The following is a 54407-nucleotide window of genomic DNA, read 5'->3' on the forward strand; positions in this document are numbered from 1 at the left end:
CCGGGACACCACGTACGTCGAGCTCGACGGCACACTGTCCCTCGACTACTTGTGGAGGCACTCGCTCAAGCTGGTCTTCGACGGCGACATTGTCGACGTCGCTGTCTACGACATCGGCAACGGGGCAGAGTTCGCGGGACGCGCCATCGAGCACCTGCGGGTCCGTTGAACTGTCAACACACGGGCCGCCTTACTGATCGTTTCAGAATGGGTTGCGCTGCAGGTCTTGCATTGGACAATCTTGGTCGGCAAGGCGTCCGGGTGCGTACTGATCTTGTTCCGAACGGCCGGCGGGACAGGATGGCCCCGCTGCTGCCACTCACCCTGGCATCAGGGACTCCACAAATCTCAGTACAGCTCCCCGGCATGTCGATTGGCCTAGCTGTGCAAGACCTTGGCTTGCACAGGCCGTCGCGGCCAGGGACGCTCGACGTTAGCGGGCCGGGCCCACCCTCGCTGTGGGCCCGGCTCGTGCCCTTCGGGTTCAACGCCGCCGATCGGCACTCGACGTCTTGCGGCTCCTCGCCGATGCTGTAGACGCCTTGGGCTTCACTTGCGCGGCTTTCGCTGCGGCGTCCGCCGAGAATCCCGTCTCTTCGAGGAACTTCATCGCACGGAAGATATCGTCGCAGGTCTTGAGCAACACCATGATCGACAGGTCGCTCTGGGCCTCCGGCGGAAGATTCGCCAGGGCGCACTTGTAAACACGCCGAACCGACCTGTACAAGCTGTGCAACCGCATTGTCACGTACAGCTTGTTCATGTCGACATTGTTCGTCGCCGCATAGCGGCTGTGGACCAGGACGAACCCGGTCTTCTCGTTCGCGCACTGGAAGTCTCGGATCCACGTCTTGCCCCGTTCGAACTGGGCGGGCGTGTTCTGTCCCATGGCCTCCTCCCGGGGAAGGCCGTCGTCACCGGCCTCGACCACCCGGTTCCATATGTCCTCTCCGCTGTCATGCGCCGCCTGGCGGCGCGTCGTCGTCATAGCTACTCGCCTTCTTCGTCCTCAGCGCTTGTCACGGTGTAGCGACCGTTTTGGCGGACGATCTTCTTCGTGCTCGGAGGTAGGTGGTCTCGGAGCCACGCCTTACCTCGTTCGAACTCGGCTAGCGTGAGCCGCCCTATGGCCTCCTCCCGGGGAAGGCCGCTGTCACCGGCCTTGGCCACCCGGCCAAGGATTTCCTGTCCAGCGTCGCGCGCCTCCCGGCGGCGCTGCCTGGCCACGGCTACTCACCCTCTTCGTCCTCCAACAGGCTCGCCAATGCCTTGTCCATGTCGGTACGGCCCGTCCTGACGGCGCTCTCACACCAGTCGAGGAGCATCCGCGCCTTGTGGACGTTGTCGAATACCGCAGCCTTCGTCTCCTCGTTGTAGTCCTGGGCGTGGATCTCGGGGATGATCCGCTGCATGGAGACGAAGAACGATGCGAACGCCCCGATCAGTCGCAGAATCTCCAGAGGCGCCTCCTTATAACTGACCAGCGGTTCCTCCTCCTCGACGAACTCCTCGACCTCCTCGGCGTCCTTGGCTGGCGCGAGCTCGGCTTCGGTTTCGAGCTCCTCGTCGACCTGCCGCCAGTGCTCGCGCTGAGCCTCCCGCAGTATGTTCCGCGACCGCGAGTCGGCCACCACTCGGCTGCGGACCTCGGGCCGGCTGATCATCTCCTTGACGACTTCGGCCGCGTCCTCGTCACTGTGCAGGAGCCGACGGGTCCTGGCCAGCCGTTCTTCCTTGTTGCTCGGCGTGTCGAAGTTATGGTTTGCGACCTTTTGCGCCTCGTTCTCGGTCCAGCGGTTCTCTTTCGAGATCGGGTCGTACGGGTCCTTCCGGATCAGGATGTAGCGGCTTCGGACATAGGCCAGCACCCTGTGAACGGAGTAGGAGACGTCCGCGCGGCGCTTGTCCTGGGGCCACTGCTTCGCAATCTCGTAGTGGTTTCGCAGCGTCCCCGCATTGATGCCGATCTGGTTTGCCAGTAGTTCGATGACCTCACCGACCTCGCCCCGGCGGCGAGGGTGGCCCTCAAGTGCTTCGATCACGAGATCACCCAGCGCGAACTGGATGCTGGACTTCTGTTTGACCAGCTTCCGGCCCTTGCGAACGATCGGCTCCCATTCGGCCTTCGTGTAGCCGGTGGGAAGTGTCATGGTCACCACGAGGAGCCTCCTCACTCGTGTGCTGAGCACGTGCCGTCGAGCCGGTTTCTACCTGCTCGTCTGCCGTTCGGACCACGAGAAGCCTTGGCGGCTCCGCGTGCCGTCTACCAGCCAATCTACTCCGGCAGCCATGGCCACGCCGGGGCAAGTGGTCTCGCTTCCGGCTCCCGCCCAGAAGCTGCGGGAGGGACGATGGAAGCACGAACGCGCACCCCGGCAGTATCGAGGAGGTGCCCTGATGGACGAGCACTCCTGGGCTCCCCACGCAGACCCTGGCCAGCGGGAGGAGTACGTCCGGCGAGGCCGAGCACTGGTCCGCGAGAAGCGCCGGCTGCAACTCGACCTCGGTGATCTCGTACTCCGCACCCTGGGACCGCGGTCTGAGAACGATGAGGTGCTCCAACGCCTCGCACGCGAGATAAGAGTCAGCCCGGCAGCCCTGGTCGAATGCATGCGGCTCGCGGCCACTCACGCGCCAGAGGATCGCGCGTCTGGGTCTTCTCCCACCCGCCCTGTGCCGCCGGGACAGCGCCGGCAGTCCTGGAGCCAGGGAGACGATCTCGAGCCATGACCCGCCGCAAGCTCATACCAGAGGTCTGGTACTGCAAGTACTGCTACAAGCGCCGGCCGGTCGATATTGGTCCGGACGGCAGCCTGATCATCTGCACCGTGTGCGGCTACGGACTTGCCCCACTGGAGGACGTCATGGCCGCCGGCTCCATGCGCACCTGGTACGAAGGAAGCTGCGATGCCTTCTACCGCAAACTCGAATCCGAGCCAGCACTCATCGAATGGCTCCGACGTCAACGTGAGCAAGATCCGCCTCAGCAGGGAGCAGAAGTTCGAGCTCGGCGACCTCCTCCTGGCCATGACAGAGAGAGTCCCCTCCGGTCACGGTGAGCGGCACATGATCACGGCCCTCTTCGCCGAAGAGATCGGGATACCGATCCAGCGCTTGGAGCGGTACAGACGGGTCGCCGCCGCCTGGCCGCCGGACAAGCGGCACCCCGAGGTGTCGTGGACCGTTCATGAGATCCTGGCCCCGTACCCCGATCGCTTCAAGATCCTCAAGAAGCCGCCGAAGGTACGACTTACTGATCGTTTCAGAATGAGGTTCGTAGGCGACGGAGGCATATGAGGCTGCAGGCCAGTTCGAGCAGACCCTGGTGGAGGTCGGCGCGTCGTTCGTAGCGGATGCGTAGTCGTTTGAACTGATGCAGCCAGGCGAAGGCGCGTTCGACAGGCCAGCGCACTTTGCCCAAGCCGGAGCCGTGGGCTACGCCGCGTCGGGCGATCATGGGTTTGATGCCGCGCTTCCACAGCAGGCGGCGGTACTTGTCGAAGTCGTAGCCCCGGTCGGCGTACAGACGCCGGGGTTTGCTGCGGGGGCGTCCCCGGAGTCCCCGAATCGATGGGATGGCATCCAGTAGCGGCAGGAGCTGGGTGACGTCGTGTCGGTTGCCGCCCGTGAGCGTAACGGCGAGCGGGGTTCCGTGGCGGTCGACGATCAGGTGGTGCTTGGAGCCGGGACGGGCGCGGTCAACGGGTGAGGGGCCGACAAGATCCCCCCTTTGAGGGCCCGAACGTGCGATCCGTCCACGGAACAGTCGTCCAGGTCCACCAGGCCACCACGGCGAAGCTCGGTGAGTAACGCGGCGTGCAGGCGCGGCCAAACGCCGGCCTCGGTCCAGTCCCGCAGTCGACGCCAAGCCGTCACACCGGAGCAGCCCACGGACTCCGTCGGAACGTCGCGCCAGGCGACACCGGTTCGCAGCACGTACATCACGCCAGCGAGTGCCACTCGATCGGGAACACGCAGGCGCCCGGGGTGGCGACGGCGCCGTTCGGGTGTAGGTGGCAGCAGCGGGACCACGCGCTCCCACAGATCGTCCGGAACAAGATCAGCACGCACTCGGACACGGTGCCCACCGGGACCGTCTACGGCAAGACCCGCAGCTCGACTTGGCGCCCAGAGGGTGTCTGGTCATGAGGTGGCGGGCACGAACCGGATCAGTTCAGCGACGGCGGGACCCAGGCGTGATGACGCAGGATCATACGTGTGGCGACCCGGGATGGTGTCAGTCGCATCGCCGTATTCCGCAGGATGATGGCCAGTGGGTGGGAAAGCTGGTGGCCCATTCTGCCGGCCTGCCGGGCAGCCCGAGCGACGGCCTGGCTGCGGGGCCGGCGCTCGGCGTCGTAACGCGCGAGTGCGGCCTCAACGGTGGACTCGGTGTCGAGGGCGGCGGCCAGGGTGACCGCGTCCTCCAGTGCCTGGCAGGCTCCCTGTCCGAGGTTGGGTGTCATCGCATGGGCCGCGTCGCCGAGCAGCGCGATCCGACCGACCGCGTATGAGGGGAGCGGCGTGCGCAGTTCGTTCACATCGTGATGCAGCACGGCCTCGGGCCGGGTCGCGTCGAGTAGGGCGGGGATCGGGTCGTGCCACGTGTGGAATCGTCGGAGCAGTTCGGCCAGCGGGTCGGCGAACCGCGTTCCGGCGGGGTGGCTGAGGACGGCGTGCCACTCGGCCCGCCCGTCCCGGAAGGCGATGTGCCCGAACTCCGCGCCGCGGCCCCAGGTCAGCTCGAAGTCGGCCCGCAGATGGACCGCGTGCTCGGTGATGGCGCGCAGCACCGTCGAGCCGCTGTAGACCGGGCCGGGATGGTCTGGGAAGAGACGGCTGCGGATTTTGCTGCCGATGCCGTCGGCCGCGACCACCAGATCGGCGTTCAGGACCGCGGCGTCGCAGTTGACTTGAACCGTCCCAGGGCCGGTCTGCTCGACCCCGGTCACCTCCGAGCCGATCACCAGTGATTCGGCGGGCAGGACGTCGCGGAGCAGTCGGTGCAGGGCGGAGCGGGGGATGCCCATGATCGGTGTGCCCACCGCCTTCTCCAGCGCCGAGCCGTCCATCCGGGCCAGCCAGCCGCCCTGGGGCGTCCGAGTGCCGCCGCTGTACTGGCCCTGCGATGCATCCCGAACCGCCGCGCCGACCCCGAGTTCGTCCAGTGCCCGCAGGCCGTTGGCGGCCAGTGAAATGCCTGCCCCCGCGTCCTCAAGCATGGACGTACGCTCGAGGACCGTCACGTCCCATCCGATGCGGAACAGACCGATCGCGGCGGCCAACCCGCCGATGCCCCCTCCGACAACCACTGCCGTGTTCCCCATGCCGGAGCCCCCTTCTTCTACATCTGTAGAAGCTCAGCTTATCCCGAGTCTCTACGGGTGTAGAAAGGGGTCATGGCTTCAGATCGGCGCACCCTTCTGGCAGACGCGGCTCTCGACGTGCTCGTCGACGAAGGGATACGCGGCCTGACCCATCGCGCCGTCGACCGGAAATCCGCCATGCCGCCCGGCACCACCTCGGCCTACTTCCGCACCCGTGCCGCGCTGCTGACCGGACTCGTGACCCGCCTGGTCGAACTCGACCAGGCGGAACTTCAAACGATGGCCGAAGAGCTTCCACCCCTGCGCACCGTCGAGGAGCTGGTGGACGGCATGGTGCTGCTCACTCGGCAGCGACTCACCGGCGAGGGGCGCCGCCGCTCGCTCGCCCGCCATGCCTGCGCCGTCGAGAGCGTGCGCGACTCGGAGCTGCGGGAGATCCTCGTGCCCCGCGAGAACGCCGGCCGCGAGGCCGTTCGGCTGTTCCTCACCATGCACGGCGTCACGGATGTCGAGAACCGCACTCACACTCTGTTGACCTGTATCGACGGATTGGTCTTCGACCGACTGGTGAACGGCGGCGAAGTACCGCGCGAGGCTCTCGACGGCCTGGTCGCCGCCGCGCTGCGTTAGGACCCAGGCGCCCACGGTCCTGCCGAACCGGCCGACAGCCTCAGCCCCTCCGCCGCCTGCGAACCTCATTCTGAAACGATCAGTTAGGCCGCCTCGCATCAGCATCGAACCTGACCGGCGCGCCGCTTCGGCGCTCGGCACGACTCATCCCTGATGACCGCCGAACGCTTCCTGGCCGCCGCAGGCCGCATTGACGATCGCACCGTGCTGGAGGTCCCTGCTCAGCGCATCGCGCTGAATACAACAGCAGCCGCGAGCCCTCCCAGCAGGGCGCCGGCGACTGTCTGGGCTGGAGTGTGATCGCCGAGCGCGACGCGGGACCAGCCGATCGCCGCGATTACGAGTATCAGTGGTGCCATGCCTGCGCCGTAGGCAAGGAGCAGGATCACGACCACTCCGCTGGCGACAGCGGTATGGACCGAGACCTTCCACCAGACAGTCACGATCATGGTTGTGATGAGACCCACGAGCATGGCGACGACCAGGGCGAATACCTCGCGGGGCGCCTGGAGAGCGACGAGCAGCGAGATGCCGATCAGTACCGACGCCGTCGTGGCGAGGAGAGGCACGACGCGCTGCTCGCGGACGCGTACATGCTTGTCGGTCCAGTGGCCGCGCTTCACGCCGAGCATGATGACGGCGATCGGGATACCGCCGCAGAACAGTGCGGCCAGCAGGCCCCAGCCGATCCCAGTGACGCTGCTCGTGCTGTGCCAGCCGATGATCAGCAGTATCGCGATGACGAGGTTGGCCGGCGCGAGGGTGTCCGTGATGAGGCGGGCCGTGCGGAACTCGGTCACTGTGTCGTCTCCTGCGTTCGGTCGTGGTCGAGCTTGGCGGCGAAGTTGCGGATGAGGTCAGAGTCGTATGCCCTGGCGAGTTGTTTGAGCGCATCGATCTCGCTGGGCAGATCCCGGCCGCCGCTGGCGGGCGGGAGGGGCGCGCCGGACGAGGGCTCGCTGGCCTGCCGGGCTTGTTTGGCACCGGTGATCCAGCAGGCTTCCGCCGCGATGTCCGCCTGGGCACCGATGAGGCCGGAGGCTGCGACGTGGGCGCGGGCCTCGTCGCGCAGGCTGCTGGGAGCGTGGTCGCTGAGGGCCAGGATGGCGTCTCGGACCTCGATGGTGCGGCGATACAGCCGGTCGTGAACCTCACGCAGGTGGAGAATTTCGGATGCCTTGCGCCGTGGCGGGTCGAGACGGACCTCTGGCACGGCCTCCGTGAGGCTGAGCCAGAGCGGATACAGCTGCAGCAGGTCGCGGTATTCGCGGCACCAGCGGTGCAGTCGTCCGGCGGCGGGCAGCGTGCTGCCGCTCACGATGAAGACCAACGCGCTGAGGAGCAGAAGACCGCTGATCGCCTCGCTCGTGCTGGCAGGAACTGGGCGTTGTCCCAGGAAACCCAGGATCACGGAGGCCACTCGGTGCACGGCATAGGCGATGCCGATGGTGGTGCCCATGCCCGTGAGACGCAGGCCACGGCCGAGCAGGCCGGTGCCGGGCTGCCGGCCCCAGCGCCAGCACAGCCGAGAGGCGCTGAACAGTGCCGCCGCGAGATAGCCCGTCCACACCACGGTGTAGGCGGCGATACGCCAGTCGGTGGCGTACTCGGTGAGCAGGTCCACCACTTCGTGCGGCTGAGGCGCGGCCAGGAACAGCACCGTGATGATGGCTGTCGCGGTGACGGGGACGAGGAGGTGCAGGCGGGATGACTTAAGCCCGGGCGCCGTCTCCTCGGCCATGTTGTGCACGAAGGTCAGCACCGCATGGGCGGCGACGATGGCGCCGAGGTGCTTGCCCAGAGAACTCAGGTTGTTGACCCCGAGGGCGGCATCCACGGGTACGGCGACGAAGGACAACCTGAGCGTCATGGCAACGGCGAGGGCTAGAAAGGCGGTCCACAGGAGTCGCTTACTTGAATCGCGCCATGCGGCCGGGGTACGCCACCCAGTGACCAGCCACAGCAGGACCGCAGGAAGTGTGTCGATCATTGCAGGACGTTCTTACGAGTCGCTGAGCGCGTCGCCCAGGCGCTGGAGGACGCTGCTGCGTGCGGCTTTGCCGGTACGGGAGGCGGCTGTCCTGTTGGCGATCAGCCCTGCGAATCGCTCGGCGTCGCGCTCGTCCTCGGTGCCATAGCTGGCCCGGGTGAGGAGACTGACCACGGTGGCGGGGTCGATGTCCGCGAACAAACCGCCTGCCGACTGGACACCGTCGATGATCGACGTGTGGCCCAGGAGCATGTGGCCTATCTCGTGCAGGATGATGTGGTCTTGATGCAGGGGGCTGGTCGCTGCCTCGTGGAAGACATGGTCGGCCTTCTCGGTGGCGATCCAGACACCGCACGGGGCGTCGGTGCCGGAGATACCGGGAACGCTGTGCAAGTGGAGCGCACGGCCGCGCTGCGCTGCGATCCGGTCGCAGAAGACCTGGATGTCGAACGGGTTCGGGACATCGACCGAGGCGAGCATGTCCTCGAAGTTCGGGCGGTCTTGACGTCTGCCGCCCGGCTGCTCTCTTCGACTACGCAACGACAACTCGACTCCGCAGGTGGCGCTGTACGTGACCGCGGCAGAGGCGGCACCGGAATCTTGCATTCCGGCACGGGAACGATAAAGGAAATATGCCGATGGCATGCTCAAATTCTGCTCAATAGCGCGACGATCAAGGGATACACCTGATTCGGCATCATTTGATCAAGGCTGAACAGAGCGGCAATAAACCCTGGCGCCACCATGGGTCACACACGAAACCCATAGAGTGGCGTGCGTCACGGCTTCGACCGGACAGTGACCGCACGCTTCCCGGTCATGCCCCGTTTACCGACTGGACGCCTCGTCGTCGGCGAGCCCTTCCAAGGTGCGGGCCCGCTCAATAAACCCCTGGATCGTCTCTAGGGTCTCCGTCGACAGTCCGGAGGCCCTGAGGGCGACATCGCGCACGCGGTTGTCCCGCATGGAGGCGAGCAGTGACAGCTCGGCGGCGATCCGCTCGGAGGACTCGTCGCTGAAGAAGTAGGCGGGGGCGACACCAAAGAAGCCGGCTAGGGCCTCCAGGTGTTTCATCGTCGGATTGTCCTTCTTGCCCGTCCGCAGGCTCCAGATATAGCTCGCCGAGATAGTGGGCCCCCCCGCCCGCTCGATGCCCGACGCCACCTCTTCATAGCTGTACGGCCCGCGGCCCCTCGGATGGATCGTCACGAAGAGGTGATCGAGCTTCTGCGCGAGGGTGCGCCGCTCCGTGGGCACTCCTTCGCTCATGCGGGCCCATCCTTCACTGGCTCAAGGGGACTACTGCTTCGACCGACGTGAACGATACACCGTCAGGTGCAGCCAGCTCCATTCTTCCCAGTTGACGCGATCCATCTTCCCTGGTCTATTGTCATCGCATCGGCATCGACTGACACGAACGCGCAGATAGCGCTTTCTAAGGCTCAGATGGACGGGGAGGGGGCGCGCTGTGCGGACACCGTCGAAGAACTCGCACCGTCTCCTGCGAGCAGCGATCCGACCGGCTTCGCGCCCGGCCGCGCGACTTCTACAGAGTTTAAGAACCAAGTCTGGATCTTGACGCAGGGTCGTGCGTATGTTCGTCGTCCCCCGGGCAGCCCGTCCGGCACGACGAACGCGAGGAGCAGCGGCATGCACGCACTACGGGCCTCGTAGGCCCGCATACAGCGACGGCGCCCGGGAGAGGCAACTCCCAGACGCCGGACGCTTCACGGCACACACCGCCCCGGCAAGGGCGGAGATCGCCACCATCACCACGCTGATCCCTTCCACGGGGCGTCTCAGCGTGGCAACACCAAAGGAGATTGTTGCATGCGCTCTGCCCTGCGCAAAAGGCCCGACAGCCGGGCCTGCGCGGCAGCCGCCCCCGTTCCCGCCTCCCCCCGCGTCGCGCCTGAGCACGCACAGGCCACCGTACCGACCCGTGCCTCCCACCTGCCGTTCAAGAGCGGCCGATGAGTAGCGAGGCCCGCGAGTGGGTGTGGGAGCACAGCACGAGCCGGGGAACTGCTCGCCTGGTCCTGCTGTCGATCGCCGACCGGGTGCCCGACGAGCAGTGCACCGCCTGGGCCTCCCTCTCCAGCCTGATCGAGCGCACGAACGCGAGCCGGACCGCTGTACGCGACGCCCTCGACAAGCTCATCGCCAGCGGCGAGCTGGAGCAGCGCGAGGACCTCCAGGGCCCGCAGCGGGCCACGGTCTACCGCCTGCCCCTCGCCGCAGCGTTCCTGGCCAAGGTGAAAGCCGCCGGAGAGGAGGGCTCGGACGCGGACGTCGCGCCGGCGACGGAAGCGGATCCCGTACCCGGGCTGAAAATCGAGGATCTCCGGCAGTACGGAATCTGGTCCAAGGGCGGTACGGATTCCGACCCCTCCCGCCGGATTCCGACCGGGTCGGGTTCCGGCCCCTCGCGTCGGATTCCGACCGGGTCGGGTTCCGGCCCCTCGCGTCGGATTCCGCCCCCCCGACGGTACAGATTCCGGCCCTTGGGGGGTGCGGATTCCGACCCCCAGAACCGTAGTGAACCGAAGGTGAACCGTAAGGACAGCAGTAGTGCTGCCGTCGTCCCGGCCAGCCAGTGGCAGGTCGACCCAGCCACCCACGCCTGGGCCCGCCAGCAAGGTCACCTCGCCCGCCTCGGCGAGGACGGCCTGCGCTCGGCAGACGCGAAGTGGCGCGCCTACCGCGCTGACTGCAAGCCCCGCTCGGCGGGAGCCTGGGCTGCCGACTGGCGTGCCTGGGTCGCCCGGGAGCGCACCCCGGCCCCGGGGCGCCCGCGTCTCTACGCCCTGCCCGGCAGCGGCCCCGCGCCCGACGGCGGCATGACCCGCGCCGAGGCCCACACCGCCGCCCTGCTTGCCGCCCTCGACGAGCCGACCGGAACGGAGTAGCACCCTCATGGACCGACGCGAAGTCGCCGCCCTGCTGGCCTACATCGGCCGACTCGACCCCCGCACCATCCGCACCGACACCGGCGAGGCCCGCGACCAGCTCGCCCAGTGGCACGAGCTGCTCGGCGACGTGCCCCTGGCCACACCGCACGGCTGGGACGCCCGCATCGCGGCCCGCCAGCACATCCGCATCTCGCCGTACCAGATCCTGCCCGCGGACATCGCCCGCCCGTGGGAGAGCTACCGGCGCGACCGCCTCCAGCGTCACACCGATCCCACCCCCACCGCCGACCCGGACGACCAGGCTGCCTGGACTGCCGAGCTGGTCCGCACACGGCACGCCGTCGCCTCCGGCACCACTCAGCCCGCGACGTACCGGCAGATCACCAGCGGTCAGATCGACCCGAGCCTCGAAGGGCATCTCAAGGAGATCGGCCGGTACATACCGGATCACGTCCGCGCCGAACTCGCCCCCTACCGGCCAGCCAGCGCTGCCCGCGAGGCTGCCGTCGCCCAAGGCCAGCCGGACTTCCTCAGCGTCCGCTGCGAGTGGTGTCACGCAGCAGTCGGCGAGCCGTGCCGCCGTCGGCGGATCAGCCCCGACGGCTACGCACACGGGACCGCGCCCCGCGCCACGCCGCACCCCGGCCGCGTCGACCTCGCCGCAGCACAGCACGCCCAGCAGCCCGCGATGGCCTGACCGGACAAGGCGTGCACCCCGCCCGGTAGGTACACCGCCCCACACACCACCGCCCCCTCCCTGCAGCGCCCGCCCTGCGCCGCAGCCGACGCCTGACGCAGCGCCCGCCCGCCACCGACCCCGAGCGGCCGACGCGGCAGCACATCGGAGACAACATTGCGCACCAACACCACCCACAACACGCCGCTCAGCGGCCTGCGTGGCATCGGCGACACCAGCTGGCACCCACACGGGGTGTGCCACGGCATGGACCCCGAGGACGCCGACGCCACCTTCTTCCCGCTACCCCGGGACCACGAAGCCATCGCCGACGCCAAGGAACTGTGCGCCGCATGCCCGGTCAAGAGGGAGTGCCTCAACTTCGCCCTCGAAAACGTCCAGAAGGAAGGCATCTGGGGCGGGCTCACCGAAGCCGAACGCCGTCCCTGGCACGACGGACTGCCCCAGCGCCTCGACTACAGCCGGGTGATCGCGTTCTTCAACAACCGTGACGTGCACCTCACCGCCAAGGAGCAGAAGGTCGTCGTCGACCACGCCTACGCCCGGAGCTGGCGTGCCGACCGTCTCGCCGTCGCCCTGCAGATCAGCCACAACCACGCCCGCGACCTGCTCACCCAGGCCGCCCACAAAGTCTTCCACCGAGACCTCACCCTGGGCGTCCCCCCGATGAAGAAGAAGCGGAAGCAGACGAAGCCGTCCACGAGCAAGCCCCCGACCGGCCAGCCCGCCACGGAGCAGCCGGTGTCCCGCCCGGTGAAGTCGACCTCCGCGCACGCCGCTCTCGGAAAGGCAGCATGACCCACCCCTCCCTGTCCTTCGGAGCCGCCCCGGACCTGTCCGTCCTCCTCGCGGTCGGCATCCCCGTCGCCGCCCTGGCCCTGGTGCTGACCGGCTCGGCGATCCTGCGCCGGGGAGCCAGCCTGCAGAAGAAACGTTCCGGTAGCGCCGCAGTCGCGGTCGCCGCCCTCGCCGCACTGGCATGCACCATCTACAGCGCGGACACGAGCTGGCGGTTCGCCGCCGACTACCTCGACATGGCCGGCACCGCCGAGCGGGCCGGCATGTTCGCCGCCGCCGAACTGGCGCTGTTCGCGACCGCACTCATGGCGCGGCAGAACCTGGCCACCCAGGGGGCACCGGGCGTGCCCGGAACCCTGGTGTGGGTCATCACCGGCGTGCAGGTGATCCCGGCCTACGCCGAGAGCGGCCCCATCGGCGGCACCGTCCGGGCATTCGTCGGCCCGATCCTGGCAGCCGTGCTGTGGCACCTGGCCATGGGCATCGAACTGCGCCAGCGCACCCCAGGCGCCGCCTCCCGCGGACTGATCGCCACCCTCGGGCGGGAAGCACGCGAACGGCTGCTCTCCCGCCTCGGCATCGCCGCACGCGACCGCGACGCCGCACAAATCACCCGCGACCGCGCCACCGCCCGCGCCGTCACCCTCGCCGCCCGCCTGGCCGACCGCACCCCCAAGCAGCAACAACGCCGACGCGGTCGACGACTCACGCGGCGGCTGTCCAAGGCGATCGGCCGGGCCTCGGTCGGGACGGACCCTGCCCAGCGCGCCCAGCTACTAGGCCAGCTCGCGGCCCGCCGCCACGCACTCGCCCTCGCCACCATGCCCCTGCCCTCTCCCTGGTCCCCTCACCCCGACCGCGCGGGTCTGGTCCCCGAACCGATCGGGGGGACCTCCGCGCTCCTAGCCGCGGGCCCCAGCGACGGTCCCCGCCCGCACGCCGACCCGGCCGGGGACCGGACCTCGCAGGAGTGGGGGGCGGTCCCCGGGACCGCCACGGCACCCGGCAGCAGTACGGCCCCCACATCCGGGGACCGTGAGGCGGGGACCACGAGCACGCAGGATGGGACCGCAGCGTCTGGGCCGGGGACCAACAGGTCCCTCGACAGCAACGAGGGGACCGGCCAACCGTTGCACGAAGTGCCTGCTCAAAACGCCGGGGACCGGGGACCGAGCGGCAGTGAGTCGGGGACCGACCCCACCAGGGACCGGGGACCAACCGACACCGACACGGGGACCGACCCCACCAGGGACCGGGGACCAACCGACACCGACACGGGGACCGACCCCACCAGGGACCGGGGACACACGGTCCCGCTGCGGCGGAAGCCGAGCGGCAAGGCAAAGGGCAAGCGGGGCGGCCGGTCCCACAGTCAGAAGGCGCAGCGCCCATCGCGGGAACTGCAAGCGTCCGTGGACCAGCTCGTGCGGCAGGTCCTGCCACACGTCCCCGCTCTGCTGGAGCGGGATGGCAACGAGACCGTCACCCGAGTCCAGCTCCGGGAGATCATCCGGCGTGAGGGGTTGACGGGTGGCCGTAACGACCGACTCAGCCTCGTCCTCCAGCAATTGCGGAGTGAGGCGACCACCACGACCACAAGGAGCATCACCCGATGAGGACCTGCCACCGCTTCGCCCAGATCCGCCAGGAGTTCGAGCAGGAGATCGGCTTCCTGGGCAACCACGCCGAGCTTCATGCCGGCAGGCCAGCAGCAAAGATCAGCGCGAAGCACGCGTTGTCGGCGAAGCAGCAGATGGCCACGGCCCTCAGCCGACACATCGTGCGCTGCCCCGAGTGTGGCTGACGCTCGTACAGCCGCAGCTCGCGGCCCCGTAACGCGACCGGCGGCTCGGCCCAGTGCCGGGCCACCGGTCAATTTCCAGGAGGCACCACCATCGACTCCCAGATCATGCGTTCGTCCGCGCCCACCACCTCTGAGGCCGCCGCCTGGGCGGACGTACTGGTCCGCCGCCGACTCCTACACGCGGCGATCCTCGCCCCGACCGGCCAGTGGCTCGTCCAGCACGAGCCGGATCGTCCCGTTCGCGTGCTCGCGGGACCGGCCGACGTCGTCGAGCTGGCCGCCACCATCCAACACCGCATCCGCACCACGAGGCCGCGTAACCGATGACGAACCCGAACGACACCGACAACACCCCGGACCGCGACTCGAAGCTCAACTCGGTGTCGAGGCCAGCAAGTTGGGGCGGAAGCGTAGCTTCCGCCAACCCCGCCCCCAAGGGGGCGGGAAAGGACCTGCACCGGGGGGCGCAGGTCCAGGAGGCTTCGACCGAGGGCGGATCGAAGCCGGGGCAGGAGGGGAAGCAGAGCGAGCCGCGCGTACGCCGACAGCGTGCTCCTCGCGCCCGCCAGCGTCCGCGCCAGTCGCCCGAGAATAAGCGCCTGCACCAGCCAAACACACGTTTCAACGACGAAGAGTTCGCCCTGATCAAGTCCGCCGCCGCCCGGTGCAATCTGTCCGTCGCCGGGTTCCTCGCACGTTCCGCGCTCGCCGCCGCCCGCGACCTCGACCGCACCAGCGCCGAGATCGCCGACGAACGCGAAGTGATCACAGCCCTGTTCGACAGCCGACGTCGGCTCGGCTGGGCCGGCAGCAACCTCAACCAGGCGGTCAAGGCACTCAACTCGGGTGCAGACGCTCCCCAGCTCGAAGCGGCTATCGCCGCTGTACGGCGTGCCGCCGACACTGCGCACGAAGCCGCCACGCGGTTGATCGAGCGGCGCGGCTCATGATCCCCAGCGTCAACGAGTCGGGATCGCGGACCATCGGTCTCCTCAAATACCTCTACGAAACCGGCAAGTACGAGGATCACACCGACCCGCACCTCGTGGCCTCCTTCGACGGCATGTCCCCCGACCCCGGCCGCGACCCGAACGCCACCCTCAAGGACCTCCAGCAGCTCCTGGACCAGCCCGTGATGGCCCTTGCCGAGCACGCCCGTCCGGCGAAGCACGTGTGGCACACCTCCGTCCGCGCCGACCCCGGCGACCGGGTCCTGTCCGACGAGGAGTGGGCCGAGATCGCCCGCCGGATCGTCGCCGCCACCGGCATCGACCCCGGCGGCGGACAGCCCGGCTGCCGCTGGGCCGCCGTACGGCACGCGGACGACCACATCCACATCGTCGCCACCCTCGTGACCGAGGACGGCCACCGCCCCGACGACTACCGCTCCGGCGCCCGCGCCCAGGCCGAAGCCCGGCTCATCGAGAAGGAATTCGGCCTCCGCCAGGTCGCGCCCGGCGACGGCACAGCCGCTCAGCGGCCCACCAGCGCCGAACGCCACAAGGCCGAACGCCAGGGCCGCGAGCGCACCGCCCGCGAAGAACTGCGCGAAACGGTACGGCGCGCGGTGGCCGGCGCGACCAGCGAAGAGGAGTTCTTTGACCGGCTCGCCGCCGCCGGCCTGCTGATCCGTAAGCGCGCCGCGCCCTCCGGAGACCTTCTCGGATACAAGGTCGCCCTCCCCGACGACCTCAACAAGGACGGCGAGCCGGTGTTCTACCCCGGCGCGCGCCTCGCCCCCGACCTCTCACTGCCCCGCATCCGGGAGCGCTGGTCCGGCGACGCCCCAAACGATCCGACTCCCCGGCAGGACGATGCCGTGCGTACGGGGCCGGGCGCTGCAGCCGGTGCCCGCCGGAAGACGGCATCGGCAGCCTGGCAGGCCATGCTGTTTGTCCAGCAGGGCGACGACGCGGTCGCCGCCGCCCACATCGCCGCAGCCGGCGAGGTCCTGGACGCACTCGCGAAGACCTCTGCCGCCCACACCCGCCGCGAACTACGGGATGCGGCCACGGCCTTCGAGCGGGCCTCGCGCTCCCACGTCCGCGCCGCACGCGGGCACGACCGAGCCCTGCGGCAGGCCGCCCGCGAACTCGTCCACGGCGGCCCCGCCCTCGGCCGGGGCGAAGATGGCGCCACCACCGCGATGGCGATCGACATGCTGTTCTTCCTCATCACCGCCGCCGCGCACTGGCACGCGAAGAAGGGCCACGCCCAGCAGGCCCAGGCCGCCGCGCGGGCCGCCGAGCACCTGCGCACCGCCTACCAGGCCGCCGCCGCCCAGCCCCTCAGCGTGCTTTACCAGCAAGGCCGGCGTCTGAGCCGGCCGATGCTCCAGCGGCAAACCGTAATGCTGCGCGTGGCGCTGCCGGGGCTGGCCAAGCAGATCCTCGCCGAGCCCGGCTGGTACGCCCTGGCCGCGACCATCGCGGAAGCCGAAGCCGCCGGCCACGATCCTGCCGCTCTCCTGTCCGACGCGGTAGAACGTCGTGAACTCGACACCGCAGACTCAATCAGCGATGTCCTGGTGTGGCGACTACGGCGGACGGCCGACCTGCCCGCCGACGCCTCGCCCCTGTCCGAGAACGGCACCACAGGGCACAAGTCCTCTACTAGCAGAACGACGACCCGCCCCAACGCACCCGGCAGGAGCCGCAGCAGAGACGAGACATCGGGCAAGACCCGGTGAGCCCTGCCGAGTGCCGGGGTCCAGCCTCAGCACACCACGGAGAGCAGGCATATCGCCACCGCCGCGCTCGCGGCCACAGCAGGCCGTACGCCACAGCAGACCCCGGCGACGTTCAGGCCCGCGTTGTGGGGCGCGGGCGCTGGTGCCCACGCAGGAGGGTGGCAGTGGCGCAGGTGCGGCGACTCGAGCCAGTAGGCGTCGCGAAGTTGGGCGATAAGAGAGGACGAGGTGTGTTCGGGCACACCAAGGGGACATCACTCATCCGCTCGGAGACACGCGCCGTGGCCAACTCGTCATCCGCGACCCCAGGAGGCAGAAAACGCCTGATGACCTGCCCGAAGGGGACTGTGGACTTTGTGAATTGAAACCGCCAGGGGCGTAGGGCACGATCATGAAGCGAGCAGGACGAGGCAAAGGAGGACGCCAGGATGTTTCACCGAATACGCCGCCGGGCCAAGGAGCCCAGCGAGGAGCAGCGCCGATTCTTCGAGCTGTCGGCACGGCTGCAAAATCAGGTCCCGCCCGGGATCGGGGTGCCACCGGTCGAGCCGGAACACATCGAGCCGAGCGCGGTGGTGGACGACTTCCTTCCGCCGGAGCTGCGGGTGCCCAGCCGCGACCAGGTCGAGGGCACGATGATGCCGTGGAAGCAGCCGCTCGTCCTCGACGGTGAGATGGTCGCCTGCTCCAAGTGCGGCGCGTACCGGGACTGGCTCATCCTCTCCACCCGCGGCCAGATCTGGCTGCGTTGCCGGGCCGGCCACCAGCAGCAGGAGACCCGCCTCGACACCGCCTGGTTCAACCGGAACTCCGGGCCGACGGACGCGACGCACGCCACGTTCGAGGACTGCCTGCGCTACCTCGGGCACTGACCCCCACTCCTACGACCCCACCGGGCCCGCGGGCCCGCACTGACCACCCGTCGCCTAGCACCAAGGGGTCAGTTCCGTCATGCGCGCTCGCGTCGCCACCACAGTCCTCGGCATCACCGCCGCCCTCCTCGCCGTGCCCGCCTGCACCACCAGCACCAAGCCCGACACCGCCGCCTCCGCCCGTACCGGGAAGCCAGCCGACGCAGCCCAGCAGGCTGCTCCGCTCACGTCGGCCGCGCTGGAGACGCGGCTGCTCGACCAGAACGACCTCGGCAGCGGCTACCTGCGCAGGCCGGAGCGCCCCACCCAGCATGACGACGTCACCGTCATCGGGTGCCCTGCTCTGAGCGAGCTAGGCGGCGACGCGGCGACCGGCGGCACGCTCACCTTCCCGCACAAGGCGAAGGCCAGCTTCACCTACGGCGGCAGCTCCTCAGAGCTCTCGGAGGAGTTGTACAGCGACAGCGCGGATAAGCTGTCCGACGGCATCGGCCGGATCTTCGACGCCATGACCGACTGCCCGACCTATCAGGTCGTCGCCGACGGCACCCCGATCGACATGGCCTCGCAGAAGCTGCCGACACCCCACGGCCTCGGCGACGAGCATTGGAGCCAGCTCCTGACGTTCTCCGCCGGAGGACGGAGCACCGTGGTCAAGCAGACCGCGATCCGCGACGGCAGCCTGCTGCTCGTCCTCTCCGGCTCGCCTACTCTCGTCGACCGCCACATCGACAAGGCACTCGCCAAGGCGACAGCAGCCCGCTGACGCTCCCCCTCCAGCGCCATGGCGCCCCCAGCCACGCGGACGGCCGGGGCGCCATGGCGGATCCAGTCCTCCGGGGACAGCTCGGAGGAGGCGTAGGAGCAGGCCGGTACAGACAGGCCCGGCCTCCCGAAAGAATCGGGAGGCCGGGCTTTCGTGTGCGAACGGTGCGCCGGTAGTCAGCTGGCCGGGGCGCGCAGAAGTCGGTCCCGCGTGCTCTCGGGCAGGACCCGGCGCAGGACCGGCGCGGTGGAGCTGAGGGAGGCGGCGAAGGCCACGACGAGGTCGTGCGGCACGCTGGCGCTGAAGGACACGGCCCACAAACAGCGCGCGCCCAGCACCGGCGCTGCCCATGCCTGCCATCCGGCAGGTCCCGGCTCGTCCTCATCGAGGATCAGGACGCGGGGATCGGCGTCCTGGATGAGGGGCGGTACCTCGCCAAGGCACAGGTGGGAAGTGAACGTCGGGTCCGTCGCACCCACATCGGGCTGGTCGACGTCGCGGAGCCAGCCGTGCGCGGTGACAGCGTCGAGGACCAGCTCGGGTCCGGTGAACGCGGCGGTGGGCTCGTCACGGGCGTCGAGAGCAAGGAGGAAGTCGACGAGGACCTCGCCCGGAACGTCGGGAGTGAAGGAGGCGGACCACTGCGCGAGCGGCGCGGTCGCGTCCTCGCGGGCGCAGACCTGCCAGGCGATCGGCAGCCCGCCAAGGCGGAACGGCTCGTCCGGCAGCACCCATTGGGCCCACCGGAGGGCGTCGGGGCTGATGTGGATGACGGTGCTGCGCAACACCTGCCGGTCCTCCGGGGCCTCGTCCGGCTCCTGGCGTCCGCGGACGATCGTCAGGCTTGTCCAGCCGAGGCCAGCGAGCGTGTCGGCGACGGCATCGTAAAGACGTCCGTCGTCACCGGCCAGGTGCCGGGGACCAACCCAGTACACGGGCTGGGCGCGGTTCGGGGCGGACGGGTCGAGCGGGGGGTTGGGGTTCAGGAGCGCCTCCAGGGGCTGGGTGCGGGTCTAGTGTCCGCCAGCGGTACGGCGGGGGCGGCGCGGTGGCGCCTGGACGGGGGCCTGCCAGGTCAGGGCGACGGCTACCTCGGGCGGCAGATGTCCGAGCTGGCTGTTCCCGTCCCCTGCCTCGGCCAGGTAGACGACGGGCCGTCCGGCTTCATCGCGGGCTTCGATGACCTGTTCTGGGCAGTGGGCCATGGGGAAGAACGGGTTCATCGCCAGCCGCAAGGGCGCGGTCCGGTCGCAGGAGGACAAGCGGTCGATGAGATCACCGACGGTCATCTCCGAGGTCTCCACGAGAAGTCTCCTTGCATACAGGAAGCGGGTTTACCGGGCGGCGGTGCGGCGCGCCGTCCGATGGATCGTCGAGAGATTGAGCGCCGGGTCTCCCGGAGCCGAAGGACATGCTGTACCCGCGAACCTTCGCGGCACCGGTGACGGCGATCTTCCATCCTTCGCCGTCGGTCCCGAGGCGGCCGAGCGGGAACCATCCCAGGTAGAAACGGCGCCGTCCCTCGAATTGACGTGTGCGTCGGCGCGGTCGTCCATAACCATGTGGAAGTCATCGGCGGAGAATTGATCGATGACGAGCGTGAGTTGGCCTGGGCCGAGCTGCCATTGACGCAGCTTCAGGGCTTGGACGGCGGAGGAGAATCCGGGGCTCACGGGAGCCACGGGTCACGTGCGATCACCTCTCCGACCTGGGGCTTACGGGAAGGTCGTCTAGGTTGACATGGGTCTGATCCTGTTGACCAGCCCTTCTTGGTTCTTTCCTGTCTGCCCCCGGCGAACTACCGTCCTGAAGTTAGTCCTGTGTAGCCCACTGGTCTGTCCCGACTGGGTTCGCGCGGGCGGTCTGCGGACAGTTCCTATCCCGTCGGCCGACGTGCCATTCGGCCCGTGCCGGGGTGCGCGGGACCGCCTTGGGGAAGGCACGCCGGTATGACCGCCGTCGTCGTATCAGTCGTGGGCATGCTGGGCACCCTCATGGGGGCCGCCCTCACCGCCTTCATCACAGCCCGAGCGGAACAGCGCAGAGAAGAAACACAAAGCCGGGTGCAATTAAATGAATTGCGGGTTGAGCATATGCGCTGGCGCCGTGAACGCCGACAATCTGCCTACCTCTCATTCCTCGAAGCTCTAACGGCCGCTGACCGAGACAACCAAGCCTTCTTCCGCGAACTGCGGGCCGGACGATCGCCGGTACCGCTCGATGAAGCCCGGATCGCCGCGATCAGGATGAAGTTCAAGGACTCCGAGAGTGCAGGACTCGTTGTGGTGCTGGAAGGTCCCGCGACCGTCGCGGAGGCAGCACAGAACCTCGTCGACCAGATGTCTTCTCTGGTCCAAGACGTTCGGGAGTACGCAGAAGCAGCCGCGACGAACGGCCTTGCCGACCGCGGCGACACCGTGCACGAGGCCGGCATGAAATTCCTATCGGCGCGCAAGGCGTTTCTGGGCATGACCAGAGAAGCGCTTGACGAGGCAGCCAAGCACGGCCAAAGCCTCCCCGATACCCGCTGAACACATCCCAGGAGCCTGCCGAACAGTTCGATGGCAGACGGCGGTTCAGTCAGCGGTTCGCTGATACTCCCCCACCAGCGGAGATCAGGACAGGTCGACACGCCACACGCGGGCTGGTACGTCTGCCTCACGGTCACCGGCCGCAGGATAACATCGGACAAATGGTGAAAAATTAGACGATGAACCCAGGCGTGGGGGCAACGCTCACATCGTTCCCTAGGTGCCCAGCTCCTTCACAATGGCCTCGATGATGGAGTCCGATCCCTCGATCGCCACTGGCGTGACGACCCCGACCGCGGTGCGCCGCGCGGTGCCCCCGGATAGCAGCGCCGGGACGGGTTCCTCATGCACGATCCGTAGCACACTACGACCGGGAGCCCCCTCGATCCGGTAGCCGTCCGGAAGACGCGACAGCCACGCATCGTCGACTGTCACGGCCGTGCCGTTCACCGCACCGACCCGCAGGCCCCGCGTCACCCAGACTGACCAGGCGACCGCGTTCCAGTCGGCGCCGTCTGCGGTGGGGATGGCGTCCGAAAGGTCCGGATGTCCTTCGGCTACCCATCGTGACGGCTGCGCCTTGCGGAGCACCCATTGCCCATCCCGGGCTACCTCCTGGGGGTCCAGGCCAGGGATGGCGCCCATGTCGAGAGCGACGTGACCATCGGTGATCCAGTCACCGTGCACCCAAACCTGATTCTTGTTGACGACCCAATCGCAGAGCCGTGCCATTGCCGCCGTCACTCGTCGCACTCCCCAGCCGATATCGATCGACTCCACGGTAGAACAGCTCAGCCCACGCGTGCAGCACCAGACCGGACGCAGGCTGATGAGGCGGAACCGAAACGTACCTCCGCCGGCCGCCCTCTTCACAGGCAGAGGTGGTCCCGCGCCGCGACGGCGAAATCGAGCCCCGCCGGGAGCTGACCAAGTCGGGTTCCTCAGGTGAGTGGGTGCGGCTCCGGGAATCCGCCCGGCCTTCCTGGAGCCTCACGCCAGCATGCCGTGGAACGACGTTGGAAAGCAGTCCAGGGCACTCAGTTCCGAGGAGCGCTGTCGATTACCTGACCCGCCGCCTTGGCGATCATGTCGTCAGGCCGTGATCCACATGGCCGACTGCACCATGATCGAGAGCACGCCGCATCGGATCAGGGCCGACGAGGCACGGACCGCGATCACCGACCCGATACCGAGCCGTGCCAGTTCTGCCGGCCGGGCACCGAGCTGGGCATCGACGTTGCGTGAGCGACGCGACCGCTCTCGACCTGCCCGGAAGTAGCGCCGGACGTACATTCGGACGCATGGATGAGATGCCGCAGCGCATCGACCCCTCGATGGACCGGGCAGCCGCCGCGCTCCTGCTCGGCTGCCTGCCTGCAGAGGTCGGCTTCTGCCCGCGCTGCCAGGGGCTCACCCGCCGCTACGGCCCCAAGGCCCAGGTTGTGTGCCCGGCCTGTCGGGCGGCCGATGCCGCGAGCACCGAGGGCTCGTCCGGCTGATCGGCAGCGCTCACCCGGAGGCCGGCACCGCGCCCTGGCCGAAGGCCGCTACATCGCCGGGCGCCATGTCCTCCCGGAGACGGACAAGCCGCACCGGATGCCGCCAGGCTCCGCGGTCCTGTGCAGTGTCCACATCGATCTCGGCAACCATGTCCGGCTCGACGAGGACGACGTCGAGCGGGGTGTGCGATGCCCACGACGTCGTGAAACGCACGCTCGCCCAGGGGTGTCCCGGCCCCGCCACGGTGAGCTGGTCAGCGAGGCGCCGGGCCGCCTCGGGGTGCAGTTGGGTGCTGCGGGCCACGAGCCGCAGCACCCGGTCCTGGTCGTAGCGGCCAAGTAGGACGGTCTGGGGTCGGTGCAGAGTGCCGGTGATGGCGCCGACGATGCCCTCGGTGGTGTCCCGACGGCGGATCTTGTACCAGCCGCGAACCCCTGGCAGGTATCTTTGCTCCCGACCCTTGATCACGAGACCTTCCACGCCGGGCGCCTCGGTCCATGCGGTCAGCCACTCCTGTGCTGTGCGTACATCGCTGGTCTCTGGGCAGAGGGTCCACGGCGCGGCCAGCCCGATGGAGGTGAACAGTTCCTCCAACACCGCGCGCCGGTGGGCATACGGTTCGCGTACCAGCTCCCGGCCGTTAACCTGCAGCACATCGAAGGCGATGAAGTGCGCGGGCAGTTCCTCGGCCAGCCGGGCAGCTGCGCGCCCGCTGGATGCAGCCCGTCGTTGCAGCGCCTCGAACGACAGTTGCTCATCGGCCCATACGACCAGCTCGCCATCGAGGACCAGGCCGTCGGGCAGACGCTCGGCCGCACGGACGAGGTCAGGGAATCGCTCCTGGACCAGACGCCCTCGGCGGGACTGCACGAGCACGGCACCGGGCGCGGGACACGCCGTGAAGAGCAGGGCGCGATAGCCGTCAAACTTCAGCTGGAAGATCAGGCCGCCGGGCAGGGCTCCGGGTGCGGGCAGCCGGTCTCGGGCCTGCGCCAGCATCGGTTCCACTGGCGGTCGCAGCACCATACGTCCGGTCTATGACCCGGTCGCTGAACCCGCGACTTGAACTGTGGGGTCCCAAATCGAAATCATCGCCTCGCCGCCGGAGGGCGCACCGCCGTAGGGCCAGACTGTCTGCGGCGCGGGGCCCGGCGGGGACCGTCTGCGCCCTGGCCCTCGCCGCCGCGCTGACCGGCTGCGGCTCCGACTCGGGCGGCGACGCGGGGGCGCCCGCGTCAGCCGCACCCTGGCGTTCGACCGAACCGTCGCCCGCCTCGCCCACACCCACGAAGCCCTCCTCGTCGCCGCCGCCGACCGCGGTGAAGCCGATGAAGCCGTCACCGGCCGAGCTGCGGGCCTGTGCGGACGGAAGCTGCACGGTCGTCGTGACGAAGGACACCGAGATCCCGCGCCTCGACGGCCTTCGGGCGGGACCGTTCACGGTGAACGCTATCGGTGCCGAGGGCGTGGACCTGAGCTCGGTCGACGCGAGCGGATTCACCTCCAACCTGCTCGGACAGCGCCCCGCCCAGGGCGGGCCGTCCACCGGCAACGAACTGTCGATCGCTTATTCGTCACCGTGAGGCGCATCTGTTGTGCGGTGGGATGGGCCTGACACTGACGAAGGTGATGGCGCAAGGGCGCAAGCGGGGGCAGGCTTGGAAGGAGACACCCGGCGAGAAGGGCGGAGCATGTCCGTGGGGATCACAACGTTCGGTCCGGCAACGCAGCTGTCGGTACGGCCCTACCGGGCTGACGACGTGGCTGCGGTTCTCGATCTGGTGGCCGCTGACCCGTTGCCCGGCCAGCCATTGATCACGTCGGCGATGCTCGCCGAGGCGCTGGCTGGCCGTTCGCCGGTGGACGGCGGCTGGTGGGCCGAACTCGACCCGCCTGTCACGGACGTGGTGCACGACGGCACGGGCCAGGTGCTGGGCATCGTTTCCTACGCCACCCGCCCCAGCGACGGGGCTGGGTTCCTCCTGTGGCTGCACTGCCGCGAGGATGCCGCCGTTGCCAACGCGCTGATCGTCCACGCGCTCGACCGGTTCGGCCCGCGCACCGTGCACGCCTTCGAGTTCGCCTCCGCCCTCACCCTCGGCCTGGAAGGTCTGCCAGCACGCCACCGCCCGGTTACCCGCCGGGCACTTGAAGAAGCTGGGTTCACCGGCCGCGACCTGTGGCGCTACATGCGTGTCTCCCTGCCCGTCGCAGGGCTGCCGCACGCCGCTCACGTCACTGTCAACGAGTGCGAGGATCCGCCGGGTAAGCGCCTGGAGGTTCGCGCCGACGGGGAACTGGCCGCTGAGGCCACCATCGGCCGCCCCGTCGCCGGGATCGGCGTGCTGTGGTGGATCAGCGTGGTCCCCGCCGCCCGCAGGCGGGGCCTCGGCCTGGCGCTGCTTGGCACGGCTCTGGACATGCTCACCGGGCTCGGCGCCTGCGAGGCGATCCTCTACGTCGACGACGACGCCCCGCCTGGCAACCTGGAGCGCGACCGCACCGCTGCCAATGGCATGTACGACCGGGCCGGCTTCACCGAGGTCGATCGCTTGCACTCTTTCACCCGCCGCCCGTAGATGCATCGGGTGTCCGGGCGTCCAGCAGACGCGATGATCCTGGCCTGGGCCGATCAGTCGGCTGCGACAGCTGCGGCCTTGTTCTCGGCCCCGGCCAGCCACCGCTCCAGCGCCGCGACGACCAGCAGCACGGCCGGGTCGGTCTCGGCCGCCAGTGTGTCGCCGTCGAGCAGTCCCGCCTCCACGCACCGCGGCGCTTGGCACGCGGATGCGGATGCGTTGGCGAGCGCTGCCTTGAAGTACTGCTTGCGCCGCGGCAGCACCGGCAGCGCGTGGGCGGGCAGCAGCCGCACTACCTGGGCCTTGCACCGCAGGTAGCCGGACGGCAGGCCGGGGTGGTAGCGGTCACCCAGCGGCAGCGCGAGCGCGGCGGCGAGAAACGTCTTGTGCAGGAACGGCGAAGCCTCCGGAACAACTCCGGCCGGAGGGATTGCCTCGCGGGGGAACGCCGCATCTTGTGCGTCGGCCTCGGCCCACGACCGCCCGGCCCCCGCATGCGCGGCGATCTGGGCATCCACCCACTGCCTCGCCCATGTGGTCGCCGCCGACCGGTACGGCTCGGCGAGTACTGCGGGGGCGACCGGATCACACCAGGCGGGCCAGTTCGCCGCCCAATACGCCCGCGCCCGTATCCTGCGCGGCAGCAGCCGGGCCGCCGCTGCGGCCATCTCACCGGGCAGACCGGGGCCGGAGGCGGCGACGTCGGTCGCATACCGGGCAGCAGCCCGCACTCCGCGGCGGGCGGCCACCGCCGCGGTCGCAAAACGCGGGACGCCCAGCAACTCGTCCGCGCCGTCACCGGACAGCAGCACCTGAACGCCGAGTTCCGCGGCCCGGTCGGCGGCAGCGGCGTTCACCTCGGGGAGCGCGTCCAGCCGCGGCCCTGCGGGCGACCAGACCGGCTCGGCACGGTCCCGGGCCGGATCCAGCACGACCAGCTCGGCGGGCAGCGCCAGAGCGGCCAGCAGTCGCCGGACCACGTCAGCGGCACTGCCGCCGGCGTCGTCCGTCAGGTCGGTGGTGAAGGCGATCACCCGCCGCCCCTGGGCAGCCCGCAGCGCGTGGACCAGGACGGCCAGGGAGTCCAAACCACCGGAGACCAGCACACCGGTCACCTCGGCGTCCGCGGTCACCGTTTCCACCGCCTGGGAGAACGCGCGGGGCAGCGAGCCAGGAACCGCCGGCGGGATCTCGCCCGGGACGCGCTCGACGCCTTTCCACGGCGAGCGGGGCACGAATTCCCCCAGCAGCGCGGGTGGCGCCAGCAGCAGCGCGAGAGCTTCCAGGTCGATAACGGGAGCGGGTCCGGCCAGTGCCAGCGGATCCGCTGACCTCCGGCCGGCCCCGTCCTCGAACAGCGGGAGCAAGCTCACCGGCGCCGCAGGGCAAGCACGCCCCGGGCCAGGTCCTTTACGAAGGCGACGGTACCGCGCTGCGGCTCGCCGCCCACGACACCCTTGCTGCCCTTGCCGTGCTGCCCATCCCCGGGCGTGGACTTCGTCGACACGAACACCCTCCCCTTCTCAGCGTCACCAATCGATCCCTCAGTGTGACCAAGTGTTCGAACACTGTCCAGGCGATTTCCGGCGCTGACCATGGCTCGAAGTCGCAATCATCCGTATCCCAGCCGACCACCACGTCATCGTCTCCACCCCGCTTCCAGCATGTCGGGCTCCACGAGCGCCAGGGGGCGTCCCTGACCCATACCGCAGCGACTGGTCGAGGCCCCGTCGTGTGTGATCCCCGGTCGTACGGCCTATGGGCCTACGCGAGTCTGGAGGGGCTCCGCACGGAGTGTCCGACGCGTCCAGCCAAGCTGGTCACTCGGGGCGGCCCTGCTGGTCCGGTGGCGGAACAGGCAGCGGCCAGTACTCCGTGTCTCGCTTGCCCTCCAGCACGGCGAGCAGGACGTCCTCAGACAACTGCAGGGCCGGCGCGCAGCGCAGGAGCTGGGAGGGGGTCACGGGAGCACCGTCGAGCCAGGCGGTGACCAGAAGTTCGGGAAGAATGGCTTCCTCGGCGAGCTGGGCGCCGCTCATGCCAAGGTCGCGGAGGCGGTGGCGCAGCAGGCCGGCTGTGGTGAGGTCCCGTGCGAGTTCGCGCAGGCGAGCAGGCAGCACGTCATAGAGCTGGGGATCCAGGGGCGAAGTGGGCTGGCCGCCTCGAAGGAAGTCCATGGCGGTGTGCCCGTAGTTGGCCAGAATGTACTTGGCGCAGTCCTCCAGGAGGGCGACGGCCCACTCGCGTGCCTCGCGGTCCGTGCGGTCGGCGCTCAGGCGCCAGGTGCGGGTGTATCCCTGAAGGCAGAAGTCGGGGTCGACGAGCAGCAGGCCGGTCTTGACGGCCATGGCGCGGGGGTTGAGCGGCCAGATATCGAAGGGCACCACGGTGTCGGTGTCGAAGAGCTGGGTGAGCAGACGGTCCAGGCTTGCGGCCATTGCGATGGCGCAGGGCTCGTCGAAGAAGCGGCGCTGGGCCAGGCCGGTGAAGTGTTCGAATTCGTCGCGGAGCCCGTCGGGCAGCACGATGACCGTGTCCGCCTCGGCGGCCGGGATGGGCGCTTCGGCCAGGGCTGGGGTGCTGGCGAAGAAGGTGTCGGGGTCCGCGTCGGCGAGGCGCGCGCGGTCCTGGTCTGTCAGGGGGCGAGGGGAGCGAGCGCGGATGTTGCCGAAGGGCGCGAACCAGGCGCGGGGGCGCAGGTCTCCCGTGCCGGCTTGTTGGCTTACCGGGTGGTCGGGGTCGGCGGCGATGCCGGCGAGGTTCTGGTCGTAGTGGAGCAGGACGTCTTCGTCCTGCAGGAAGGCTTCCCGCCAGTGATCGAAAGTGCGGTGGCGGACCGTGAACCGGTCGCCAGCCGGCAGGCCCACCTCCTGGGCGTACTCGTCGTCCTCGTCGAGGTAGTCCAGGACCGTTTCGGCCTCGGCGAGGATCAGGTGGAACGCGAGTTCCTCGGCGGTGCAGCTGGGCAGTGGGGCGCGTCCGGAGCGGAGGTCGTCGGCCAGGTTCTCCACGGCGCGCACCATGGCCATGCGCCAGGCGGCGGACTGGCCGTCGCACAGCGGCGGCAGTTGCCGGAGGAAGGAGTCCTCCAGCTCCCAGGCGTCCTCCTCTTCGTCGTCGGGGCGTGCGAAGACTCGGTCGCCGTGGGCGAGCAGGTCGTGCCAGCCCCGCTCGGCCACCATCCCGGCGGCCACCGTCAGCAGTCGCGCAGCCAGGGGGGTCAGGGTGTCCGCCATCGTCCGCAGCCGGGGGCGCAGCGCATCGCTCTGTGCCGCCTGCCATGGGTCGAAGTCCTCGCCCAGGCCCAGCAGGTGCGCTGCCCGCTCGGTGCTAGGCAGCCCCGAGGGTGCAGGGCTCTGTTCGGGGGTGTCGGCCCAGCGCGGGTGGCCTCGCTCGGCGTCGCGGCGGCGGGTGATGCCGTAAGGGGAGAACCAGTAGGCGGGGGCGTCCCAGCCGCCTTCGGCCTCCGGGACCTCGTCGGCCTCCTCGGTGTCGTCCGCTGTCTCCTCGGCGGGGGAAGGTGCTTGGGCCTCGGGAATGGTGTACTTGGCGTCCTCGATGACGAACGCCCAGGCTTCCTCTTCGAAGTATGGTGCCCGGTAGGAGGATTCGTCCGTGTCCGAGGGGATGGGCACGCCGAGCGCGGTCAGTTCCTCGTCGTCGGCGGCGCACATGCGGGGTGCTGCGTCCAGCATGACCGTGAGGGCCCAGGTCTCGGCCTGGCAGCGTGGGAGCGGGGCGCGCCCGGCCGTGAGGTCGTCGGCCAGGTCCCAGAAGGCGCGCGCCACGTCCCGGCGGAAGGTGCGGCCCTGGCCGTCGCACGTCTCGGGCAGCAGGCTCAGTACCGTCGCGGGGGCGTCTTTCTCGCCTTGGTCGAACGGGCGGTCTGCGTAGTGGGCGGCATCGCGGTAGGCGCGGACGGCCAGCATGCGGCCGGCCGCCATCAGCAGTCCGGCTTCGAACGGCCGCAGGTATTCGTCGAGCTCGCCGTGGGGCAGTTCGCCGAAGGACTCCGCCTCTTCGGTGTAAGCGCCGAAGGGGCCGTCTTGCATGGTGGCCATCTGTCGTCCGTCCCGCCATCCGCCCTGAGGTAGTACGGACAGTTTCGCAGCACAAAAGCATGGGCCGCGCCGGTACGGCGGGAGTCCACCCGTACGGGACCGGAGGCGGGCACTTCATCGGATATGGCCACCAACTCTGAGGCTTCAGGCGTTCCCGTCGAACGCAAGCGGCGTTTCGAAGGAACACGCTGCACCAACTCTGAGCTGGGCATACCCACTTCCCATCAAGCCTCAGGCAGGCGTGAAGACGATGGTGCAAGAGCACGGATACGCACCAGGCCCCCGGGACTCGGTCCCAGGGGCCTGGTAGGGGAGAAGGCCGGTCAGTTCGTGTCGGCGTCCTCGTCCTGCTCTGGCTCGGAGCCCGTACGGCGGCGCACGGCGATGACCACGCCGATGCCGCCGGCGAGCAGGAGTCCGGCACCGCCGGTGATCCACGGGGTGGCGTCGGCACCGGTGTGGGCGAGGGAGCCGACCGGAGTCTTCCGTGACGCGGAGTCCGACTCGTCTGCGGACGCGGCAATCATGGAATTGGTGTCTGGTGTGCCGGTGGCCTGCGGAATGGACGTTGACCCGCCAGAAGTGCTCTCGGTCGGACTGTCCGCAGGCGTGGACGGGGTAGGGGTCGGCTTGTCCGTCGGCTTATTGGTGGGCTTGGGCGTGGTGGCGGTCCTGGTGTTGGTGACGGTCACCGTGACCGGGGCGCCGGGTCCGGCGGTGAAGGTCTTCGTCGGCTTTGAAATGCCGTATCCCGCAGGGGCCTTGATCTGCTTGACCCAGAACTCGGCCTTGCGGCTGGACACCGGCAATTCGCCGGCCGCCGTGCCCTTGGGACCGGTGGTGAGGGTCAGCAGGGTCTTGTCACCTGACCCGATGTTCACGGTGGCGCCCGGCAGCAGCTTGCCCGTTGTGCTGTCCTTGGCCTTCAGGAGGACCTGGGCGGGCTTGAACGGGTCGACGATGCTCAGGCGGGCGGTGGCGCCGGGGGCGACGATGACATCCTGATCGGCAACGGTGTCGTGGAGAGGGCTGCCGGAGGCGGTTTCCTTCAGCCGGTAGACGCCGGGGGCAAGATCGGTGAAGGTCAGCTTCCCCTGAGTGTCGGTCTCCCCGCGTCCGGCCTCCCGACCGGTGACGTCGAGCAGGAGGAACGAGGCGCCCTGGACAACGTCCCCGGCCGGGTCCTCCTTGGTGATGGTGACGCTGCCCGTGTCGGACTCGGAGGTCTCGAAGGGAGCAGTCGAGGTGGAAGGCGTTGGCTCGGCCCCCTGGGCGGTCGCTGCTTGTGCCCAAGTGAGTGTGCCGGTCACCGCGGTGGCGACGGCAGCTGATCGGACGGCGCCGCGGACGATACGAGCGTGCACGAGAAACGGGGCTCCTTGGTCGGTATACAGAGGTGGTCAGCGGGTTCGGCTGGGAGCATGGCGAGAGCGGCTCCCACCACGGACGGCCGACGGGGGCAGGACCTTGCCCGCGGTACGTCCCGCAGCGCGGGTCGGCGTGGGCGTCTTCCAGGCGCCGGGGAACCAGACGGCGACGTACTGCTCGATGGCGCTGCGTAGTCCGCCTGTGTGGGCATGTTCCCAGGGCACCCAGTCGGGACGGTCACGGAACTCCTGGAACGTGCCGTATCCCGAGTGCGAAGGGCCGCGGCTCTGGGATGCGTCGCGGTGGTCGAAGGTTTTGTGGTCCTCGAACCGCAGGACCGCGGCGTCGAGTTCGCCTCTGTCCTGGTGGATGGTGGCCAGGCGCAGGCCGTTGTACTCGTCTGCGCGGATGGTCCGGGCGAAGTCGATCCGCAGCCTCAGCGGGCCACCGGGAACGGGGGTCGCGTAGTAGGTGCTGCCGACAACGCCTGCCTCGGTGAACGGGAGGTTCAGGTGCTCCATGAAGAACTCGCGGGCGTACAACGCCAAACGGATGCCTCCGGTCGAACGGTGAGGTGGCAGGTGGTCAACGGCCGGGGCCGAGCAGAGCGGGCCGACTGGTGGTGCTCCAGCGCGGGACGCTGGAAGCAGGAAGGGCGACCGGGCGGCGGGCGGCGGCGCGCTGGACGTCGAGCGGTGTGGGGGCCGACGGCCGGGGCGGGATGACCGGAGTGAGCTGGGCCATGCCCTTGACGTAGCTGTACGTTTCCTCCCGCCAGCGGGGCAGCGGCGCGGAATCGGACACGCATTCGGTGACGGCCTTGATCAGGGCCACGGGGGTGTCGGTGCTTGCGGTGGCGTACCAGGCAGGGCGGTCGATGGACGTGCCGGCCCACAGCTGCCAGCGGGCATCGCGAGTGGTCAGCTCGGCTTCCGGGTCGAGGCGGCCGGTGGTGAACTCCAGCCCCGCGTAGCCGTCGGCCGACTGGATTGCGAAGACGCCCCACCGTGGTTGGTCGATCAGCCAGCCGCGGTTGATGAGCGGTATGACGGCGAGGAACGGGTCGCGGTCCGCGCTGCCCAGCTTCGGCGTCGCGAGGTAGGCGTTGGGGCCCTGTTCGTACGCTTCGGCGAGCGCGGTGGTGAACGCGGTGACGAACTCGGTCGGGCAAGAGTTGTTGAAACAGACGCCCCAGGCCGGCGGGCCGAAGGGATCCGTGTAGGCGTTGATGCGCCACAGGCCGTCGTCCTCGCCTTCGGGCAGGTAGCCGAGGCGGACCTTGCGGTCGGGTGCGTGAACGTAGGCGTTGCCGAGGTCGTCGTGCTCCAGTTCCCAGCCAAGGTCACGGAGCGGCGCGAGGCCGGGGTCGCCGACCACGGTGGCGGCGGCGAGGTAGCGCGGGGAGACGTAGACGTCCCCGTCGATGGTGGAAAGGTCGTCGTGGGGTGGCACGCAGGTCCTGAGAGGTAGGCGTTGGGGAATGGGTCAGCCGGTGTGGGGCAGCAGTGCTGCTTCCAGGGCTGTGGGCTGGCCGGTGTAGTGCAGCGTGCGCAGTCCGAGGCGGGCGGCGGCGCGGCAGTTGTCCGCCCGGTCATCGACGAACAGCACGCGCTGCGAGTCTGCGGCGTCGGTGGCGTCCAGGGCCTGCTGGTAGGCGGCAGGGTCCGGTTTGCACACCTGAAGCCGGGCGGAGTACAGGGCCCGGGTCATCAGTCGGCGGCACCAGTCGTGGGTGTCGAGGACATCGCTGAGCGGGTGCGGGGCGTTGGACAGCAGCACCATCGGCAGCCCGAGTTGGTGGGTGCGCCGTAGGACGGAGACGACGCGGTGGTCCACCGTGGTCCACATGGCGGTGTCGGCGGCGCGCAGTTCGCGCAGCATGCGCGGGCCGGGGTGGTAGCCCAGTACGCGGGCCCAGTACGCCAGGTCGCTGAGCTGGCCGGCGTCGTACGCCTCGCGGGCGTTCCAGAAGGAGTTCTGGAACGAGGTGATGTCGTCGGGCCGGTTGGCGAGGTCGGCGAGGTGACGCCACTGGTCGGCGTCGGGCTGTAGGCCGATGACGCCGTTGTAGTCGAGGATCACAGCGTCGAGGGCGGGGTTCGCGGTGGTGAGGGTCAAGGGGTGGGTTTCTCCAGGGCTCGGTGGGCCAGGGCTGCGACGGCGGCTGCGAGGAGGGTGGGCAGCAGCAGTGCGGTGGACAGGGTGGTGACGGTGGCAAGGGCGCCGATGAGGGCGGGTCCGGCGAGAAGGCCGAGGTAGCCGGTGACGGCGACGGTGGCCACGGCTCGTGGGCCGCCGGCTCCGGCAGCCGTGATCAGGCAGGGAACGGTGATGGATAGGCCGAGCCCGAACAGGGCCCAGCCGGCCAAGGCCAGCGGGGTGCTGGAGGTGACGGCGCCGGTGGCAAGCCCGGCCGTGGCAAGGAGTGCGCCGGTCCGTACGACAGCGGGGGCTCCGAAGGTTGCGGTGAGCCGGTCTCCGGTGAGTCGTCCGGTGGCCATGGCCGCGCTGTAGAGGGCGAACGCGGCTGCGCTCACGGCCGTAGAGGCATCCAGGCTGTGCAGGTGAATGGCGGCCCAGTCGGCTGCCGCTCCCTCCCCCAGCAGGCACGACGCGGCCAGCGCGCCCAGCAGCCACAGCTTCCCGCAGGAGAGTGCCGACCGCGCCTCGCTCTGCCCAGGGCCGGCGGGTGCGGCTGCCTGATCCGCACCAGTCAGGGAGCGGGTTGCGGGGGCGGCGGCGAGCGCGACGCCGGTGAGCATCAGGCCGGTGGCGAGGAAGAGGGTGCCGTGCGCGGCGCGGGCGGTGACGACGGCCAGGGCGGCTCCCGTGAGGGCGCCGATGGAGTAGGCAGCGTGGAGGGAGGACATGATGGGTCTGCCAGCGGCGTTCTGGCAGCGCACCGCCGCGGAGTTGACGGCCACGTCCAGCACACCGTGCGCGATACCGAACGCAAGGGCGGCGGTGAGCAGGGATGGCATGCTGTCGCACTGGCCTAGGAGGACGAGGCATACGGCAAGGCCCACGGCGCCCGACGTGAGCAGGGTAGGAAGGCGCGCTGGCTGGGCGAGACGGCCTCCGGCCTGCAGTCCTGCGACCATGCCGAGCGCGGCGGCCAGCAGCACCAGCGCCAGGTGTGCGGTGCTCAGGTGGGCGGCCTGCTGAACGGCCGGCATCCTGGCGCCCCAGATGGCCATCACCACGCCGAGGCCGAAGAAGTAGCCGGTCAGCAGGCCACGGCTGCGGCGGACCGCGATGGGTGCCGTCTTCATGCGAGCAGATCCGCCCCCGTGCCCTGGCCGGCCTGGTGGGGCGCCACGTCAAAGGTGAGGGCGCGCAGCGCCTCCTGGCCGCGGTGCCGGGCGTCTTCGGCGCAGGCGCCTGTGGTGATCAGGAAGCCGATCCGGGCGGAGAACATGTCTCCCTCGGGCGGCCGCAGCAGCCGGTCGCCGACGCTGTGCTGGAAGGAGATCTGCTCCAGCCACGGCGGCCGGGGACCGTTGAAGCGGAGGGCTGTGAGGGTGCCGGAGGTCTCGGGGTAGATCAGGTGGATCGCGGCGGCCGAGCTCCGGGTGGGGGTGAGGTCGGGGGTGCGGTCGCAGGCGATGTCGGCCGCCGCACGGGGCAGGTCAATGCCGGTGGCGAGGCGCACCAGGTATCCGATCATGTCCCCGGCTATGCGACCGTTGACCTCGATGAGCCGGGGCCGGCCGTGCACCAGGCGCATTTCGACGTGGCTGACGCCGTCGGAGATGCCGAGCGCGCCGATCGCGGCCCGCGCCGCCGGGGCGACCACGTCGATCAGCGGGTCGGACGCGTCGACCGAGTGGGAGAGTTCTTCGAAGAACGGGGGTGCGCTGATGGTCTTGCGGGTGACCGCGACCACGGTGGTCTCGCCCCGGTAGGTGACGCATTCGACCGAGACCTCGGGTCCGTCGAGGTACTCCTCGACCAGCACGCTCGTGCTCTCCGTCCCCAGCCCGGCGGCCCGGGCGGCGAAGTCGTAGGCGGCGGCGACCTGTTCGGGGCCGTCAACACGGATCACGCCCATGCTCGCCGCGTGCGCGGCGGGCTTCAGAACAACCGGGTAGCCGATCCGCTCTGCCGCGGCCTCCGCCTCCTGGCGGGTGCGCACGCTCACCGATGCTGTGGAGGGGACACCGTGGCGGGCGAACAGGCTCCTCGTGGTGGCCTTGTTGCGGCATGCCTGCATCACCTCGGGCACCGTGGTGGGCAGGCCGAGCTGGCGTGCGAGGCGGGCGACCGGGACGAGGTACCACTCGGTCCAGGTGAACACACCGGCCAGGTCGTAGCGGTCGGCCAGGGCCCGGCCGGCGGCGGACAGCGCCGCCTGGTCGGTGGGGTCGGGCACGACCACGCAGTCCCGGATGAACGGCACTTCCCACGAGGGTTCATCGCTGGTGATCAGGACGACGTCGTAGGCGGCGGCCACGGGCTCAAGGCAGTAGCGGCGATACGCCTCGGCTTCCATGTCGGCAGCGGCCACGACCAGGACGACAGGAGAACCCGGGGAATTGTCGGGCGCGGAAATTGGGTGGTTCATCGTGCGGCTCCGTCATCGGCTAGCGATGATTTGAGGGCGAGGCGGTCAATGGTCAGCTGGTGATACTCGGGATTCAGGTCGATGCCGACGTACCGTCGGCCAAGCTGCCGGGCCGCCAGTCCGGTGGTTCCTGCACCGCTGAACGGGTCGAGCACAGTTCCGTTTGGCTTGCAACCGGCGGTGATACAGCGCAGTGGAAGGTCGACCGGGAAGACTGCGAAGTGAGCTTTGGGGTAAGGCTTGGTGGCGATCGACCAGACGTCACCCGGGTTCTTCCCCTTCTCGCCGGAGGGGCGAGACTTCACATTCAGGGTCTGGCCAGGGGCCTTGTAGCCACTTCGCGTGGTGTATGAGCGGAGCGTGCTGGGTGCGTGCGGTTGACGAATGGCGTCAAGGTCGAACCAGTAACGCGGTTGCTTGACGAAGAGGAAAAGGTACTCATGGCGCGTGGAAAGCCGGTCAGTCACCGACTCGGGCATCGCGTTGGATTTCGACCAAATGATCGCGTTACGGAGGATCCAGCCATCGTCTTGCAGTGCGAATGCCACCCGCCACGGAATGCCAAATAGATTCTTCGGAGGTACGGTGCGCGGTCCGGGGCGGCCTTCTGCGTCAAAGGTGCGGCCCTTACCCTGGCCGTGGCCGTGTTGGCCTGCCAAGCTGCGTGGGGAGGCGTAACTGTCACCAAGGTTGAGCCAAAACGTCCCGTCGTCCGTCAGGACTCGACGTGCCTCTGCGAAAACTTGACGCAGGCTTTCCGCATAGGCGACAGGGGTGCGCTCCAGACCGTACTGGCCAGGCATGCCGTAGTCACGAAGGCCGTAGTACGGCGGTGAGGTGACGATGCAGTCGACGGACCGGTCCGGCATCTCGCGGAGGGCATCGAGGGCATCGCCCAAAAGGAGTGTGACCGTGTCGTCCTGATAGAAGGAGGTCATGTCGCCGCCCCGCGACGACCGTGGCGCTTGGGGGTATTCCGCATGATCTGATAGCGCGGTTTACCAGTACGGTCGGACAAGAAGGCTCCTCGGAGGATCTGGTGGCGGATGGGGTGTGCTGGCCGTTGGTCACGCGCTGCGCCGCCGGCGGACCTCGATGGCGCAGGCCCACTCCGGGTGCGCGGCGAGCAACCGCCGCGCGTAGAGCGCGGTGTAGTTGTTGTTGAGGCCCTTCACACCGTGGGGATGGCGCCAGCGCAGCGCCTCGAACAGCGCCTTCATGCCGACCCGCGTCGCGCCGGTCGCGAGACGCTGGACGACAAGCTGCTCCAGAGCCCGGTACACCCAGGGGTGGCCGGCATCGAAGGCGTGGAACTGCTGGGTGATCGACGGCCGAACACCCTGGTGCGTGAGATCGAGGCCGGGCAGTCCGGTCTGCGTGATGGTGGACATGAGCGGCGAAGGCTCCTTTCGTACCGGGAGGGTCAGGCCGGCGATGTGGGCAGAGCGGGGAGGGTGCGAAGGCGGGCGAAGGCGACCGCGAAGCCGAGGGCCTGGCCGGCGGCGGCGACGGTGATGGCGTGCCCGAGCTGGGCGGGTGGCACGGCCGCGACGAGCAGACCGGCGGCGGGGAAGGGCAGCAGGAGCAGCAGGACCGTCACGGCGAGGGTGCTGGCGAACACCTCGGGCGGGATCAGGCGGCAGCGCAGGGTACGAAAGACGACCGTGAGGCTCCCCTCACCGGCCATCACGACGGCAATCAGCACCACATAGCCGCGGTAGGTGTCGGCCTGGGCGACGGCGAACGTCGCTGCGGCTGCGACCGTGGCGGCCACGGCGCCGACCGGCCACAGGCCCCAGCGGTCGATCGCGCGGCGGGATGCGGTGATGGCGAGCAGGGAGGCGACGGCTGCGGCGGACCAGATGACTCCGGCATCCGCGCTGGAGTGGTCCAGTTCGGTGACGATGACGACCGGGACGGCGGCCTGCAGGAGTGCCATGGCTCCGTTGGAGACGACCAGGCCGCCCACCAGCCATGCGAGGGCCGGCAGTGAACGCAGCGTTGCCCATCCCGCTCGCAGCCCCCGCTTCGCGGAGGCCACGCCGAGCGGAGCAGCGGTGCGTACGCGGGGGCCGAGGGCGGCTGCGAGGAGGGACAGGCTCGCGAGCGTGCCGAGCATGGCGGCCGGTCCGCCGTGCTGCAGCAACAGGCCGGAGATTGCAGGCCCGGCCAGCGTGGCGGTCTGGTCGATCCCCAGCAGCACGGACTGCACCCGGTGCGCCCTGTCGCCGGCCTTCCGGCTGGCCTGACTGCCAGCGGTTTCAGCCGCTACGAAACTGAACTCGGTGAGTACGCCGGTCGAGGCGGCGAGCAGCATCACTGTGACCGTCGCAGCCAGCGTTCGGGCGTCAAGGACGGCGAGAACGACGGCGGCGGCGAGCACGGCCACGGCCCGCGCGAGGCAGGCGGCACGGAAGACGCGGGCCGTGCCGTAGCGGTCGACGAGGGTGCCGGCCACGGTGAACGCCCCGATCCTCGGAAGCCACTCCAGCGCGAAAGCCAGCCCGGTCAGGGCCGCGGATCCGGTGGTGGCCAGGACGAGCAGGGGTATGCCGTAGGTGGTCATCGCGAACGCGGCGGCATCCGCCCCGCGCGGCAGATAGATCCTGCGCCTAAGGCCGGCGGTGGAACGCTCCCCGGCGTCCGGCGTCATGCGGCGACGCCGTGGTCGCCGCGCATCTGCTGGGTTTGGTGCGTGTAGACCCATTCGGCCAGCAGCCGGTGGATACGGCCGAGTTCGGCGTCGGCCTCACCCTCCCTGGGGCGAGGATCCGCGGACGCCTCGCTCAGCAGGGCGTAGGTGTGGCGGATCCGTCCGGCGAAGTCGCAGACCGGTGCCGGGTAGTTGTGGCGTCGGGCCCAGCGGGCGGTCGCGTCGTAGAGGTCGGCGAGGGCCCCTCCGGCTGGGGTGAGCCCAAGACCCGGATGCGAACGGTCGAGGAGGCCGAGCGCGTCCGCCTGCTCGGTTGCCCGCCGGATCTGGTCCCTGGTGAGGTCCGTGAGGGTGCATGCCAGCGTGCGGGGCGGGATGGCCCCGTGGTCGTCGATCTCGCTGATCAGGCGAATCAGGCCGGGCGAGGACAGCGCCGTGCACGCGGCCCGGAACTGCTGGGGAGAGAGGGCGGGCATCATCGGCGAACCCCTCCGGCCAGCGGGGCGGGTATCGGGCGGGCCGCAGGTGTGTGGGAGAACAAGTCGCTGTTCTGCCAGGCCGGGCGATGGGCGGGCTGGGTCTGCACAGCGGGTGCCGGTCGGGCGGATGGGACCGGAATCCGGGGCTGATAGCTGACCCACGCGCTAGCATCTGTCGCGGTGTTGGGCGCCGGTCGGCCCCAGAGCGGGTGCCTTGGCGCATGCTCGACCGGTCGTCCGGCGGCCCACATGGACAGCGCGCCGAAGACGTGACCGAGTCCGGCGCCGCCCGGTGAGAGGCGGTAGGGCTGGCTCTTGCCCGCGGTCATCACCAGGCCGTCGTCGATGAGCTGGCGCAGCGGCGGGTAGATGCTGGTCCAGTAGCCGTCGGGGATGACGAGGCGGGCCAGGGCCCGGGCGCTCGCCTCCTGGCGCGCCTTGAGTACCCACAGGATCGCCGGGGCTTGTCGGCGGGCGAGGAGGGTGAGGCTGTCCTCGATCTGCTCGATCGCGGACAACGGCTGCTCCGGCTGTTCCAGATGCTCCTCGGCCCAGGCGGCGATCGCCGCCAGCGCCGGCAGGAGCTGTCGGCCGCGCTGGGTGAGGCTGTAGGTGACGTGGTGGGCGGAGTGCTCGGTGCGCTCGGCCAGGCCGGCGTCGCACAGCGAGCGGATCTTGGGGTGAAGCTGACCGCTGTGGAGGTAGGGCAGTCTGGTCGCGATCTGTGTGTAGCGCTGCGGCGGCTCGTTCAGGGCCAGCAGGATCCGCACGTTCCAGCGCGGGGTGATCATGTGGAGGGCTTCGGTGACCCGGGCGATGTCGGCATCGGCGGCGGGTGGCAGACCGGTGGTGGCCAAAGGGGGGAACTCCTGGGTGCGGACGGGCAGGGGCCCAATCGGGTCAGCGGCTCGGGACGGCGCGGGCTGCCGGTACGGGCGGAGCAGGAACGGCGGCAGGCGGTTCCGGAGTGTCAGTGCGGCCGAGGCTCTGCAGGACCGCTTGAGTAGTGGCGGCCTGGGTGTCGCGGACGGCCACGGCTTCGGCGAGACGGCGGGCGCAGTCGAGGATGTGCGACACCTCGAAGGTGCCGATCTGCCGTTCGGGGTGGACGAGTTGCTCAAGCCGCTCGCGGTGGACGGTGATGCTCCGCTCGGCGAAGTCGAGCGTGTGGTGGCCGCCAAGGAGGGCGGCGAGCATGCCGGGCGGCTGTTCCTGGGCGTGGGCTTCGAGGTCGCTCAGCGAAGCGCCGTACAACTCCTCGATCCGTGCGGCGATCTGGACGGACGTGAGGTGGGGCAAGCGGCGGGGCTTTCACGGTCGGCGCTCCCCGGCCGCCCCAGCACGCTGGGGTGCCGGGGCGGCGCTGGCAGGGGGCAGGGTGGTGGTGATCGTCTGCTGGGGCATGCGGACCGGGCGGGTCCGCCGGCCGGGCGGCGACATGGTGCGCAGCAGGTCGACGAGGGCCGTGCGGTAGCCGTCGCGGGCGCTGAGCGCCGCCTCCAGCCACTGCGCGTCCATCCGCAACTGGTCCGCGGACAGCTCGTCCAGGTCACGCTCGGGGGTCATCGCTTCGTGCACGCGTTCGCAAATCCGGGTGACCTGTTCCTCGGCCAAGGCCAGGAACGAGCGCATTTCAAGCGCCCGGGTCAGCGCGGTGGAGGCGTCCGGACCGGCGGCCGTCTCGTACAGCTCGGCGATGGGGGCGCCGAAGACCACCCGGAACCGGCCGTCCAGGGTGCAGGGCTTGTCGCTGACGCTCACCGCAGGACTCCTCTACCGGTTGCCTGCGCCGTCATCGGCCGGGCAACCGGCGTGCTGGTGGGCACGGCCGGGTCTCGGCGGATCCTGCGGCCCAGGCGTTCGGCGGCTAGGTCCTTCTTCCCGGGAGCGTGGGGGTCGAGGAGCCACCGCACGACCAAGGCCCGCCCGTCACGGGCGGTCACGGCCGCATTGACGCGGTGAGCGAGGTCCATCGTCGGGCCGTCGAGCTCACTGGGCGGGGTCTCCAGAACTGCGAGAAGGTCGTCCTCGGCACGCCTGAGCACCGCCTGGGACTCGGTGAGGAGCCCGTGCCACTTGACGATGTCGGTGGCTTCGGGGTTCGCGTCCGGCGCCGCAGCCACTGCGGCGGCCAGTTCGTCCATGCTCATCTCGAAGCGGCGCTCGATCTGTTCCGTGAGCACGCTCACGACATCCTCAATGCCATCGGACATTGGGGAACTCCTTTCCAGGGCATGGGAATTGCTGGTATGCCGGCGGAGGAGAGCAGCAAGAGAGGACGGCTATTCGGATGGAGGGCATGCGGAAGTAACCTCCGTACAGGGAATGGGCATTCTGAGGTAGTGCCGGACTGGGCTTTCGCTCCGCTGGCGGTTTAAGAGTCCATGGATTCGCCGGTTTGGCTAACCGGCGATCGTCGGCTATGTTTCGCCCCCACTCAGCGGATTTGAGGGTCAGCGGTTTCGGCCGGGCGGGCGCTGCGCAGGGGGTGCCGGCGCCGCACCCAAGGGCCCGGTGGAGCGGGCCGTGAGCCGGATGGGTGGCAATGGCGCGGTCTCTCCGCCCAGGCGGTTGCCGCACCACTGGAGGGCTTCGGCGACGGTGGCGAAGCCGCCCTCGCGCAGGGTGTGGGTCCCCGCGTCGGTGTCCGCTTCCTCGTGCAGCACACGGAACGGCGCGGAACTGCGCTCATCGAGGGCGCGAAGGACCACGACGGTGGTCACGTCGTCGTCGGGGTCGTCCCGGGTGTAGCTGTGCAGGAGAGCGAAGTGATCCCCGTCGCCCATGAGCCGCTGTTCCAGCGCGCGGGTCGTCTCATCCGCAGGCGCGGTTCCCATGCCGGGCATGAGGCCGATGGCATCTGGGAGGCAGCCCCGGTGAATGAGCCAGGACTGCGCCATCGCGGGCAGGGGCAGTTGCGCGTGCTCGAAGCGGAAGGTTCGTCGCTCCGTCTCCCGCTGCAGGTGCAGGGCGACGATCTGCGGTTCACCGGGGATGCCCCAGGTGACGGCGCCGTTGTGCAGGACGTAGTAGCTCTGCGACCCGTCGGGGGTGTGGTGCTCGGCGAGTGCGGTGAGCATGTCCTGATCGATCTCGATCGCGTGCCAGAACGCCTCCTCGGTCCGCTCGTCGGCGGCCTCGAAGCCGTCCAGCAGAAAGTCCAGTTCGGGCGGGGGCATAGGCTCTTTCGATAGGTGAGTGGGGGTCAGCGGCGGCGCCCGGAGGAGGTCGGCCAGGCCCCGGGCCGGGCACTGGCCGGGGCGGCCGTCGGGGTCGGGCGGGGGCTGTCGGCCAGTGCAGCGCGGGCGGCGTCGGTCAAGGCGACCGGCTGCCCGGCGTGGACCGGATGGCTGGTGTCACGGGAGACCAGCCCGGCCGCTTCGAGCCGCTGCAGGTGGGTGTACGGGATCCGGGTGCCGGAGGCGGTGACCACGGACATCCGGCCGGACAGGAGATGCTCATGCAGCTTGGCGCCCCCGGCGATGGCCAGCAGCGCCGCCCGGTCGGCTACCGGAAGCGGTTCGCGACCATCCGGCTCAGTGGTGCGTGCGGCGGTCTCGATCGGCTCCAGGGCGGCGATCACGCGGGCCGCAGCAGCGTCGCGTTCACCAGCGGCCTCCTCCATCTGATGCACTGTGCGGCCGATCCGAGCGAGCAGGGCGGAGTCGACGGGGAACTCGCCGTTGGTGAGCCGGTTCAGGAGTTGTCGGTGGAAGGTCACGCTGGTCTCGGCCTTGGCCAGCTCGCGGTGCCGGTCGGCCAGGCGTGCGTGCGGCTCGTCGAGGACGCCTCGGTCGCGATAGGCCCACAGGGTGTCTATGTCGCGGCCGGTCGCGGCCTCAACGCGGCGGTCGAGTGCGGAGATGGCGCGCCGGGCTGTTCCCGGCGCGGGATCAGGGGGCATAGGCGGGTGTTCCTGGTGTCAGCGGGCGCGGTGCGGGGAGGAGGCGCGGGCCGGGTGGGGCAGGCCGGGCATCGCGGAGGGCAGCGGTCCCGGCTTCGGCACGGGCCCGCGAGCGGTGAGCTGCGGGGAGCGGGAGCGGGCGGCGTGGGTGCGGGCGCTCAGGGGCCTGCGGGCCATGCCCAGGCGTTGCCCGACGGTGTCGTAGACGTCGTTGCCCGCCCGTGGCCGGACGGCCACGACGTGGATGTCGTTGCGGTGCACGGACGTGGGCGGTGCGGGGCGCACGGCGTAGACGACCCGCCACTCCTTACGGGAATCCACGAACAGCTTGCGGTAGCCCTCCAGGTCACCGGTCAGTTTGATCCCGAACCGCTCGGCGTTCACCACGTCCTGCAGGTACGCGAGCGTCAGGTCGCGGATGTCGCCGGGGGCCTGGAGAAGGTCGGTCAGGGCCCGGGGATCGAAGCTGAGGCCGAAAGCCGGCTGCCCCGCGCTCATGACGTCGACTCGTCCGTCTCACCGAAGCCGGGTGTCCCCGTCTCGGCCGTGTCCGTCTTCTCCGTGCGGGCCGAGGGCGGCGGGCCGGGCAGGACCCGATGTGCGGGCCGCTCCGGAGAGGTCATGCACGCCGACAGCGGACCACCGGGCGCCCGGACCGCCGCGATGGCTTGGGTGAGGAAGTCCCGGTGCCATACGAACAGCCCGGTCAGGCCGGCTTCAGGGTCCTTGTGCTGCTGGTAGGCGAGCCAGAGCGCGTGGAGCCAGGCCACGACGTCGTCGTGCTCCTGCCACTGCAGGCACCAGGGCGCCGCCGTCGTGACCTCGGCCCCGTACACCGGCATCAGGAAGTCGTCGACCCAGTCGCTCAGGGCGTCCAGTTCGTCCTCGTACTCCTCGCCCTCCAGCTCCGCAATCGGACGCGGCTCGGGCGAAACGGACGGAACGGGTCCACCGAACACCGGCATGCCGAACGCGGCGAACGGTGACGGACCTGGAATCGGCCCGGTGGCGAGGTGGTCGAGCTGCTGGGCCTGCTGGGCGGACTGCTCCATCAGCTTCCGGACCCTTGCCTCGATTCCTTCGAGGTGGGAATCCGGAATCCTTATCGGCTCCAACTCCCCATCACCGTGGGGTTCTACGGATTCAGGCATGAAAAAGACGGGCCTCCTTGAAGCCGGGGAAGAAATGGGGAGGGGCGACCGACGTTGTGATGGCCGCCTGGGAGCACCCCCAGCGACCGGCCGCTGGAAGGGCCCCAACAGCAGTCCAGGGGAACGGCCTTGATGACTCAGGCGGTCCTACGTTGTGGGTGGGTTGGACGGGCCGTCGTAAGGTCCGGAGATCCAGAGACGCCGGGTATGGCTTTCAGGCGGTTGCACACGATGGTTCATCTGACCTGGCCGCCCGGCGTCTCACGACGACTCGGCCGCTGATTAGGAGCTGCGGGCCCCCTGGGGTGCATCGCTGAGTAGGACCGCGCTGGCGAGGTCGTCCGGACGAACATCGCAGGTCGAACGACCGGAGGAACAGGTGGCCCGGATCTGGGCGGGGACGGACATCGGCAAGACGCACCATCACACCGTGGTGCTCGACGCCGAGGGCAAGCGGCTGTTGTCCTGACGAGTGCTGAACGATGAGCCGGAGTTGATGGCCCTGCTCGCCGACGTGCTGGCGATCGATGAGGACGTGGTGTGGGCGGTCGACGTCGCTGACGGCATGGCCGCTCTGTGGATCAACATCCTGCTCAATCACGGTCAGCAGCTCGTCTACATACCCGGCCTCGCGGTCAACCGCGCGTCGGCCGGCTACCGGGGCACCGGGAAGACGGACGCCAAGGACGCCACCGTCATCGCCGACCAGGCACGAATGCGCCGGGACCTGACCGCGCTGGGGCCGGACGACGAGCACGCCATCGAACTGCGCGTGCTCACCGGCCGCCGGGCCGACATCAACGCCGACCGCACTCGCAGGATCAACCGCCTGCGCGGCCAGCTGACCAGCATCTTCCCCGCCCTGGAACGGGTACTCGATCTGGGCAACGTGGGACCGCTGGTCTTGCTGACCGGCTTTCAGACCCCTGTCGCTCTGCGGCGCACCGGCCGCAAGCGGCTGGAGACCTGGCTGAGGAACCGCAAGGTCCGCGGACCCGAAGCCCTTGCCGAGGCCGCCCTCGAAGCGGCCGACCGACAGCACACCGCTCTGCCAGGAGAGAAGATCACCGCGCAGGTGATCCACACCCTGGCGAAGGAGGTGATGGGCCTCAACGAGCAGCTCGCCGAGATCGACAAGCTCATTGCGGCCCGGTTTCGCGAACACGACCTCGCCGAAGTGATCGAGAGCATGCCCGGCATCGGCCCGCTGATGGGTGCCGAGTTCCTCGCCGCCACCGCCGGCGACATGAACCGATATGGCTCTGTGGACCGACTCGCCAGCCTCTCCGGTGTCGCCCCGGTACCCAGGGACTCGGGCAGCGTCAGCGGCAACCTGCACCGCCCCCGCCGCTATCACCGCGGCCTCCAGCGTGTCTTCTACACCTCCGCGCTGATCAGCATCCGCAACTGCCATGCGTCCCGCCGCTTCTACGAACGCAAGCGCGCCGAAGGCAAGCGACACGTCCAGGCGGTCCTCGCCCTGGCCCGTCGACGAGTGAACGTGCTGTGGGCTCTGATCCGTGACGGACGGTGCTACCAAAGCGAACTCCCAGTCACAACGGCGGCTTGACAACATCATTAGGAGGTCAGGACGACGTCATCCTGGGTGAGGGTCTGACGGACAGTCTCCGTGAGCCGGTCATTCGCGATGGAGGCGTAGTGCTTGGTCTTCTCCACGCCGATGAAGTCGCGGCCTTCCAGCAGCGCGGCGACGCCCGTGGAACCGGAGCCGGCACAGAAGTCGAGCACGGTACCGCCCGGCGGGGAGATCTTGACCAGCTCGCGCATCACCTCGACGGGCTTCTGCGTGATGTGCTGGCGCTTGGCGCCCGAGGGCTGTGAGGCGCTGTAGAGGCCCGGCAGATAGACGGCGTTACGGGAGGCGTCGATCGGCCCGTTGGACGCCCAGACGATGAACTCGCAGTTCTGTGTGAACCGGCCCTTCTGGGGCCTGGCCTGCGGCTTGTGCCAGGCCAGCACCCCGCGCCACAGCCAGCCGGCCGCCTGGATCGCGTCCGTGGTGATGGGCAGCTGGCGCCAGTCGGTGAACAGCAGCGCCGTCCCGCCGGTCTTCGTCAGCCGCTGGGCCTCGGTCATGATCTGCGTGAGCCAGAAGCCGTAGGAGCGCTGGTCCATGTTCTCGCCGGTGAAGTCGGCCAGGCCGTGACCGGCGTCGGCGGAGGTGTACTTCTGCTTCGCGCTGCGGGAGGTGCGCTCCTTCGCGGTCCGGCCGCCGGAGTTGTACGGCGGGTCGGTGATGACCGAGTCGACGCAGTCATCCGGCAGGGTGGCGAGAACGCTCAGCGCGTCGCCCTGGTGCAGGGAAAAAGGCAAAGAGGTACCCCGATTCGGGTGGGAGAGTGCGGGAGAACCCCCGTCGCACAAGCGGAACCCCGCGGGCAGGAATCGGGCATGCAGAAGCCCAAGGCCGCAGACCAGGGAAAGGCGAGGGGAGTCCAAAAACTGTAGGTGCATAACGCCGGTCGACCAAAAAGCGGGCCGCGAGGGGTCGGAATCCGACCCCTCGCGCCAACTTTTTGGTCGACCGGCGATCCGGGCCTACAGTTTTTGAACCGCCCGGCGCACACCGCCGCTGGCTCATTCCTCTCCACGCCTCGCGGAGGTCCCCCCTGCCCCGGCATACCTAGCTCACGGCCCGGCCCATCCGGCGAGCGGCAACTCGCCTATACCGGACCGCCCTCATCGCCCACCACTGGCCGCCGCGTCCCCTTCCACCACGCTCCCCGCGTTGCGCGGCACGCCGGACACCGCTCCATCGAAGGACACGTCCATGACGCCTCGTTACCCGCCCCCGTCCGAAAGCCCCGACGCGCGAGGGGGCCGCACCGGTTGAAGGCGCTCGCCGCCGGCATCGGCGTCGTCTTCCTCTCCCCGTTTCTCCTCGGCGGCGCGGCCATGATGATGGTCTCCTCCAGCGAAGCCGCCCAGACCAACAGCGCGTTCCAGTGCCTGCCCGACATGGACACCGACGCCGTCACCGATCAGGTCACCAAGATCCTCGACGGTGCCTCCGGCAAGGATGTCCACGTCGAGGGCCTCACCCTGCCTGACGAGCAGATCCCCAACGCCCAGACCATTGTCGCCACCGGCATCGGCCTCGGCATACCCGAGAAGGGCCAGATCATCGCGCTCGCCACAGCCATGCAGGAATCCCGGCTGCGCAACCTGACGTACGGGGATCGCGACAGCCTGGGCTTGTTCCAGCAGCGGCCGTCGCAGGGCTGGGGCACGGCAGAGCAGATCCGCGACCCCGTTTACGCGAGCGAGCGTTTCTACAAGGCGCTGCTTGAGGTGAGGGGCTGGCAGCAGATGACCGTCACACAGGCGGCCCAGGCCGTGCAGAAGTCCGGTTACCCGGACGCGTACGCGCAGTGGGAGCCGCTCGCCACGACGCTGCAGAAGGCCATCGCCGTAACCTTCCCCACCGCCGACAAGGACGACACCAGTAAGGACACCGAGGCCACGCCTTCCGCGTCCGGCTGCGGCACGACGGATGACGGTTCGTCCTTCGGGCCGATCCCCGAAGGCGCCGTGCCCGAAGGCTACGAGATTCCCAAGGGGACCGACCCGCGGGCCCGGAAGGCGATCGTCTGGGCGATGCAGCAGCTCGGCACGATGTACCAGTGGGGCGGTTCCTGCACCAACCCGCATGGTGAAGACCCCATGGGCCGCTGCGACTGCAGCTCGCTGATGCAGCAGGCGTACGCGCACGCCGGTATCACCCTCACCCGCACGACCTACACCCAGGTCAATGAGGGCAAGGCAGTCTCAACGAAGGCCCTGAAGCCCGGTGACCTGATCTTCAGCCGCGGCACGGCCACCCGTCCCGAGCACGTCGGCATGTATCTCGGCGAGGGCCTCGTCATTGAGGCCCCGCGCACGTCCAAGCCCGTCCGGATCACCGCGATCAAGGACTGGACCGTCCTGGCGGTGCGCCGCGTCCTGTGACGCCGGCCCCTCCCGCGCCTCGCCCTCACCCCCTTATTTCTCGTTCTTCCCGTCTGCCGGGCCCCCTTTGGGCCTGCGCATGCAAGGAGCCCCGCCATCCTCATGACTTCCCTCGCCGACCGCTTCATCGAGCTCGCCTACGACCCGGGCATCTCCCCCAAGGGGGGCGGCCTGCCGGGCCTGTCCGTGCTGAAGAACGTCGTCAACAGCATCAACCTCTTCGGCATCGTGGCTGTCGTCGGCGCATTCGCCGTCTCCCTCGGCGTCTGGGCATGGGGCCACCACACCGGTGGCCACCAGGCCGAGGCGAACGGGAAGAAGGGAGCGGTCGTCGCGGCCGGCGCCGCGCTCGGCCTCGGCGCCGCCAACGGCATCGTCGCGTTCTTCTCCGCCCTCGGCTCCCAGGTCAACTGATGCGGAAACCATCCATCTCCCTGTCGCGTTACGGCGTCGGCTGGTCGGCCAACCGTCGCATCACTCTGATCGCGCTCGCTCTGGCCTGCCTGCTCGCCGCCGCCGCCGCCGGGGCAACCGCCTACCTCTCCGGCCGTGGCGAACAGCACCGCTCATCGTCCAGCCCTGCTGCACCCTCGTCACCCACTCCGGAGCCCCCGGGCAGCACGTCACATCCGGCAGCCGGTACGGGGTCGGTGCCCCGGCCGCCGCAGGTCTCGGATCCGCTCGCGTTCGCCAAGGCTGCCGCCGCGATGCTCTGGTCCTACGACACCCGCGACACCAGCCACTCCCAGCAGTTCGCCGGCATAGAGGCGTGGATGACGAAGGAGAGCCAGTACAGCGACTGGGCCTCGGTCTCCGCGCAGATGCCCACCCCGGCGCTGTGGGCGCAGATGGCCGATCAGCAGCAGCGCGCCACCGCCACCATCGCCGAAGGGCATTACCCGGCCGCGTTCAAACAGGCCCTTGCCGATGATCCGTCGGCGATCACCGAGGCGTACATCTACGCCGTGACCGTCACCGGCAAGCAGACGATTCGCTGGGCCAAGGGCGGCCAGGGGGCGGAAGACCGCTCCATCACCCTCGCCGTGCAGTGCCGGCCCTCGGCCGACTGCTTGCTCGTCGCTATCGCCTCGCGCGTCGCGCCCTGACCGAAAGGAGAGTCCCTCATGGGGTTTTGCGACCTCCCCCTCGCGGACACGGTCTGCGCGGTCGGCGAAGCCGTGGATTTCGCCTCCGACCCCGGCAAGGCGATCGGCGACTGGATGGCCAAGAGTGCCGGCGAACTCGCCGCCACCTCGGCCGACCTCGCCGCCAAAGCGGTCGACACCACCACCCGCGTCGACCTCAACGCCGCCTGGTTCCGCGACAACTACGAGACGATCCTCCCCATCGGACTGATCGTCCTCGTGGCCACGTTCTGTGCCCAGCTCGTGCGCGCCGCGATCCGCCGCGACGGCCAAGCCCTCACCCAGGCGTTCACCGGCACCGCGTCCGGCGTGATCTTCGCCTTCGCCGCCGTCGCCCTGACGACCGTCGCGATCGAAGTGGTCGACGCCTTGTCCGCCGGCCTGTTCAAAGCCGCGAACCTGGACATCGCCTCCGCGGTCCGCCGCATCATCAAGGTCGCCGCGCTCCCGGGCCTGTCGGCGATGGGCTGGCTCGTCGCCGTCTTCGCCGCCCTCGGAGCCGCACTCGGTGCCGTCCTGTACTGGTGCGTGATGATGGTGCGCAAGGTGGGCATCCTGGTGATGGTCACCCTGGCGGTCTTCGCCGGGGCCGGCGGCGGCTGGGACGCCGCACGCCGCTGGCGCAAGGGCTGGATCGAAGCCACCGCCACCCTCGTCGTCTCGAAACTGTTGATGACGATCATCTTCGTCCTCGGAATCGCCGCGATGGGCAAGACCGAATCGAAGGACGGCCTGGCCGCGCTCGCCGACGTCCTCGCCGGCATCGTCATCATGATCCTCGTGTTGCTCTGCCCGTACGCGACCTTCAAGTTCGTCCACTGGGCAGCCGAAGGATCCGACTCAGAGTCCCTGCACCGCGCCGGCGGCGCCGGTGCCCAGCTGGCGAAACAGCACGCCGAGCAAGCCGGGAAGAAGGCAGCCGCGATGGCCGCCACCGCCGCGACCGGCGGCGCCGCAGCAGGCGCCGGTGCGGCCCCGCAGGGCCCAGACGCCCTTGCGGAAGGCGGCTTCCCCGGCGACATCGCTTCCAGCCCGAGCGGTGGTGACGCAGGCCAGGAGGGTTCTCAGAGCAGCGGGACCGGTGCCCCGCCGGGCGGCGACGTCAAGTCCGTTCTGGAGAAGGCCGTACAGCCCCCGCCGACCAGTGTCTCCGACGACACCAGCGGTCAGGTGGGCGGCAGCCCGGCAGCAGGCGGCTCCTCGGCCGGTCCGTCCGGCGGATGGCAGTCCGCGCCGCCGACCACGACCCCGCCGCCACAAGGCACACCGCCGTCCTCCGGCTCACCAACCGCCGGGACCAGCAGCACGGCATCCGCTCCGCCGTCGCCGACCGGCCTCTGACCATCTGCCCCACCCCTCGGGGCGGGAGGTGCCCCTCGCCTCCCGCCCCCGGGGACCCGCCCGCGCCTCCTGGACCAGCCCCCCTTTGTCTGATCTTTCCGTCGCGCCGGTCACGGTGAAGTTCCCGCACCGGTCCCGCCGCGGCATCCTCCTCGGCCTGTCCCTTCCCCAACTCCTCCTGGTCAGCAGCGCCTTGGCGCTGGGGCTGATCACCGTGGTGTCGACCGGGCTCCTCGGCGCCCTCGCGCTGACCCCCGTGTGGGCCGCAGTCGCCACGCTGGTCGCGATCCGCCGCCACGGCCGCTCGCTGATCGACTGGGCGCCGATCGTCCTGCGCTACACCCTGCGCCGCCGCAGAGGCCAGACGCTGTGGCTCGCCCGGCCCGTCTCCCGCCCCCGCCAGGACGGCATCCTGCACCTGCCCGGCACCGCCGCCTCACTACGCGTGGTCACCCCCGGCGACTCCGCCAACGGCGCCGCCGCCGTGCACGACCCGCACCACCAGACCCTGACCGCCGTCGCCCGCGTCTCCTCCCGCGCCTTCGCCCTGCTCGATGCCACCACCCAGAACCACAACGTCAACGGCTGGGGCCGAGCCCTCGCGGGCATCGCCCGGACCGGGCACGTCGCCTGCGTGCAGGTCCTGGAACGCACCGTGCCCGACTCCGGCGACACCCTCGCCCGCCACTGGACCCAGCAAGGACGCCCCGAAACCCCGGTCGCAGGCCAGGTCTACTCCGAGCTGGTCGCCTCCGCCGGCCCTGCCGCCGCCCCCCACGAGGCGTACCTGGCGATCTCTCTGGACCTCAAGGCCGCAAAGCGCCTCATCAGCCAGGCTGGCGGCGGGCTGCCCGGAGCGTTCACGGTCATGGAGCAGACCACCTCGGCCATCGCGCAGGCCGCCCGCAGCGCCGGACTGATGGTCACCGGCTGGCTGACGGCCCGCGAGATCGCCGCCGTCATCCGCACCTCCTACGACCCCAAGGCCCTCTCCGGCCTGCAGCAATGGTCCACATCCGGCCGCGCCGAGGCCGACCCGGCCGCCGCCGGCCCTGTCGTCCAGGTCGAGGAGTACGACCGCCTCGCCACCGACACCGCCCGGCACGCCACCTACTGGGTCGAGAACTGGCCCCGCACCGAAACCCACGCCGGGTTCCTGCACGGGCTGATGTTCACCGCCGGCGTCCGGCGCACCCTCTCCCTTGTATACGTGCCTCAGCAGCTGGAGTCCGCGCTGCGCGATGTCCAGCGCAAGAAGGCCGCGATCATCGCCGATGCCAACGAGAGAGCCCGCCGCGGACAGGTCGACTCCGAGGCCGACTCCGTCGAGTACGCCGACGTCAAACAGCGTGAACGCCAGCTGATCGCCGGACACGCCGACGTCGCCCTGACCGGCCTGCTCACCGTTTCCGCCGAGACCGACGCTCTCCTGGACGCGGCCTGCGCGCAGATCGAGACCGCGGCCGTCACCGCCCAAGTCGACCTGCGCCGCCTGAACTTCCAGCAGCCGGACGCCTTCACCCTCGGCGCACTGCCCCTGGCCCGCACCGCTCTCTGACCCTTCACCCCACCGCTGCACCGTCTCAAGCGCCTCTGCTCGATGCGGTCCGTGACCCGCTCGCACTCCTGCTGGCCAGGCCCCCGGCGGAGCGAGCGCTGTACCACGCGGCACTCCACGGGCCTCCTGCCCCGCCGCCGTGAGCATCACGCGCGGCCCGCTGACGCCAGCCGACACCTTCCGTCCGTGCAGCCCCTGCCATCCGGCAGGAAGGACCCCTGTCTTTGACCTCTACTTCCCCCGCCAACGAGGCGCACCCCTACCTTCGCGCCGCGTCCGCCGGACTGCGCCACCACCACCGCGCACTCGCCCGAACCGGCCCCGCTCCTGTGGCAGATCGCGTCCACCTCGATCTGATCCACGCCCACCTCGCCGCGCTGCTTCAACTGCTCAACCAGCTCGCCGAGACAACCCGCCCACCCCATCCGGCAGCAGGACGACACCTCGCCACCGCCCACCTGCGGCTGTGGCAGGCCACCGCCGCGGCCCACAACGCCTTCCACCTCCTGCCACCCGCGCACGAGGAGTACCCGGAAACGGGGTGCCACCCCGAGCGGCTGCCGGAAGGACCACCGGTGCTGACCATCTGCCAGCGCCACCTCGCCGCCGGACACACCCTCCGCCGCACCACCACCCCCACCGACCTCAGCACCCCGCTGCACGGCCACACCACGACCTACAGCCAGTAACCACCCCGAGAAAGGCCACTGCATGCGCACGCTGAAGCGCTCCATCTCCACCGCGGTCATCATCGCTGCGCTCACCGGCACCGCCGCCCTCGCGACCGCAGGCCCGGCCGCCGCCACCGACTACAGGTGCACCACCAGCACCAAGTCGATCGACGACCCCTCCTACTCGGGCCCGTGGGCCGACAACTGGGACGTCACCGTCCGCTTGTGCGCGAAGCGCTCCGGCTCCACCGTCTACACGTACGCCAAGATCAGCTGGGACGGGCCGGTGTACGCCTATGCCGATGACAGCACCATCTTCGACGGCGCGTACTTCACGCTCCAGGTCAAGAAGTCGCAGGCGGGCACCGACCCGGTGAAGAAGTCGAAGCGGTACTACGGCATCGAGTCCCGGCTGGAGAACAGCGGCTCCGACGCGAACTACAACAACAGCTACACCACGCCCGTCCTCAGCCACACGATCGGCTCCAGCCGCGCACTGGCCGACGGCGAACTGCACCTGGACTGGAACAACGACGGCAGGGGCCACTGGAAGCACCAGTTCACCGCCTCACCGACGGTCTGATCCTCTCTCGCACCGTGATCTCCGCCGTCTGAAAGCCGCCCTGTCATGACCCTCCGGCCCGCGCGCCGCGCCCATCGCGCCAGCGCCAGCCCGCTGTTCACCCCGCACGGCACCGACCGCGCCAGCCGCAAGGCCGCCCGCCGGCAGGCCGCCGAAGCCGTAGCCAAGGCCCGCGCCGAAACCACCGCCCTGCCAGCCGGGACCACCGGTGGCGAGCAGGAGATGCCGCGGCCCACCTATCCACCTGCGGGACGCCCCGGCCCTGCCTCGGCGCGCGGGAACAAGCTCAAGCTGGCCGCCCACCGTATGACCACGGCCACCGCCTCCGGCGCGTACCCCTTCCTCGCCGAGGGCGGGCTCGGTGCCGAGGGCATCTACATCGGCCGCGACGTCCATGCCGAGGCGAGCTTCACCTTCGATCCGTTCGTGCTGTACGGCAGGGTCGAGGGCTTCACCAACCCCAACGTGCTGCTCGCGGGGGTCATCGGTCAGGGCAAGTCCGCCCTGGCCAAGAGCTTCGCCCTGCGCTCGATCGCCTTCGGATACCGCGTGTACGTCCCGTGCGATCCCAAGGGCGAGTGGACGCCGGTTGCCGCCGCGCTCGGCGGCACCTCCATCGCCCTCGGCCCCGGCCTGCCGGGCAAGCTGAACCCGCTGGACGCAGCCCCCCGCCCCAACAGCGTCACGGAAGCCGACTGGGCCGGGGAGATCCGCAAGCGCCGTCTGCTGCTGCTCGGCTCCCTGGCCCGCACGGTCCTGGGACGCGACCTGATGCCGATGGAGCACACCGCCCTCGACGTCGCGCTGGACGCCGTCGTCACCCGGGCCGCCATTGGCGGGCGTACCCCGCTGCTCGGCGACATCGCCGCCACCCTCAACAACCCCGACCAGCTCGACACGGCCGGCGGCGTGATGTCCGGCCGCCTGGGCGAGGCCGCCCGCGACCTCGCCCACGCCATGCGCCGCCTCGTGCACGGCGACCTGGCCGGCATGTTCGACGCTCCCTCCACCGTCGCCTTCGACCCCAACGCGCCGATGCTCACCATCGACCTGTCCCACCTGGGCGGCTCCGGCGACGACACCGCACTCGTCCTCGCCATGACCTGCGCGTCCGCCTGGATGGAGTCCGCGCTCTCCGACCCCCACGGCGGCCGACGCTGGATCGTCTACGACGAAGCCTGGCGCCTGATGCGCCACCCCGGCCTCCTCCAGCGCATGCAGTCCCAGTGGAAGCTCTCGCGGGGTCTGGGCATCGCCAACCTCATGGTCATCCACCGACTGTCCGACCTACTCACCGCCGGAGACGTCGGCTCCCAAGGACGGGCCCTTGCCGAAGGTCTCCTCGCCGACTGCTCCACCCGCATCATCTACCGACAGGAGACCGACCAACTCCACGCCGCGACAGCACTGTTGGGCCTGACCTCGGTGGAGACCGACGCGATCTCCCACCTCAACCGGGGCCGAGGCTTGTGGAAAGTGGCCGGCCGCAGCTTCATCGTGCAGCACCTCCTGCACCCCCACGAACGGGCACTCTTCGATACCGACGCCCGCATGCACTGAAAACATGACATTTTCCGCAAATTAGCCGATCCCGACCGGCTCGGGGATACACGCAGGACAGGAATGTACGACACCTCCACCTACCCCCATGACATCCGCAGAACCAACCCCGACTACCTCCGGGCAGCGGCGCGGAGCCTCAAAAGGGTCGCGGACCAACTCCCCCAGTCCGTCACCGCAGGACAGGGCGAGGCCATCAGCAACGCGATCGATGCGGCCCTCACCCATATCACCTGGGAATTGAACTGCGTCGCCGATGACCTGGTCACCAGTTTCAACGGCAAGGGCAGCGACCGCGACCTGCA

At 69.5% G+C, this 54407-nt stretch carries 62 protein-coding genes and 2 pseudogenes (1 of these 64 only partly in view); 28 read left to right on the forward strand and 36 right to left on the reverse strand.

Features of this window, described 5'->3' with window-relative positions:
• Positions 1–484: 484 nt before the first annotated feature.
• Genes ACWD4G_RS23825 through ACWD4G_RS23835 form a run of 3 tightly spaced genes read right to left on the reverse strand, consistent with a single transcriptional unit; the run spans position 485 to position 2150 of the window.
• On the reverse strand, positions 485–988 hold the full coding sequence (locus tag ACWD4G_RS23825; RefSeq protein WP_451296515.1) for a hypothetical protein: 504 nt from the start codon (positions 986–988) through the stop codon (positions 485–487).
• A gap of 2 nt (positions 989–990) precedes the next feature.
• Entirely contained in the window at positions 991–1227 is a 237-nt protein-coding gene (locus tag ACWD4G_RS23830) for a hypothetical protein (RefSeq protein WP_451296517.1), read from the reverse strand.
• A 2-nt stretch (positions 1228–1229) separates the two neighbouring features.
• A complete protein-coding gene (locus ACWD4G_RS23835) occupies positions 1230–2150 on the reverse strand; it encodes a DUF6192 family protein (protein ID WP_451296664.1) in 921 nt (306 codons plus the stop codon).
• An 817-nt stretch (positions 2151–2967) separates the two neighbouring features.
• On the opposite strand from ACWD4G_RS23835, the gene ACWD4G_RS23840 reads away from it, so the two are divergent.
• Positions 2968–3297: a DUF6192 family protein gene (locus ACWD4G_RS23840; RefSeq protein WP_451296519.1), complete on the forward strand. Its 330-nt coding sequence runs from the start codon at positions 2968–2970 to the stop codon at positions 3295–3297.
• On the opposite strand, the gene ACWD4G_RS23845 is transcribed toward ACWD4G_RS23840, so the two are convergent.
• Together ACWD4G_RS23845 and ACWD4G_RS23850 are read right to left on the reverse strand one after the other, a co-directional pair.
• A protein-coding gene (locus ACWD4G_RS23845) for an IS5 family transposase (protein ID WP_451296521.1) occupies positions 3263–4071 on the reverse strand; the annotation gives its coding sequence in 2 pieces (ribosomal slippage) (positions 3263–3732 and positions 3732–4071; 810 coding nt in all). The genes ACWD4G_RS23840 and ACWD4G_RS23845 overlap by 35 nt on opposite strands.
• Positions 4072–4169: 98 nt before the next feature.
• Positions 4170–5327, reverse strand: coding sequence for an FAD-dependent monooxygenase (locus tag ACWD4G_RS23850; RefSeq protein ID WP_451296523.1), 1158 nt, complete (start codon positions 5325–5327; stop codon positions 4170–4172).
• 72 nt (positions 5328–5399) lie between these two features.
• Here ACWD4G_RS23850 and ACWD4G_RS23855 point away from each other — a divergent pair, with 72 nt between their 5' ends.
• Positions 5400–5957, forward strand: a complete 558-nt coding sequence (locus ACWD4G_RS23855; protein WP_451296525.1) for a TetR/AcrR family transcriptional regulator — start codon at positions 5400–5402, stop codon at positions 5955–5957.
• A gap of 221 nt (positions 5958–6178) precedes the next feature.
• On the opposite strand, the gene ACWD4G_RS23860 is transcribed toward ACWD4G_RS23855, so the two are convergent.
• The 4 genes from ACWD4G_RS23860 to ACWD4G_RS23875 all read right to left on the reverse strand — a co-directional run bounded on the left by ACWD4G_RS23860 (position 6179) and on the right by ACWD4G_RS23875 (position 9216).
• Positions 6179–6757 carry a hypothetical protein gene (locus ACWD4G_RS23860; protein WP_451296527.1) on the reverse strand — a complete coding sequence of 193 codons (579 nt, stop codon included), beginning with the start codon at positions 6755–6757 and terminating at the stop codon, positions 6179–6181.
• Entirely contained in the window at positions 6754–7947 is a 1194-nt protein-coding gene (locus ACWD4G_RS23865; protein ID WP_451296529.1) for an MAB_1171c family putative transporter, read from the reverse strand. The genes ACWD4G_RS23860 and ACWD4G_RS23865 overlap by 4 nt, the downstream gene beginning before the upstream one ends.
• Before the next feature lie 12 nt (positions 7948–7959).
• Positions 7960–8553, reverse strand: coding sequence for a hypothetical protein (locus tag ACWD4G_RS23870; protein ID WP_451296531.1), 594 nt, complete (start codon positions 8551–8553; stop codon positions 7960–7962).
• A gap of 222 nt (positions 8554–8775) precedes the next feature.
• Positions 8776–9216, reverse strand: coding sequence for a helix-turn-helix domain-containing protein (locus tag ACWD4G_RS23875; protein WP_451296532.1), 441 nt, complete (start codon positions 9214–9216; stop codon positions 8776–8778).
• A 561-nt stretch (positions 9217–9777) separates the two neighbouring features.
• Between ACWD4G_RS23875 and ACWD4G_RS23880 the strand changes: the two genes are divergently transcribed.
• The 11 genes from ACWD4G_RS23880 to ACWD4G_RS23930 all read left to right on the forward strand — a co-directional run bounded on the left by ACWD4G_RS23880 (position 9778) and on the right by ACWD4G_RS23930 (position 18485).
• The gene (locus tag ACWD4G_RS23880) at positions 9778–9924 is read left to right on the forward strand and encodes a hypothetical protein (protein ID WP_451296534.1); all 147 of its coding nucleotides are present in this window, start codon (positions 9778–9780) and stop codon (positions 9922–9924) included.
• Positions 9921–10856: a helix-turn-helix domain-containing protein gene (locus ACWD4G_RS23885; RefSeq protein ID WP_451296536.1), complete on the forward strand. Its 936-nt coding sequence runs from the start codon at positions 9921–9923 to the stop codon at positions 10854–10856. Before ACWD4G_RS23880 ends, ACWD4G_RS23885 begins: the two co-directional genes overlap by 4 nt.
• Before the next feature lie 7 nt (positions 10857–10863).
• Complete coding sequence (locus ACWD4G_RS23890) at positions 10864–11556, forward strand: zinc finger domain-containing protein (RefSeq protein WP_451296538.1); 693 nt, start codon at positions 10864–10866, stop codon at positions 11554–11556.
• Positions 11557–11712: 156 nt separating this feature from the next.
• Positions 11713–12354: a WhiB family transcriptional regulator gene (locus ACWD4G_RS23895; protein WP_451296540.1), complete on the forward strand. Its 642-nt coding sequence runs from the start codon at positions 11713–11715 to the stop codon at positions 12352–12354.
• Positions 12351–13970 (forward strand): hypothetical protein, encoded by a 1620-nt coding sequence (locus tag ACWD4G_RS23900; RefSeq protein WP_451296542.1) that lies wholly within the window; start codon positions 12351–12353, stop codon positions 13968–13970. Before ACWD4G_RS23895 ends, ACWD4G_RS23900 begins: the two co-directional genes overlap by 4 nt.
• The gene (locus ACWD4G_RS23905; protein ID WP_451296544.1) at positions 13967–14158 is read left to right on the forward strand and encodes a hypothetical protein; all 192 of its coding nucleotides are present in this window, start codon (positions 13967–13969) and stop codon (positions 14156–14158) included. The genes ACWD4G_RS23900 and ACWD4G_RS23905 overlap by 4 nt, the downstream gene beginning before the upstream one ends.
• A 105-nt stretch (positions 14159–14263) precedes the next feature.
• Positions 14264–14485: a hypothetical protein gene (locus ACWD4G_RS23910; protein ID WP_451296546.1), complete on the forward strand. Its 222-nt coding sequence runs from the start codon at positions 14264–14266 to the stop codon at positions 14483–14485.
• Complete coding sequence (locus tag ACWD4G_RS23915; protein ID WP_451296548.1) at positions 14482–15108, forward strand: plasmid mobilization protein; 627 nt, start codon at positions 14482–14484, stop codon at positions 15106–15108. The genes ACWD4G_RS23910 and ACWD4G_RS23915 overlap by 4 nt, the downstream gene beginning before the upstream one ends.
• Positions 15105–16847, forward strand: a complete 1743-nt coding sequence (locus tag ACWD4G_RS23920) for a relaxase/mobilization nuclease domain-containing protein (protein WP_451296550.1) — start codon at positions 15105–15107, stop codon at positions 16845–16847. The genes ACWD4G_RS23915 and ACWD4G_RS23920 overlap by 4 nt, the downstream gene beginning before the upstream one ends.
• A 428-nt stretch (positions 16848–17275) precedes the next feature.
• A complete protein-coding gene (locus ACWD4G_RS23925) occupies positions 17276–17719 on the forward strand; it encodes a hypothetical protein (protein ID WP_451296552.1) in 444 nt (147 codons plus the stop codon).
• 79 nt (positions 17720–17798) lie between these two features.
• Positions 17799–18485 carry a hypothetical protein gene (locus tag ACWD4G_RS23930; protein WP_451296554.1) on the forward strand — a complete coding sequence of 229 codons (687 nt, stop codon included), beginning with the start codon at positions 17799–17801 and terminating at the stop codon, positions 18483–18485.
• A gap of 176 nt (positions 18486–18661) precedes the next feature.
• Here the strand turns inward: ACWD4G_RS23930 and ACWD4G_RS23935 are convergent, their stop codons facing one another.
• The 3 genes and pseudogenes from ACWD4G_RS23935 to ACWD4G_RS23945 form a co-directional block, all read right to left on the reverse strand.
• On the reverse strand, positions 18662–19483 hold the full coding sequence (locus tag ACWD4G_RS23935) for a DUF317 domain-containing protein (RefSeq protein WP_451296666.1): 822 nt from the start codon (positions 19481–19483) through the stop codon (positions 18662–18664).
• A gap of 15 nt (positions 19484–19498) precedes the next feature.
• Entirely contained in the window at positions 19499–19789 is a 291-nt protein-coding gene (locus tag ACWD4G_RS23940) for a hypothetical protein (RefSeq protein ID WP_451296556.1), read from the reverse strand.
• A pseudogene (locus tag ACWD4G_RS23945) lies at positions 19761–20158 on the reverse strand (DUF317 domain-containing protein). Before ACWD4G_RS23945 ends, ACWD4G_RS23940 begins: the two are co-directional and overlap by 29 nt.
• Positions 20159–20434: 276 nt before the next feature.
• Here ACWD4G_RS23945 and ACWD4G_RS23950 point away from each other — a divergent pair.
• On the forward strand, positions 20435–21016 hold the full coding sequence (locus ACWD4G_RS23950) for a hypothetical protein (protein ID WP_451296558.1): 582 nt from the start codon (positions 20435–20437) through the stop codon (positions 21014–21016).
• 216 nt (positions 21017–21232) lie between these two features.
• Here the strand turns inward: ACWD4G_RS23950 and ACWD4G_RS23955 are convergent, their stop codons facing one another.
• The gene (locus ACWD4G_RS23955) at positions 21233–21796 is read right to left on the reverse strand and encodes a hypothetical protein (RefSeq protein WP_451296560.1); all 564 of its coding nucleotides are present in this window, start codon (positions 21794–21796) and stop codon (positions 21233–21235) included.
• Between the two features lie 343 nt (positions 21797–22139).
• On the opposite strand from ACWD4G_RS23955, the gene ACWD4G_RS23960 reads away from it, so the two are divergent.
• Both ACWD4G_RS23960 and ACWD4G_RS23965 read left to right on the forward strand, forming a co-directional pair.
• Positions 22140–22295, forward strand: a complete 156-nt coding sequence (locus ACWD4G_RS23960; protein WP_451296668.1) for a hypothetical protein — start codon at positions 22140–22142, stop codon at positions 22293–22295.
• 22 nt (positions 22296–22317) lie between these two features.
• The gene (locus ACWD4G_RS23965) at positions 22318–22515 is read left to right on the forward strand and encodes a hypothetical protein (protein ID WP_451296562.1); all 198 of its coding nucleotides are present in this window, start codon (positions 22318–22320) and stop codon (positions 22513–22515) included.
• A 10-nt stretch (positions 22516–22525) separates the two neighbouring features.
• Here the strand turns inward: ACWD4G_RS23965 and ACWD4G_RS23970 are convergent, their stop codons facing one another.
• Positions 22526–23542, reverse strand: coding sequence for an ATP-dependent DNA ligase (locus tag ACWD4G_RS23970; RefSeq protein ID WP_451296564.1), 1017 nt, complete (start codon positions 23540–23542; stop codon positions 22526–22528).
• A 302-nt stretch (positions 23543–23844) separates the two neighbouring features.
• On the opposite strand from ACWD4G_RS23970, the gene ACWD4G_RS23975 reads away from it, so the two are divergent.
• A complete protein-coding gene (locus ACWD4G_RS23975; protein WP_451296566.1) occupies positions 23845–24099 on the forward strand; it encodes a hypothetical protein in 255 nt (84 codons plus the stop codon).
• 108 nt (positions 24100–24207) lie between these two features.
• Positions 24208–25095, forward strand: coding sequence for a GNAT family N-acetyltransferase (locus tag ACWD4G_RS23980; RefSeq protein WP_451296568.1), 888 nt, complete (start codon positions 24208–24210; stop codon positions 25093–25095).
• 53 nt (positions 25096–25148) lie between these two features.
• Here the strand turns inward: ACWD4G_RS23980 and ACWD4G_RS23985 are convergent, their stop codons facing one another.
• The 21 genes from ACWD4G_RS23985 to ACWD4G_RS24085 form a co-directional block, all read right to left on the reverse strand.
• Positions 25149–26468 carry an asparagine synthase-related protein gene (locus ACWD4G_RS23985; RefSeq protein WP_451296569.1) on the reverse strand — a complete coding sequence of 440 codons (1320 nt, stop codon included), beginning with the start codon at positions 26466–26468 and terminating at the stop codon, positions 25149–25151.
• Positions 26465–26602 carry a hypothetical protein gene (locus ACWD4G_RS23990; RefSeq protein ID WP_451296571.1) on the reverse strand — a complete coding sequence of 46 codons (138 nt, stop codon included), beginning with the start codon at positions 26600–26602 and terminating at the stop codon, positions 26465–26467. Before ACWD4G_RS23990 ends, ACWD4G_RS23985 begins: the two co-directional genes overlap by 4 nt.
• 313 nt (positions 26603–26915) lie before the next feature.
• Positions 26916–29156, reverse strand: a complete 2241-nt coding sequence (locus tag ACWD4G_RS23995) for a hypothetical protein (protein WP_451296573.1) — start codon at positions 29154–29156, stop codon at positions 26916–26918.
• A gap of 323 nt (positions 29157–29479) precedes the next feature.
• On the reverse strand, positions 29480–30520 hold the full coding sequence (locus ACWD4G_RS24000; protein ID WP_451296575.1) for an MSCRAMM family protein: 1041 nt from the start codon (positions 30518–30520) through the stop codon (positions 29480–29482).
• A 36-nt stretch (positions 30521–30556) separates the two neighbouring features.
• Positions 30557–31072, reverse strand: a complete 516-nt coding sequence (locus ACWD4G_RS24005; protein ID WP_451296577.1) for a hypothetical protein — start codon at positions 31070–31072, stop codon at positions 30557–30559.
• 37 nt (positions 31073–31109) lie between these two features.
• Complete coding sequence (locus ACWD4G_RS24010; RefSeq protein ID WP_451296579.1) at positions 31110–31976, reverse strand: DUF317 domain-containing protein; 867 nt, start codon at positions 31974–31976, stop codon at positions 31110–31112.
• 33 nt (positions 31977–32009) lie between these two features.
• Entirely contained in the window at positions 32010–32642 is a 633-nt protein-coding gene (locus ACWD4G_RS24015; RefSeq protein ID WP_451296581.1) for an HAD family hydrolase, read from the reverse strand.
• The gene (locus tag ACWD4G_RS24020) at positions 32639–33796 is read right to left on the reverse strand and encodes an MFS transporter (protein ID WP_451296583.1); all 1158 of its coding nucleotides are present in this window, start codon (positions 33794–33796) and stop codon (positions 32639–32641) included. The genes ACWD4G_RS24015 and ACWD4G_RS24020 overlap by 4 nt, the downstream gene beginning before the upstream one ends.
• The gene (locus tag ACWD4G_RS24025) at positions 33793–35016 is read right to left on the reverse strand and encodes an ATP-grasp domain-containing protein (RefSeq protein WP_451296670.1); all 1224 of its coding nucleotides are present in this window, start codon (positions 35014–35016) and stop codon (positions 33793–33795) included. The genes ACWD4G_RS24020 and ACWD4G_RS24025 overlap by 4 nt, the downstream gene beginning before the upstream one ends.
• Before the next feature lie 68 nt (positions 35017–35084).
• Positions 35085–36026, reverse strand: a complete 942-nt coding sequence (locus ACWD4G_RS24030; RefSeq protein WP_451296585.1) for a DNA-methyltransferase — start codon at positions 36024–36026, stop codon at positions 35085–35087.
• A gap of 129 nt (positions 36027–36155) precedes the next feature.
• The gene (locus ACWD4G_RS24035; RefSeq protein WP_451296587.1) at positions 36156–36479 is read right to left on the reverse strand and encodes a hypothetical protein; all 324 of its coding nucleotides are present in this window, start codon (positions 36477–36479) and stop codon (positions 36156–36158) included.
• Positions 36480–36511: 32 nt separating this feature from the next.
• Entirely contained in the window at positions 36512–37741 is a 1230-nt protein-coding gene (locus tag ACWD4G_RS24040; RefSeq protein WP_451296589.1) for an MFS transporter, read from the reverse strand.
• Positions 37738–38220, reverse strand: coding sequence for a hypothetical protein (locus ACWD4G_RS24045; RefSeq protein WP_451296591.1), 483 nt, complete (start codon positions 38218–38220; stop codon positions 37738–37740). The genes ACWD4G_RS24040 and ACWD4G_RS24045 overlap by 4 nt, the downstream gene beginning before the upstream one ends.
• Complete coding sequence (locus ACWD4G_RS24050) at positions 38217–39077, reverse strand: winged helix-turn-helix transcriptional regulator (protein ID WP_451296593.1); 861 nt, start codon at positions 39075–39077, stop codon at positions 38217–38219. Before ACWD4G_RS24050 ends, ACWD4G_RS24045 begins: the two co-directional genes overlap by 4 nt.
• 43 nt (positions 39078–39120) lie before the next feature.
• Entirely contained in the window at positions 39121–39519 is a 399-nt protein-coding gene (locus tag ACWD4G_RS24055; protein WP_451296595.1) for a hypothetical protein, read from the reverse strand.
• A 12-nt stretch (positions 39520–39531) separates the two neighbouring features.
• Positions 39532–39981, reverse strand: coding sequence for a hypothetical protein (locus ACWD4G_RS24060; RefSeq protein WP_451296597.1), 450 nt, complete (start codon positions 39979–39981; stop codon positions 39532–39534).
• Positions 39978–40433 (reverse strand): hypothetical protein, encoded by a 456-nt coding sequence (locus tag ACWD4G_RS24065; protein ID WP_451296599.1) that lies wholly within the window; start codon positions 40431–40433, stop codon positions 39978–39980. Before ACWD4G_RS24065 ends, ACWD4G_RS24060 begins: the two co-directional genes overlap by 4 nt.
• Positions 40434–40673: 240 nt before the next feature.
• Complete coding sequence (locus ACWD4G_RS24070) at positions 40674–41399, reverse strand: hypothetical protein (protein WP_451296601.1); 726 nt, start codon at positions 41397–41399, stop codon at positions 40674–40676.
• A gap of 26 nt (positions 41400–41425) precedes the next feature.
• The gene (locus ACWD4G_RS24075) at positions 41426–42124 is read right to left on the reverse strand and encodes a hypothetical protein (protein ID WP_451296603.1); all 699 of its coding nucleotides are present in this window, start codon (positions 42122–42124) and stop codon (positions 41426–41428) included.
• A gap of 18 nt (positions 42125–42142) precedes the next feature.
• On the reverse strand, positions 42143–42622 hold the full coding sequence (locus ACWD4G_RS24080) for a hypothetical protein (RefSeq protein WP_451296605.1): 480 nt from the start codon (positions 42620–42622) through the stop codon (positions 42143–42145).
• The gene (locus ACWD4G_RS24085; protein ID WP_451296672.1) at positions 42619–43176 is read right to left on the reverse strand and encodes a DUF4913 domain-containing protein; all 558 of its coding nucleotides are present in this window, start codon (positions 43174–43176) and stop codon (positions 42619–42621) included. Before ACWD4G_RS24085 ends, ACWD4G_RS24080 begins: the two co-directional genes overlap by 4 nt.
• A gap of 478 nt (positions 43177–43654) precedes the next feature.
• Between ACWD4G_RS24085 and ACWD4G_RS24090 the strand changes: the two are divergent.
• Positions 43655–44845 (forward strand): annotated as a pseudogene (locus tag ACWD4G_RS24090) (IS110 family transposase).
• 8 nt (positions 44846–44853) lie between these two features.
• Here ACWD4G_RS24090 and ACWD4G_RS24095 read toward each other — a convergent pair.
• Entirely contained in the window at positions 44854–45609 is a 756-nt protein-coding gene (locus ACWD4G_RS24095) for a DNA-methyltransferase (protein WP_451296607.1), read from the reverse strand.
• A gap of 516 nt (positions 45610–46125) precedes the next feature.
• Between ACWD4G_RS24095 and ACWD4G_RS24100 the strand changes: the two genes are divergently transcribed.
• From ACWD4G_RS24100 to ACWD4G_RS24140, 9 genes are all read left to right on the forward strand, one after another.
• Positions 46126–47244, forward strand: a complete 1119-nt coding sequence (locus ACWD4G_RS24100) for a C40 family peptidase (protein WP_451296609.1) — start codon at positions 46126–46128, stop codon at positions 47242–47244.
• Positions 47245–47346: 102 nt separating this feature from the next.
• Positions 47347–47658: a DUF6112 family protein gene (locus ACWD4G_RS24105; RefSeq protein ID WP_451296611.1), complete on the forward strand. Its 312-nt coding sequence runs from the start codon at positions 47347–47349 to the stop codon at positions 47656–47658.
• Positions 47658–48350 (forward strand): hypothetical protein, encoded by a 693-nt coding sequence (locus ACWD4G_RS24110; protein WP_451296613.1) that lies wholly within the window; start codon positions 47658–47660, stop codon positions 48348–48350. Before ACWD4G_RS24105 ends, ACWD4G_RS24110 begins: the two co-directional genes overlap by 1 nt.
• 18 nt (positions 48351–48368) lie before the next feature.
• Entirely contained in the window at positions 48369–49730 is a 1362-nt protein-coding gene (locus ACWD4G_RS24115; RefSeq protein WP_451296615.1) for an SCO6881 family protein, read from the forward strand.
• Positions 49731–49815: 85 nt separating this feature from the next.
• Positions 49816–51288: an SCO6880 family protein gene (locus tag ACWD4G_RS24120; protein ID WP_451296617.1), complete on the forward strand. Its 1473-nt coding sequence runs from the start codon at positions 49816–49818 to the stop codon at positions 51286–51288.
• Between the two features lie 224 nt (positions 51289–51512).
• Positions 51513–51977, forward strand: a complete 465-nt coding sequence (locus ACWD4G_RS24125) for a DUF6238 family protein (protein WP_451296618.1) — start codon at positions 51513–51515, stop codon at positions 51975–51977.
• Between the two features lie 22 nt (positions 51978–51999).
• Positions 52000–52542, forward strand: a complete 543-nt coding sequence (locus ACWD4G_RS24130) for a hypothetical protein (protein WP_451296620.1) — start codon at positions 52000–52002, stop codon at positions 52540–52542.
• Between the two features lie 45 nt (positions 52543–52587).
• Entirely contained in the window at positions 52588–54102 is a 1515-nt protein-coding gene (locus ACWD4G_RS24135) for a VirB4 family type IV secretion system protein (protein ID WP_451296622.1), read from the forward strand.
• A 63-nt stretch (positions 54103–54165) separates the two neighbouring features.
• Positions 54166–54407: the 5' end (the start) of a hypothetical protein gene (locus ACWD4G_RS24140; RefSeq protein ID WP_451296624.1), read on the forward strand. Its footprint extends 265 nt past the window's final position; the window shows 242 of its 507 coding nt (coding positions 1–242); its start codon is at positions 54166–54168; its stop codon lies off the right edge, out of view.

The sequence above is a fragment of the Streptomyces sp. NPDC002643 genome (assembly GCF_053592555.1).

Bases quoted from the DNA above. Each gene is read 5' to 3' on its own strand.
- ACWD4G_RS24115 (WP_451296615.1), top strand. From the start codon at position 48,369: ATGGGGTTTTGCGACCTCCCCCTCGCGGACACGGTCTGCGCGGTCGGC.
- ACWD4G_RS24105 (WP_451296611.1), top strand. From the start codon at position 47,347: ATGACTTCCCTCGCCGACCGCTTCATCGAGCTCGCCTACGACCCGGGC.
- ACWD4G_RS23960 (WP_451296668.1), top strand. From the start codon at position 22,140: ATGATCGAGAGCACGCCGCATCGGATCAGGGCCGACGAGGCACGGACC.
- ACWD4G_RS23850 (WP_451296523.1), bottom strand. From the start codon at position 5,327: ATGGGGAACACGGCAGTGGTTGTCGGAGGGGGCATCGGCGGGTTGGCC.
- ACWD4G_RS23965 (WP_451296562.1), top strand. From the start codon at position 22,318: ATGGATGAGATGCCGCAGCGCATCGACCCCTCGATGGACCGGGCAGCC.
- ACWD4G_RS24065 (WP_451296599.1), bottom strand. From the start codon at position 40,433: ATGTCCGATGGCATTGAGGATGTCGTGAGCGTGCTCACGGAACAGATC.
- ACWD4G_RS23870 (WP_451296531.1), bottom strand. From the start codon at position 8,553: ATGCAAGATTCCGGTGCCGCCTCTGCCGCGGTCACGTACAGCGCCACC.
- ACWD4G_RS23925 (WP_451296552.1), top strand. From the start codon at position 17,276: ATGTTTCACCGAATACGCCGCCGGGCCAAGGAGCCCAGCGAGGAGCAG.
- ACWD4G_RS23880 (WP_451296534.1), top strand. From the start codon at position 9,778: ATGCGCTCTGCCCTGCGCAAAAGGCCCGACAGCCGGGCCTGCGCGGCA.
- ACWD4G_RS23905 (WP_451296544.1), top strand. From the start codon at position 13,967: ATGAGGACCTGCCACCGCTTCGCCCAGATCCGCCAGGAGTTCGAGCAG.
- ACWD4G_RS23980 (WP_451296568.1), top strand. From the start codon at position 24,208: ATGTCCGTGGGGATCACAACGTTCGGTCCGGCAACGCAGCTGTCGGTA.
- ACWD4G_RS24045 (WP_451296591.1), bottom strand. From the start codon at position 38,220: ATGATGCCCGCCCTCTCTCCCCAGCAGTTCCGGGCCGCGTGCACGGCG.
- ACWD4G_RS23885 (WP_451296536.1), top strand. From the start codon at position 9,921: ATGAGTAGCGAGGCCCGCGAGTGGGTGTGGGAGCACAGCACGAGCCGG.
- ACWD4G_RS24025 (WP_451296670.1), bottom strand. From the start codon at position 35,016: ATGGAAGCCGAGGCGTATCGCCGCTACTGCCTTGAGCCCGTGGCCGCC.
- ACWD4G_RS23855 (WP_451296525.1), top strand. From the start codon at position 5,400: ATGGCTTCAGATCGGCGCACCCTTCTGGCAGACGCGGCTCTCGACGTG.
- ACWD4G_RS23950 (WP_451296558.1), top strand. From the start codon at position 20,435: ATGACCGCCGTCGTCGTATCAGTCGTGGGCATGCTGGGCACCCTCATG.
- ACWD4G_RS23900 (WP_451296542.1), top strand. From the start codon at position 12,351: ATGACCCACCCCTCCCTGTCCTTCGGAGCCGCCCCGGACCTGTCCGTC.
- ACWD4G_RS23875 (WP_451296532.1), bottom strand. From the start codon at position 9,216: ATGAGCGAAGGAGTGCCCACGGAGCGGCGCACCCTCGCGCAGAAGCTC.
- ACWD4G_RS23890 (WP_451296538.1), top strand. From the start codon at position 10,864: ATGGACCGACGCGAAGTCGCCGCCCTGCTGGCCTACATCGGCCGACTC.
- ACWD4G_RS24040 (WP_451296589.1), bottom strand. From the start codon at position 37,741: ATGACGCCGGACGCCGGGGAGCGTTCCACCGCCGGCCTTAGGCGCAGG.
- ACWD4G_RS24130 (WP_451296620.1), top strand. From the start codon at position 52,000: ATGCGCACGCTGAAGCGCTCCATCTCCACCGCGGTCATCATCGCTGCG.
- ACWD4G_RS23975 (WP_451296566.1), top strand. From the start codon at position 23,845: ATGAAGCCGTCACCGGCCGAGCTGCGGGCCTGTGCGGACGGAAGCTGC.
- ACWD4G_RS23835 (WP_451296664.1), bottom strand. From the start codon at position 2,150: ATGACACTTCCCACCGGCTACACGAAGGCCGAATGGGAGCCGATCGTT.
- ACWD4G_RS23930 (WP_451296554.1), top strand. From the start codon at position 17,799: ATGCGCGCTCGCGTCGCCACCACAGTCCTCGGCATCACCGCCGCCCTC.
- ACWD4G_RS24070 (WP_451296601.1), bottom strand. From the start codon at position 41,399: ATGCCCCCGCCCGAACTGGACTTTCTGCTGGACGGCTTCGAGGCCGCC.
- ACWD4G_RS24035 (WP_451296587.1), bottom strand. From the start codon at position 36,479: ATGTCCACCATCACGCAGACCGGACTGCCCGGCCTCGATCTCACGCAC.
- ACWD4G_RS24020 (WP_451296583.1), bottom strand. From the start codon at position 33,796: ATGAAGACGGCACCCATCGCGGTCCGCCGCAGCCGTGGCCTGCTGACC.
- ACWD4G_RS24075 (WP_451296603.1), bottom strand. From the start codon at position 42,124: ATGCCCCCTGATCCCGCGCCGGGAACAGCCCGGCGCGCCATCTCCGCA.
- ACWD4G_RS24135 (WP_451296622.1), top strand. From the start codon at position 52,588: ATGACCCTCCGGCCCGCGCGCCGCGCCCATCGCGCCAGCGCCAGCCCG.
- ACWD4G_RS23970 (WP_451296564.1), bottom strand. From the start codon at position 23,542: ATGGTGCTGCGACCGCCAGTGGAACCGATGCTGGCGCAGGCCCGAGAC.
- ACWD4G_RS23995 (WP_451296573.1), bottom strand. From the start codon at position 29,156: ATGGCCACCATGCAAGACGGCCCCTTCGGCGCTTACACCGAAGAGGCG.
- ACWD4G_RS24030 (WP_451296585.1), bottom strand. From the start codon at position 36,026: ATGACCTCCTTCTATCAGGACGACACGGTCACACTCCTTTTGGGCGAT.
- ACWD4G_RS23915 (WP_451296548.1), top strand. From the start codon at position 14,482: ATGACGAACCCGAACGACACCGACAACACCCCGGACCGCGACTCGAAG.
- ACWD4G_RS23920 (WP_451296550.1), top strand. From the start codon at position 15,105: ATGATCCCCAGCGTCAACGAGTCGGGATCGCGGACCATCGGTCTCCTC.
- ACWD4G_RS23865 (WP_451296529.1), bottom strand. From the start codon at position 7,947: ATGATCGACACACTTCCTGCGGTCCTGCTGTGGCTGGTCACTGGGTGG.
- ACWD4G_RS24085 (WP_451296672.1), bottom strand. From the start codon at position 43,176: ATGGAGCAGTCCGCCCAGCAGGCCCAGCAGCTCGACCACCTCGCCACC.
- ACWD4G_RS24110 (WP_451296613.1), top strand. From the start codon at position 47,658: ATGCGGAAACCATCCATCTCCCTGTCGCGTTACGGCGTCGGCTGGTCG.
- ACWD4G_RS24080 (WP_451296605.1), bottom strand. From the start codon at position 42,622: ATGAGCGCGGGGCAGCCGGCTTTCGGCCTCAGCTTCGATCCCCGGGCC.
- ACWD4G_RS23910 (WP_451296546.1), top strand. From the start codon at position 14,264: ATGCGTTCGTCCGCGCCCACCACCTCTGAGGCCGCCGCCTGGGCGGAC.
- ACWD4G_RS23825 (WP_451296515.1), bottom strand. From the start codon at position 988: ATGACGACGACGCGCCGCCAGGCGGCGCATGACAGCGGAGAGGACATA.